Source organism: Pseudoalteromonas piscicida (assembly GCF_002744175.1).
GTDB classification, from domain to species: domain Bacteria; phylum Pseudomonadota; class Gammaproteobacteria; order Enterobacterales; family Alteromonadaceae; genus Pseudoalteromonas; species Pseudoalteromonas piscicida_B.
Map to the genome: position 1 here is coordinate 1 of NZ_NKHF01000056.1, position 57671 is coordinate 57671.

45 protein-coding genes (1 of these 45 running past the window's edge) are annotated in these 57671 nt (G+C 43.1%); 16 read left to right on the forward strand and 29 right to left on the reverse strand.

The genetic code is table 11. The features are described from left to right. Positions 1-186: 186 nt before the first annotated feature. Both CEX98_RS12665 and CEX98_RS12670 read left to right on the forward strand, forming a co-directional pair. A complete protein-coding gene (locus CEX98_RS12665) occupies positions 187-1101 on the forward strand; it encodes a zinc dependent phospholipase C family protein (RefSeq protein WP_099642425.1) in 915 nt (304 codons plus the stop codon). Between the two features lies 1 nt (position 1102). Next, a complete protein-coding gene (locus tag CEX98_RS12670; protein ID WP_099642426.1) occupies positions 1103-1507 on the forward strand; it encodes a hypothetical protein in 405 nt (134 codons plus the stop codon). An 81-nt stretch (positions 1508-1588) separates the two neighbouring features. Here the strand turns inward: CEX98_RS12670 and CEX98_RS12675 are convergent, their stop codons facing one another. Further along, the gene (locus tag CEX98_RS12675; protein ID WP_099642427.1) at positions 1589-3217 is read right to left on the reverse strand and encodes a cyanophycinase; all 1629 of its coding nucleotides are present in this window, start codon (positions 3215-3217) and stop codon (positions 1589-1591) included. 639 nt (positions 3218-3856) lie between these two features. Between CEX98_RS12675 and CEX98_RS12680 the strand changes: the two genes are divergently transcribed. The 4 genes from CEX98_RS12680 to CEX98_RS12695 all read left to right on the forward strand — a co-directional run bounded on the left by CEX98_RS12680 (position 3857) and on the right by CEX98_RS12695 (position 11227). Continuing rightward, a complete protein-coding gene (locus CEX98_RS12680; RefSeq protein WP_099642428.1) occupies positions 3857-6781 on the forward strand; it encodes a TonB-dependent receptor domain-containing protein in 2925 nt (974 codons plus the stop codon). A 36-nt stretch (positions 6782-6817) separates the two neighbouring features. Next, the gene (gene yfcC / locus CEX98_RS12685) at positions 6818-8221 is read left to right on the forward strand and encodes a putative basic amino acid antiporter YfcC (RefSeq protein ID WP_099642429.1); all 1404 of its coding nucleotides are present in this window, start codon (positions 6818-6820) and stop codon (positions 8219-8221) included. A 4-nt stretch (positions 8222-8225) separates the two neighbouring features. Then, positions 8226-9392, forward strand: a complete 1167-nt coding sequence (iadA, locus tag CEX98_RS12690) for a beta-aspartyl-peptidase (protein ID WP_099642430.1) — start codon at positions 8226-8228, stop codon at positions 9390-9392. A 290-nt stretch (positions 9393-9682) separates the two neighbouring features. Beyond that, the gene (locus CEX98_RS12695; RefSeq protein WP_099642431.1) at positions 9683-11227 is read left to right on the forward strand and encodes a methyl-accepting chemotaxis protein; all 1545 of its coding nucleotides are present in this window, start codon (positions 9683-9685) and stop codon (positions 11225-11227) included. Positions 11228-11539: 312 nt separating this feature from the next. Here CEX98_RS12695 and CEX98_RS12700 read toward each other — a convergent pair whose 3' ends face one another. After that, positions 11540-11932 carry a hypothetical protein gene (locus CEX98_RS12700; RefSeq protein ID WP_099642432.1) on the reverse strand — a complete coding sequence of 131 codons (393 nt, stop codon included), beginning with the start codon at positions 11930-11932 and terminating at the stop codon, positions 11540-11542. Positions 11933-12356: 424 nt separating this feature from the next. On the opposite strand from CEX98_RS12700, the gene CEX98_RS12705 reads away from it, so the two are divergent. Both CEX98_RS12705 and CEX98_RS12710 read left to right on the forward strand, forming a co-directional pair. Then, complete coding sequence (locus CEX98_RS12705) at positions 12357-12764, forward strand: hypothetical protein (protein ID WP_099642433.1); 408 nt, start codon at positions 12357-12359, stop codon at positions 12762-12764. A gap of 92 nt (positions 12765-12856) precedes the next feature. Further along, entirely contained in the window at positions 12857-13786 is a 930-nt protein-coding gene (locus tag CEX98_RS12710) for a M14 family metallopeptidase (RefSeq protein ID WP_099642434.1), read from the forward strand. 415 nt (positions 13787-14201) lie between these two features. Here CEX98_RS12710 and CEX98_RS12715 read toward each other — a convergent pair whose 3' ends face one another. Further along, entirely contained in the window at positions 14202-14789 is a 588-nt protein-coding gene (locus tag CEX98_RS12715; protein ID WP_099642435.1) for a CBS domain-containing protein, read from the reverse strand. A 765-nt stretch (positions 14790-15554) separates the two neighbouring features. Here CEX98_RS12715 and CEX98_RS12720 point away from each other — a divergent pair. Then, positions 15555-16511 carry an FHA domain-containing protein gene (locus CEX98_RS12720; protein WP_099642436.1) on the forward strand — a complete coding sequence of 319 codons (957 nt, stop codon included), beginning with the start codon at positions 15555-15557 and terminating at the stop codon, positions 16509-16511. 43 nt (positions 16512-16554) lie between these two features. On the opposite strand, the gene CEX98_RS12725 is transcribed toward CEX98_RS12720, so the two are convergent. The 8 genes from CEX98_RS12725 to norR form a co-directional block, all read right to left on the reverse strand. Continuing rightward, positions 16555-17067: a DUF962 domain-containing protein gene (locus CEX98_RS12725; protein WP_099642437.1), complete on the reverse strand. Its 513-nt coding sequence runs from the start codon at positions 17065-17067 to the stop codon at positions 16555-16557. 103 nt (positions 17068-17170) lie between these two features. Next, the gene (locus tag CEX98_RS12730; RefSeq protein ID WP_099642438.1) at positions 17171-17545 is read right to left on the reverse strand and encodes a DUF1294 domain-containing protein; all 375 of its coding nucleotides are present in this window, start codon (positions 17543-17545) and stop codon (positions 17171-17173) included. Position 17546: 1 nt separating this feature from the next. Beyond that, complete coding sequence (locus CEX98_RS12735) at positions 17547-19712, reverse strand: exonuclease domain-containing protein (protein WP_347337903.1); 2166 nt, start codon at positions 19710-19712, stop codon at positions 17547-17549. Positions 19713-19789: 77 nt separating this feature from the next. After that, positions 19790-23101 carry a PAS domain-containing hybrid sensor histidine kinase/response regulator gene (locus CEX98_RS12740; protein ID WP_099642440.1) on the reverse strand — a complete coding sequence of 1104 codons (3312 nt, stop codon included), beginning with the start codon at positions 23099-23101 and terminating at the stop codon, positions 19790-19792. After that, complete coding sequence (locus CEX98_RS12745) at positions 23098-24327, reverse strand: ABC transporter substrate-binding protein (protein ID WP_099642441.1); 1230 nt, start codon at positions 24325-24327, stop codon at positions 23098-23100. Before CEX98_RS12745 ends, CEX98_RS12740 begins: the two co-directional genes overlap by 4 nt. A 222-nt stretch (positions 24328-24549) precedes the next feature. Next, complete coding sequence (gene bfr, locus CEX98_RS12750) at positions 24550-25032, reverse strand: bacterioferritin (protein WP_099642442.1); 483 nt, start codon at positions 25030-25032, stop codon at positions 24550-24552. 3 nt (positions 25033-25035) lie between these two features. Next, a complete protein-coding gene (bfr, locus tag CEX98_RS12755; protein ID WP_099642443.1) occupies positions 25036-25506 on the reverse strand; it encodes a bacterioferritin in 471 nt (156 codons plus the stop codon). Between the two features lie 181 nt (positions 25507-25687). Further along, a complete protein-coding gene (norR, locus tag CEX98_RS12760; RefSeq protein WP_099642444.1) occupies positions 25688-27250 on the reverse strand; it encodes a nitric oxide reductase transcriptional regulator NorR in 1563 nt (520 codons plus the stop codon). Positions 27251-27635: 385 nt separating this feature from the next. Between norR and CEX98_RS12770 the strand changes: the two genes are divergently transcribed. The 4 genes from CEX98_RS12770 to CEX98_RS12785 all read left to right on the forward strand — a co-directional run bounded on the left by CEX98_RS12770 (position 27636) and on the right by CEX98_RS12785 (position 31496). Continuing rightward, positions 27636-28853 (forward strand): NnrS family protein, encoded by a 1218-nt coding sequence (locus tag CEX98_RS12770; RefSeq protein ID WP_099642446.1) that lies wholly within the window; start codon positions 27636-27638, stop codon positions 28851-28853. Between the two features lie 25 nt (positions 28854-28878). Beyond that, positions 28879-30048, forward strand: coding sequence for an NO-inducible flavohemoprotein (hmpA, locus tag CEX98_RS12775; RefSeq protein WP_099642447.1), 1170 nt, complete (start codon positions 28879-28881; stop codon positions 30046-30048). A 265-nt stretch (positions 30049-30313) separates the two neighbouring features. Next, entirely contained in the window at positions 30314-30787 is a 474-nt protein-coding gene (locus CEX98_RS12780; protein WP_099642448.1) for a low molecular weight protein-tyrosine-phosphatase, read from the forward strand. A 64-nt stretch (positions 30788-30851) separates the two neighbouring features. After that, on the forward strand, positions 30852-31496 hold the full coding sequence (locus CEX98_RS12785) for a 2OG-Fe(II) oxygenase (protein ID WP_099642449.1): 645 nt from the start codon (positions 30852-30854) through the stop codon (positions 31494-31496). Between the two features lie 25 nt (positions 31497-31521). Here CEX98_RS12785 and CEX98_RS12790 read toward each other — a convergent pair whose 3' ends face one another. The 17 genes from CEX98_RS12790 to CEX98_RS12870 form a co-directional block, all read right to left on the reverse strand. Beyond that, entirely contained in the window at positions 31522-32817 is a 1296-nt protein-coding gene (locus CEX98_RS12790; RefSeq protein WP_099642450.1) for a sensor histidine kinase, read from the reverse strand. Between the two features lie 9 nt (positions 32818-32826). Next, on the reverse strand, positions 32827-34164 hold the full coding sequence (locus CEX98_RS12795) for a sigma-54-dependent transcriptional regulator (RefSeq protein ID WP_099642451.1): 1338 nt from the start codon (positions 34162-34164) through the stop codon (positions 32827-32829). A 245-nt stretch (positions 34165-34409) separates the two neighbouring features. Then, positions 34410-35609: an ABC transporter permease gene (locus tag CEX98_RS12800; protein ID WP_099642452.1), complete on the reverse strand. Its 1200-nt coding sequence runs from the start codon at positions 35607-35609 to the stop codon at positions 34410-34412. Positions 35610-35619: 10 nt separating this feature from the next. After that, positions 35620-36933 (reverse strand): ABC transporter permease, encoded by a 1314-nt coding sequence (locus CEX98_RS12805; protein ID WP_099642453.1) that lies wholly within the window; start codon positions 36931-36933, stop codon positions 35620-35622. A gap of 3 nt (positions 36934-36936) precedes the next feature. Continuing rightward, positions 36937-37659 carry an ABC transporter ATP-binding protein gene (locus CEX98_RS12810; RefSeq protein WP_099642454.1) on the reverse strand — a complete coding sequence of 241 codons (723 nt, stop codon included), beginning with the start codon at positions 37657-37659 and terminating at the stop codon, positions 36937-36939. A gap of 14 nt (positions 37660-37673) precedes the next feature. Continuing rightward, on the reverse strand, positions 37674-38930 hold the full coding sequence (locus CEX98_RS12815; protein ID WP_099642455.1) for an efflux RND transporter periplasmic adaptor subunit: 1257 nt from the start codon (positions 38928-38930) through the stop codon (positions 37674-37676). Positions 38931-39188: 258 nt separating this feature from the next. Beyond that, positions 39189-40586: a hybrid sensor histidine kinase/response regulator gene (locus CEX98_RS12820; protein WP_099642456.1), complete on the reverse strand. Its 1398-nt coding sequence runs from the start codon at positions 40584-40586 to the stop codon at positions 39189-39191. A 246-nt stretch (positions 40587-40832) separates the two neighbouring features. Beyond that, positions 40833-41411, reverse strand: coding sequence for a thymidine kinase (locus tag CEX98_RS12825; RefSeq protein ID WP_099642457.1), 579 nt, complete (start codon positions 41409-41411; stop codon positions 40833-40835). Positions 41412-41467: 56 nt separating this feature from the next. Then, positions 41468-42241: an amino acid ABC transporter substrate-binding protein gene (locus tag CEX98_RS12830; protein WP_099642458.1), complete on the reverse strand. Its 774-nt coding sequence runs from the start codon at positions 42239-42241 to the stop codon at positions 41468-41470. A 57-nt stretch (positions 42242-42298) separates the two neighbouring features. Next, the gene (locus CEX98_RS12835) at positions 42299-42760 is read right to left on the reverse strand and encodes a methylated-DNA--[protein]-cysteine S-methyltransferase (RefSeq protein ID WP_099642459.1); all 462 of its coding nucleotides are present in this window, start codon (positions 42758-42760) and stop codon (positions 42299-42301) included. Beyond that, entirely contained in the window at positions 42757-44115 is a 1359-nt protein-coding gene (locus CEX98_RS12840; protein ID WP_099642460.1) for an AlkA N-terminal domain-containing protein, read from the reverse strand. The genes CEX98_RS12835 and CEX98_RS12840 overlap by 4 nt, the downstream gene beginning before the upstream one ends. 159 nt (positions 44116-44274) lie before the next feature. Continuing rightward, positions 44275-44886 carry a superoxide dismutase gene (locus CEX98_RS12845; protein ID WP_099642461.1) on the reverse strand — a complete coding sequence of 204 codons (612 nt, stop codon included), beginning with the start codon at positions 44884-44886 and terminating at the stop codon, positions 44275-44277. A 14-nt stretch (positions 44887-44900) separates the two neighbouring features. Further along, complete coding sequence (locus CEX98_RS12850) at positions 44901-45419, reverse strand: hypothetical protein (RefSeq protein WP_099642462.1); 519 nt, start codon at positions 45417-45419, stop codon at positions 44901-44903. Positions 45420-45526: 107 nt separating this feature from the next. Continuing rightward, the gene (locus tag CEX98_RS12855) at positions 45527-46411 is read right to left on the reverse strand and encodes a cation diffusion facilitator family transporter (protein WP_099642463.1); all 885 of its coding nucleotides are present in this window, start codon (positions 46409-46411) and stop codon (positions 45527-45529) included. A 51-nt stretch (positions 46412-46462) separates the two neighbouring features. Then, positions 46463-49591, reverse strand: a complete 3129-nt coding sequence (locus CEX98_RS12860) for an efflux RND transporter permease subunit (RefSeq protein WP_099642464.1) — start codon at positions 49589-49591, stop codon at positions 46463-46465. Between the two features lie 14 nt (positions 49592-49605). Then, complete coding sequence (locus CEX98_RS12865; protein WP_099642465.1) at positions 49606-50730, reverse strand: efflux RND transporter periplasmic adaptor subunit; 1125 nt, start codon at positions 50728-50730, stop codon at positions 49606-49608. A gap of 347 nt (positions 50731-51077) precedes the next feature. Next, a complete protein-coding gene (locus CEX98_RS12870) occupies positions 51078-51404 on the reverse strand; it encodes a hypothetical protein (RefSeq protein ID WP_099642466.1) in 327 nt (108 codons plus the stop codon). A 269-nt stretch (positions 51405-51673) separates the two neighbouring features. Here CEX98_RS12870 and bfr (CEX98_RS12875) point away from each other — a divergent pair, with 269 nt between their 5' ends. Together bfr (CEX98_RS12875) and bfr (CEX98_RS12880) are read left to right on the forward strand one after the other, a co-directional pair. Then, positions 51674-52141, forward strand: coding sequence for a bacterioferritin (gene bfr, locus CEX98_RS12875; RefSeq protein WP_099642467.1), 468 nt, complete (start codon positions 51674-51676; stop codon positions 52139-52141). 13 nt (positions 52142-52154) lie between these two features. Continuing rightward, complete coding sequence (gene bfr / locus CEX98_RS12880) at positions 52155-52619, forward strand: bacterioferritin (RefSeq protein WP_099642468.1); 465 nt, start codon at positions 52155-52157, stop codon at positions 52617-52619. Between the two features lie 30 nt (positions 52620-52649). Here bfr (CEX98_RS12880) and CEX98_RS12885 read toward each other — a convergent pair whose 3' ends face one another. Then, positions 52650-52844, reverse strand: a complete 195-nt coding sequence (locus tag CEX98_RS12885; RefSeq protein ID WP_099642469.1) for a (2Fe-2S)-binding protein — start codon at positions 52842-52844, stop codon at positions 52650-52652. Positions 52845-53633: 789 nt separating this feature from the next. On the opposite strand from CEX98_RS12885, the gene CEX98_RS12890 reads away from it, so the two are divergent. Further along, on the forward strand, positions 53634-57671 hold the 5' portion of the coding sequence (locus tag CEX98_RS12890) for an EAL domain-containing protein (protein WP_099642470.1). It continues 450 nt past the right edge of the window; only the first 4038 of its 4488 coding nucleotides appear in the window; the start codon lies at positions 53634-53636; its stop codon lies beyond the right edge, outside the window.

Here is a 57671-nt window from a genome sequence, read left to right on the forward strand (position 1 = left end):
TAAACCACTTCCTACCGTGGTGGGAGCGAGTTAACCTCGCGATTTTTTGCACCGCAAATCGGCGGGTAAACCACCTTCGACTAAGCTAGGCTGTGGTGGGGACAAATTTACCGATAAGATTCATAATTTGTAAGTTTGTTTTATTACACTAGTATTAAGGGCAGGTTTCAGAACAAGGAGTCACGTATGCCAGGTGCATTTGCCCATATTACGGCCGCTAATATCGCGACTGAGAACAATGCGTTGCTGACAATGAATATGCCAACTGAGGCTAAACGCATTCTTAGCAATAAACAAAAGTATGTGGAGCTTGGTTGTGTTTCACCAGATTACCCTTATTTGGCGGTCGGTCAATCGGCGCAAAATAAGTGGGCTGACTTGATGCATTACGAGCGTACCGGAGAGATAATTAAAGCGGCTATAGCATACTGCCAAACACAAGAAGGGCAAGCTCAAGAAAAGTGCTTTGCTTGGCTTTGCGGTTATATGTCTCACGTTGCCGCTGACATCACTATTCACCCCGTTGTGGAATTAAAAGTTGGCCCCTACGAACAGAACCAAACAGCCCATCGCGATTGTGAAATGCATCAAGATTCGTTTATCTGGCAACGACTAAATTTAGGTGAAGTAGGACTTGCCGATAGAGTCAAACTTAATATCGGTTCATGTACTAACGCCGACGGCACTTTTGATACTGATATTCAACATATTTGGCAGCATATCTTAGCACTCGTCCACGCTGACTATACAGATAATGTAGCACCAGACTTTGAAGCTTGGCATAAGGGCTTTCAACTGGTTGTCGATACTGTCGAAGAAGGTTATCGACTTTTCCCTCTCGCGCGACATGTAGCCGCTGGTAGCGGTCTTTTTTATCCACGCCAAGATGAAATAAACCAAGACTACATCGAACACTTAGCTACCCCCGATATCCCTATGCATTACGATAAGATTTTCGATAAAGCCGTTAATAACATTAGGTACTATATAACCATTGTCGCTAACGCTGTGTTTGAGAGTAAAGCATGCGGAGAAATCCGAAACTGGAACTTAGATACCGGTAAAGATGAGTCGGGTCATTTAACCGCATGGGAGCGATAACATGAAATATATAGCACTGGCCGCCGTTATTGTGTTGTCACTGGGCTGCACCAAGACAGCATACAGCAATGACCCTGAAGATATGGCTGATCTTGCTTCTCAACTCAAAGATATTGCTGCCGCTGTGGATGGAACTTTAAAGTTCAGCACCAATAAGTTTGACGATCCACAAACGCTACTACTGGCTGCGATTAATAACGACACCAGCAAAATTGCACCGTTTGAGGGTTATCAACTCAAGGTAGAAACGCAGGCAAACCACGCAGTCCTGTTGTTATGCAAAGATGAGGTGATACTGATTGAAGATGCTGGCTGCACCGCACAGTCTGACATTCAACATTGGCAATCGGAACAAAAGCAGGCATGCCAACTAACCATCAATACCACCGAGGTATGCAAGTCTTAACCTGGTTATTGCCGAGCAGTAGCCTGCAATTTAGCTGGTCACGCTCGGCACAGGGTTCACTTTAGGGTTCAACACTGCGGCTCAATCAAGAACCCAGTTTATAGCTATGTTTTTCACCAAGTACATACCACTTTCTTGTTTGTCACAGCGGCTTTCGCTGGTTCGCGTTATATAAATTGTAGGCAAGTTATGGTGGGATGCTTCCACTTGTTTAGTTTGTTCTGCGCACATTTTCTGCACTACATCACGCAGTGCATTTTCCTCAAGGAGATGACTCACCGACAGCCCTTTATCTTTAATTTTTACCGATGGTTGGGCGTTTTTTGCTACATTATTTAATGTTGAAATAAGGTGTTCACTGCCCGCGGGATAAAATGAGTAGTAAAAACGCTGTGGAGTGAGAGCTGTGATCACAACCACACCTTCTTTACCTATTACAGAAAAGCGTCCGGTGGTATTTTCAAGCTTTAGTGCCGTGGTTTCATCTACACCAAAACCAAACTTTTGTCCACTTTGCTGAGCAAGCACCGCAAGCCGGAAGCTTCTGCCTCGCTCACTGAAATGTGTATCTAAAATGCCATACGAAAAGGTCCCAAGCCCACCCGCGGCGTCATAAGTTAATGAGTCAGTATTTAACTTGCCACACCCACCATGCTTATCGCAATTTTGCGCAGGTGCAGCAGCATTTAGCGCCCCACTTTGCAATGCCTCTATACTGCTACCATTGGTGATCATGGGAACGTTACCAAAGACATTGTTCCCACCTGACTGCACCGCTGTACCAGCACTCGTCCCAATCACTATCGGTACTTGCTTTAATGCCGCAGTCCAAGGATAGGGGGTTTGCGTATCACTAGAGTACATGACTTGTTTGGTCAGCGACTGATCGCCGCCATTGAACATGATAGCATCGGCGCTTTTTATTTGTCGTGTTAGTTGTTCGATACCACGCTGACACAATTTGTACTCACTCAGTGTCCTATCGGGATAAACGGCTTCTCGATTATAAACGCCGTTAAGCGTATTTCGGTACAGCTCTAGGTTTTTACAAGCGTTGTTATTGATTGCAGCGGCTAGTGCAGGAGTTAATGGTAACCATTGTGCGTCAATATCATAGTCTTGAAACAACCCTTGATAAAAATCAGCAGACTCATAAGGATCTCGAGATGACGCAGTCACAAGTAATAATTTTTTATGCTTAGTTTTAGTAATACTCGCGACAATATCTTCTAAAATTTCAGTACTCGCTGCTTCATTATTCCCCTTGGTATTAACCAACTCAGGGATCCGCTTATGCTGATACAACAAAGGCAGCTCGAGCATATCAAAGAAAAAGTAAAACTCTTTATTGCTCCAATCTCGGTATAGTTCACCATCCAACTGTTTAACCCGTTGGATAAGATCAGTTTTAGACAGCGCCTTATTTAGCGGTAACTTTTCCAGTAGTTTTAAGGTGCGCTTAAGATGCTTTTGATTTGCGGTAGGCCAACGACTGGCAAATCTTTTTGTTGCCATTTCATCAACAGAAAATAATAAATGTGTTTTTGCAGCAGCAGAAAACTCGACATTTTTTTCACAATTTTTTGTTGCCATACTAGAGCAAGTTTTAAGTGCACCACCTATTAAATAAAGTGTTTGTGCAGAAGGGGTTAAGCTGAAGAAAAGCGTGCTCACCGTGATAACTGAGCGGATAAAAAACACAACATTCATGATAAATTCCAAACAATTTTGTTAAAAACGACTTGTCAGCACAAAAACGCTTGTGCTATAAATTTTAATGAACATTGCAAAGAGCAAGCTAGCACAAGCCAGTTTGCATTGTCAAAAAACACGAGATGAAACTATGTTGAAGAAAGCGTTCAAATTTGTTTGCTACTTCTACTCACCTCACTACCTTTCTGAGTGGTTCGACGAGTAGACACACGGTGTAATACCGTGGTGTTGTCTATTGAATGCAACCCCACCTCTTAATTTCTTATAAAAATTAAACGGCCGAGTATAGGCGCAGTATCGCGATTTTTCGCAGTGGCGTGATCCTTATTCGTGCAGCTGGTGCTGTAGGCGCTTTGCTATCATTTTAGCAAACACCCAAGTACCAATGTGTCGACTAATCATCACAAAAATAATACCAAATATATTAAGTAAGTGAGCTATTTGAAGCACCGAAATAGCGTGAGTAGCTAGGCAAAAATTTTGCTATTCATTTGTTCTAAATGAGAAGTTTTTAACGACGCTAATATGCTATTTCATCATTCAAATTGATTAGGGAATGAATTCAATTGGTATAAATACAGAAATAACGCCACTTGCCTTTACTAAGCCCCTCATCAACAGAAAGTAGGTGAAGTAATGTACAACAGACTATTTATAGCAATTTCAGCAGCCTTGGCTGCTTCTAGTTTAACAGCTCAGGCGGAAGAACAAGATAATCAAAACACAACCTCGGTTGAGCGAATTGAAGTTACGGGCTCACGGATCAAAGGAGTTGATCTTGAAGGAACACAGCCTATCACCATACTAAGCGCAGAAGATATTGACCGCTCTGGCGCCTCGTCCATTTACGAACTGCTGCAAGATATTCCGCAATTAAAAGGAGGGTCAGGCACCTTCTCTACCAGCGAAAGCGGCAGCACATCGACCTCAACTCCCGCAGGTCAAGCCGCTGCAAGCCTTAGAGGTATGGGCCCTTCAGCCACATTAACCTTAATCAACGGTCGCCGTGTCGCCCCTAGTTCTTTTGCAGCTGGCACTCAAAACTTTGTTGATGTAAACGCTATTCCACTCGCTGCAATTGAACGTGTTGAGATTTTAGCCACTGGCGCCTCTGCAATTTATGGCGCCGATGCTGTAGCAGGCGTAATTAACTACATTCTCAAAGACAATTATGATGGTGCTGAGCTAGAAGTGAGCTATGGGAATAGCCTAGAAAGCTCCGATGAAGGGAAAAGTCAAGTTAACCTCATTTGGGGAACTGAGATCGGTGATGGTAACCTGATGCTATTCGCTGACTTTTATGACCGCAATCAATTCAACGCAACAGACAGGGATTATCTAGCAACACCAAACCTAGTAAATGGTTACTCTTATCTGCCCAAACTCGAGAACACACCAAATATTTATTATTACAGCAGTCGTGATGGCAACGAGCTTGCAGCTCCCGGTTGTATGAGTGAGCTGGTAACCACTGAGTATGGTGAACAGATCTGCGCTTATTATGGCAATCAAGACGATGTGTTACGAACACCATTTGAGAGCATGTCGGGTGGCGCCATGTTTAATCAACAGCTTGGTGATTTAACATGGAAAACCGAGTTTTTCATCAGTAAAACCAAGTCCACTGCATACTCAACACCAGCCGCAATCAATCAGCTAGATGATGGTGAAGGCCCTTGGGTGAAAGAGGATGCCCTATTCATTTTTGACGAGCAAAATGGCAATAATCCATTACTAGAGTCACTCTATATCGACCCATTCGATACCTTACTTGGACAAGAGCAATGGGGCTTTCAGTTTGATGCCCGCTTTAATGCGCCACGCACCATTGAGGTCGAAAGTCAGAATATGCGTTTGGTCTCTAGTTTAGAGGGCCAACTAGGCCAATGGGATTGGGTATCGGGGATCATGTTTTCTGAGTCAAAATCTGATCAGGTAGCTACCGAAGGCGTTTACAATCGCTATAAATTCCACGCTGCTTTGGCCGGAGAACTCTGTAACGATGGGAATATTGCAGATATCAGCAATGGCCAGTTAAGCTGTGGAAATGCTAGCCTACTGGACTTTTACAACCCATTTTTAGTAGGTAATAGTGCTAACGATGCTACCTTAGCCCTGACTCAAGCACGTCCAACAAGGGAAGGAACCAGTCAGATTTATAGCTGGGACTTTACTATCTCAGGTGAATTATTTACGTGGCAAGATATCACGGTACAGTCCTCCTTTGGTGTTGAGGCACGAAATGAAGAGCTTTCAGACACGCCTTCTCGCGATGCCGTTGCGGATGCCGCCAATGATTATCTAGTTGATGTATTTGGTTATGGCTCAAGCATTGCAAATGCGCAGCGAACACAACTAGGTGCATTTGCCGAACTATATATTCCCCTTACCGACACCGTAGAGATGCAGCTGGCAGGCCGTTATGACCACTTTGACGACTTTGGCTCAACATTTAACCCCAAAATTGGTATTAGTTATCGCCCAACCGATGCATTAATGCTCCGTGCGGGCTGGTCAACTTCATTCAGGGCTCCATCTTTAACGCAAGCGGGAGTAAAACTAAGAACCACCACCTCGACTTTTGATTGCGGCGCTAACCAAGCGGTTGCCGATCTATACTGTGAGGGAGATGGCACGCAAGTCACTGTAAATTCACTGGAGCTCGGTAATAGCCAGCTTAATGCCGAAGAGTCCGAGTCACTATCTTTGGGGGTTGCTTGGAGTCCAACTCGTGATACCACAGTTACCATTGACTATTGGCAGTTTGAATACACAGATGTCATCGATACCAACATGACTGCTGTACTCAACCGAGCTATCAACGATGCCTCTTTGCGCCACTGTGGACTTGTTCCTGAAGGCCAAATGGGAATTTCTTACGATGAGGACGTGTGCAGCGTTACCGACGCCCAAGGTTTGAGCATCGCGCAACGTGGCGCAAATCTAGATGAGATTTTAACTGCTTATATCAATGAGTTTGATCCACGCTCACAAAGCTTGCAACTGTATCGTGACCACGTTATCCAGCTAGAGAACACGGGGAGCCAAGACATTGCAGGGCTAGACATTAAATTTGACCATAGATTTAGACTCGAAAACGCAGATTTAATAGTCAAGCTAGATGCCACTCATTACCTTGAATATGAGCGCAATAAACCCGGTTCAGATGAAGCTGAAGAACTCGTAGGCACGTTCAGATACCCAGAAAATATTGGCAGAGTTTCATTAACTTATAACGCCGATGATTTTTATATCTCGCTAGGGGCAAACTATACTGACAGCTACGCTGATGATATTGAAGGGCTACGAGGAAGAGAAATCGATGAACTTGCTGAGCTTGGCAAATTGGATAGCGAATCACAACGAGACGTTGACAGCTGGACAGTGGTAGATGTCAGTGCTGGTTATCAATTATCTGACGATCTAAGGGTGAGACTCAGCATAGATAACCTTTTAGATAAGAAACCACCTACAGTGTATGGCTCTTCTCGAGGCTTCGATTCGATTAATCACAATGCGTTTGGGACTAACTATACGCTGGGATTAACTTACCAGTTCTAATGGAGAAATGGGGGCAACCCCATTTTCGTTATATTTATGCGAAAAACGATAAAAATGCCCGACGCATTTGTTATTTTGCTGGTGATTGCAGGACTCTGTTATGGGGTGTCACACTTCATTTTGCCTGGCGCTTTTGACCTTAAAGGCACACAAGAAGCGGTTGCGCTCTCGCAGTTTTCTCAAGCGCAAGCGCCCGCTCCTATGCCTTTGTTTGCCACCCAAGGCGAAGCAGGTTTGTTTAATGTGCTTTTTGAAGGGCTAGTGAGTGGTGATAGAAATGGCGCAGCTATTGGTGTCATTGCGTTCATTTTAATCACTGGCGGTGCGTTTGGCGTACTGATGCAAACTAAAGCCATCGACAATGGCATCATGGCATTGATCAACTCCACTCAACGTATAGATTGGTTATTTATCCCCTGCCTTTTTATCACTTTTGCCTTGGGAGGAGCCATTTTTGGTATGGGGGAAGAGGCCATCGCGTTTTGTATTGTGCTCTACCCTATCATGCAACGCCTTGGTTATAACGCTCAGGTCACCGTACTGGTCACTTATGTAGCAACACAAATTGGCTTTGCCACCTCTGCAATGAATCCATTTAGCATTGCCATCGCGCAAAGTATTGCACAATTACCGGTATTCTCCGGCGCCGAATTTAGGGTAGCACTTACAGCCTTATTTACGCTGGTTGGGTTGGTTTTTACCATGCGCTACGCCGCAAAAATCAGAACAAGTCATGATGCCATTGCCGCAAGTACCGCTCCAGATAAATTAGCGCTGGTAGACAAGGCCTTGTTACTAGCATTCTTACTGGTTATTGTTTGGGTGATCTATGGCGTCACAGCAAAAGGCTATTATATTCCTGAGCTAGCGACACAGTTTTTTATCCTCGGACTGGTTATTGCCGCCATCGCCAAACTTGGTGGGCGTCAATCCATCAGCCAATCCGTAGATGCATTTAAAACTGGAAGCGCAGAGCTATTACCTGCAGCACTATTGGTGGGACTGGCAAAAGGGCTGGTGTTATTGTTAGGTGGTAGCGATCTACAAACTCCATCCATTTTAAATACCCTACTCTATTACGCTGCAACCTTAATAACCCAAGTACCCGATGCACTGGCCGCTTGGTTTATGTACGTATTTCAATCCCTATTTAACTTCTTTGTGTCATCAGGCTCCGGGCAGGCTGCAATCACAATGCCCATCATGGCGCCGCTTGCAGATTTAATTGGCGTGTCGCGGCAAACCGCGGTATTGGCTTTTCAACTGGGAGACGGACTCACTAATATTATTATTCCCACTTCAGCAAGTTTGATCGGCTGCTTAGGCGTGGTCAAGCTTTCTTGGAATGATTGGGTGCAGTTTATCTGGCGCTTTATGTTACTTCTTTTCACCTTAGCAAGTGTGGTTACCCTATTTGCTCAGCTAACAAATTATCAATAAATTTATGCTAACACTTATTAAAAATGTTGAGCTTTTTACTCCAAAAAAGCTTGGAAAACGCGATGTGCTCTTTGCTGGAGGAAAAATTCTAGCAATCGAAGAAAAGATTGAATTAAACAGCAGTATAGAATTCTCTCTGATTGATGGCTCGTCATTTCTTTTAACCCCTGGGTTTGTTGATGCCTTAGTGCATTTTAGTGGTGGAGGTGGCGAGGCGGGTTTTGCAAGCCGTACTCCGCAAATGAACCTTACTGATGCCACAAAACACGGGATCACCACAGTAATAGGCGCACTTGGCACCGACGATGTAAGCAGAACCCATACTGACTTAATTGCAAAAGCTAAAGGACTTAAACAAGAAGGATTAAACGCATTTTGTCATACCGGCTCTTATCATCTACCTATCAAGACCTTGGGCCATAGTATTCGTCACGATATTATGTATATCGACGAAATAATCGGTGTAGGCGAAGTGGCTATTGCCGATCACCGCGGTACACAGCCGTCAGTCAAGGCGCTGGCAAGCGTTGCCGCAGAAGCAAGAACGGCGGGGCTACTGAGTGGGAAGCGAGGCACAGTTTCCATTCATGTTGGTACAGGTGTTGAGCATTTGCAGCTACTGCACGAGGTTGCTCAGTCGACTGAAATACCACTCAATCAATTTTACCCCACGCATATGAACCGCAATGCTGAGCTGCTAACTGCGGGCATCGCTTTTTGCAAAGCTGGTGGAACGATTGACTTTACCACAAGCACGACTGAGTATGATCTTGCCAATGGCGAGCTCGCCGCAGCTGAGGCACTGGCATACTGTTTAGACAAAGGCGTTAATCCGCAACAACTCACTATGAGCTCAGACGGACATGCCAGTTTACCCATCTATAATGTGCACAATGAATTAGTTGGGTTTGAAGTCGGCTCGGAGTCGTCACTGCTTAGTTCGTTTCAACAAGCGGTGCAACAATTTGATGTCCCCATTGAGCTCGCGTTGCAATCCATCACCGCCAATCCTGCGCATATCTTGGGCTTAGACAAAGGAAGGGTTTGCGTCGAAGGCGATGCAGACCTAGTACTACTTGATGCCGCAACACTCACACCACATAGCGTCTGGTGTAACGGTAAAAAGATGGTAGATACGTATCAGCCACTAGTGACTGGTTTCTTCTCATAAAGTATAAGGCGGCGCACTGCCGCCTTATACTTGGTTGTTCTCCTAGCCTGCAGAAGTAATCTTACCGCGGGACAACAACTTGTACTGACATTAGTTACGTTCAGTAACATGAATATATTTTCATTTTGTTGATTTAACACAATGAAGCTGAAGTCGGCGTTACGAACTTATGGAGCCGTGATCTTGGTCATTAAATGCGGTGTTAATATCCCGATTTTGTAAAAAATGCTTCTGAGTATAAAGTCTTAGATTTATATTTCTCCGGTCGTCAGCTACCGAGATAAAAAACAATGCCAAACACAACAGGTAGGGAAATAAAGTTAAAAAAGCACAGTGTGCTGCTTTCAACCACGGATCTGGACAGTCGTATCACCTATGCCAATGAATCATTTTGTGACATTGCAGGATATAGCATGGATGAAATGTTGGGACAACCTCATAACTTGGTACGTAATCCAGATATGCCAAAGGCAGCATTCAAAAATATGTGGTCAACCATTCAACGTGGTCAGTCTTGGATGGGACCTGTTAAAAACTCAGCTAAGAATGGCGATTACTACTGGGTTAATGCATTTGTCACCCCCATCAAAGATCCTCAAGGTAGAGTCTCAGAATATCAGTCCGTTAGAACTTGCCCCTCTCCAGAGATAATCAAACGCGCAGAGAAAACCTATGCGACGCTTGATTCAGAAGCGCCAATCCGTCGCTATAATAGTCACTCGCTCGCACTTGCTTTAATGTTATTGGCGACTGTATCTGTTGCAATTTTGCCTCTGTTTGATAGTTTTTGGGTAACCCTCATCCCCCTAGTTTTGCTGCTTAGCGCCACAGGGTTAATGCTGCAATTTAGCAAAAAATACACTCATCTATTAAACCAAGCAAAAACCATTTTCGATAATGATATCATGTCGATAATTTACGGTGGGTCTCGCGATAGAATTGCAGATATCAGCTTGGCATTTGAAATGCAAAAAGCCAAAATTGCAGCCGTTATTGGACGAGTGAATGACGTTTCCTTACAAGTTAGCGAAAATGCAAAACTCACCACCCAAAGCGGTCAATCTGTCTCTGAATTACTTAAACAACAAACCAGCGAAGCCAAAGAAATGGTTGTATGCATGGAAGAGTTTTCGCAAACCATTGATGAGCTGTCAGAAAACGTTAATCATGCCGCAGATGCCGCCAATCACTCAGAGCAACAAACAGGGCTGGGGAAATCAGCAGTTAAAGATGTAATCGACTCTATCCATTATCTTGACGAGCACCTGATGGAGGTCAACAATGCCGTTAATCGCCTAGTCTCTGGCAATGACAGAATCCAAAATATGCTGAGTGTTATTAACTCCATTGCCGATCAAACCAACTTACTGGCACTTAACGCAGCGATTGAGGCTGCTCGTGCTGGCGATCATGGTCGCGGTTTCTCTGTGGTTGCAGATGAAGTCCGTACCTTAGCGCAACGAACACAATCTTCGACAGAGGAAATTACCACGCTATTAAAAGAGCTCAACGACATATCTAGCTCAGCAGTCGAATCCGTCCAAAAGAGTAATAACCTGTCAAACCAAAGTGTTGACCTTGCAAAAAATAACGGTTCGAGCTTAGATACAATTCAAAGCCATGTTATGCATTTGGCCGATTTAAATCGCAGCGTTGCCGCAGCCATTGAGCAACAAAGCTGTGTTGTAAAGCAGATAAGCCTCAACGTGGAGAGCGTAACAATGCTGGCAGAAAAAGGGACAGAACATGGCGAACAATCGTTTGCTTTAAGTCAAGAGTTACTGCATCAGATAGAACAACAAACGCGTTTAATCCAGCAGTTTTCTCATGCATAAACGAGATGATTACGGTAAAGTTAGCAGTCGCAAAGCAAGCTAATGTCACTTAAAATTAAGCGCATTGTGGTGCTTATTTAACTTGAACTTGGAGTCAGAAGTTAGTTAACCAACTAAAATGCCTAAGCTCAAAAGCGTAATACCACGCTAGCCAGAAGTTATTTCTTAATGCAAGGCAAGTTTGTGTGTCAATAGCTGGCAGTTTAACGCAGTAGTAAGGGATAACAGCTGCTAGAGAACAAGTTGTTATCCCAAGTTTAGGTTGTTGAGCATAAACCCACAATGCATTAGTTGGTTAATGACCATGTTGCGTTACAGCTCCGCCTCTAATATAGCCAAAGCTTCCTTCTCGGCTTGTTTTACGTTGCCATCAGCTTCAATAACTCGTACAGCAAGATCTTTTGCTAGCTTTCGCATCGGTTCATCAACAATGTTATTCATCCGGTGCTGTACATAAGCTTCAATATCATCATTTTTAATTGCGACTACAGACTTGGATAGGCTGTCTTCTATATAGTCATCAAGTGCGATGGCTGAATTCCATTGTAGGCCTTTCGCCCATTTTCTGACGACATGCTTTTCGCTTTCACTGATCACACCATCGACACCGATAAACAGCAACGCAATGTCGAGCAATGCCTCTTTTTGCATTTGGTCAACACAAATACCTGTATCAAAGTGGTTTAATAACTGTTCAAATTTCATAATTCTTCCTTAACCTTTTTCTGTAGTGCATGTTACAGATAGTTCAAGATGGAACAAAACACCGATAGAATATAAACAATATGCTAACTTTACTCATTTGTCATATTAAAAAAGTGCAAGTTGCATATCCCCCGATAACAGTGTGGTATTAAAAACAGTAAACTACTTTAAATTCAAAACCCTAAACCAACATTAAGGCAAATTAATGTGGTAAATAGTCGACATCCACTGAATCGCTTTTAACAATAAACACAGTAATGGTATTTACGACAGCAAACATCATACTAAACAACTAGTTCATTCCAAATTACGCAACTATAAAGATTGATTTGAGAAGAAAAAATCATTTGCTCCATATTTGATTCATTTTGTTTCAATAATTTGCACGCTCTCAAAATTTCTCATTAAAAGAATAGGAACAATAATGAAAGAGTTAAAGCTAGGAATGAACCTCTCATTTTTTATTTCGCTTTCTATGATTGCGCTAAGCTTACTTGTTTTGGACACCTTTGTGGTTTCAGAGCAGATCAGTTTAATGTCCTTTATCCAGATGGCATCATCAGTAGCGATTATTTTTTATATCGTAGCGGGGTTGTGGAGCATTTTCAGCGGTCAAAGTAGAGTAAGGGTCTGTAATCAAGGGGTAGTTTATCAAAACCTACTAGGTCAAAAACATTATATTCCCGCAGAAGAGGTCAAGAAAATTTCCGTCGAGCGCCTGCTTTGGTTCAGCTATACCAAGCTTTATTTAACAACTGGCGTGCTAAGAATTTGGTCCTTTAAGCCGAGCTCGGCGCAACAACACAGCCTAAAGCAACTAGGCTACTTCTAATACTTAGCAACAGTTTGCTTGCGCTCAGCGCATATAGTTGCTTTCAAATCTGACCATTGCGTATGATGTCACAAATTTATAGCGAGGTTAGTATGCAAAAACAATATCCAATAGGTACGCTAGGCGTACCTTGGAGCGCCGCCGAAAAGCAGCAGTGGCTCAGCACTCAAACACTAAAACGCTCTTACTTCGATGAAGTTGTGACTCAAATCGAGCAATTAACACAAGCCTTTGAAGTAACTGAATATGGGCAACTCAGCTACTCAACTAAAACGTATCCTCTGTTTGCTTTAACAACCAAACGCTGGAACACAGATAACCCAACGATACTGGTTACTGGTGGCGTACATGGTTATGAAACCAGCGGTATTCATGGTGCCTTGGCTTTTGCAAAGTCAGAAGCTGCACAACATGAAGCGGATTATAACTTTATAATCTTGCCATGCTTGAGCCCTTGGGGATACGAAACAATTAATCGCTGGAACCCAGCCGCGGTTGATCCAAACCGTTCCTTTTATGAGGATAGTCCAGCTCCCGAATCGAGACAGGCTATGCAGTTTGTTCAAAACAAGGTAGCCGAGGTACTTTGTCACATCGACTTACATGAAACAACGGATTCTGATAACTCAGAGTTTCGTCCGGCCCTAGCCGCTAGAGAAGGTAAAGAAAACCATAATTGGAATATTCCTGATGGGTTTTACCTAGTAGGACATACCCAAAAACCTGAAGCGGCATTCCAAGAGTGTATTATTGAGGAAGTCGCAGCAGTGACGCAGATAGCGGATGCCGATGAAAATGGTCAACTTATTGGTGTGGCAATTGAGCAACATGGTGTGATTAATTACGATGGGACCGCTTTGGGTCTGTGTATGGGGATGACCGAAGCCCCTTTTGTTACCACTACAGAAGTATACCCTGACGGCAAAAATGCGACCCCTGAAAATTGTATTGCAGGTCAAGTCGCGGCCATTCGTGGTGCAATTAAGTACTTGAAAAAAATAAATAACCTGAACCAGGGATAAGAAGTTAGTTAGCTAACAAAAGTATCTAATCCCAACAGTGTAGTATCGCACTAGCCAGAAGTTATTTTTTAATAAAAGGAAAATTGGTGCGTCGATAGCTGGTTTATTGCAAGCAAATTTAACACAGTTAATAAAGGATAACAGCTGCTAAACAGCAAGTTATACCAAATGTATTAAGTAAATGCGCTATTTGAAGCGCAGAAATAGCGTTAGTAGCTAGGCAGAAATTTTGCTGTTTAGTTGCTCTAAATGAGAAGTTTTTAACGACGCTACTATGCTATTTCATCCTTAAAATTGATTAGAGAATTAATTCAATCGGTATTATTAGGTTGAATACAAGTACACTGCCAGTGTGGCCCTCTAAGCCACACTGCAAACCACATACGCTAAACCAACCAAGCTAAAAACAATGTGATCAATTGATAAGATCTTCTCTGCCACTGACAACACCGAAAATCTCTTTAAATGAAGTTGGCTTTTGCAATATGCTCACAGGAATGTGAAGTGCTCTTGCAATATCACCAGCTGAAATCATTCCCCTTAATCCTTCATTGCCAATTAAGAGCACATGTTGCGACCCTAAGCTCTGCAGGGTCTCAAGTACATCTCCAATGGTACTTCTAGCCACAATCTCATAGGGCACAGCGTATAACGCCTCTTTAGCTACCATTACATCTTCAACACATACATCTTCACGAGAGATTTGCTTTCTTTGTGCCACACTGAGTACCTTACGACCCGACAAATCTCTACAATTCACCACGCCCAAAAAGTTATCGCCTTCATCCACAACGAGTTTTGACCTAACATGGCCATTTTTCATCATATACAAGGCATGATCTATATCGACATCTTTTGCAATCACCTGCGGTTGTCGCCGAGTAAAGTCAGTCACCACTTTAAGAGCACTGCTGTCCATTGTTAACGGCTCAGAGTCAAAATGGTCGCATAGTTGAAATGTCCCTTCTAATTTCACGGTTTTCAATGCGTTATATCGGCCCATTTGATTACTCCTTAGTGAGTAAAAATACCTATTTCTTGTACCAACAGCATCGAATTTATGTGCTTGAGCATAAAAGTTGCAAAAACGCGCGGTGCTTTGGCTGTAATTACTGTCGTCAGGTAGACTCTACTCAATAAAACCCTTGAATTAGCAAGTGCTTGCTGATGCTACTGACTGTATGCTTTGCTACCTTAAAATATGGTTTATGACGGCGATATATTCAAGTCGATATGCTATAAAAGTCCCGTAATCTCAGTGTAATGCGGTGTAATAGCTAAATTTTTGTAAACCGATTAAACTAAACATGTTTGCTAGGACTTGTCAGTCTTTTACCAAACAAGTGGTCGAGTTTTTGGGGTTCCGCGTCAAACTAGAAAAACTGTAATACCACTTAGCCTAATTATTTGTGCTCTATTTTGAGGCGAGAAAATCTTGTCGATAACCAGGCGAAAATTTTACTATTTAGTTGTTCTAAATGAGAAATTTTTAATACCGTTAGCGTCTGATTTACCCTCTCAAATTGAGCAAGTATTAAGACTAAATGGTGTAATTCCAAATCAGACCATGCCAGTTGCATAAATACTGGTGAATTCTTCCCTCAACGAGACCCACCTCGTGGGTCTTTATCATTGAGTAGAAGGGAATAAAATTGTATGCTTCGCGTCACCTATACACTGAGTTTTGTCAAATTGCGGCCTTGTTAGTGCAAGATAACCGAATAATGTATAGGCATGTAATTTTCATCAAAGTTATACGGAACTAACTATGGCTTATTTAATCGACGAACAGAAACTCGAACGAGTCTATCTCAAAAGCTATCACACGGTAGGCCGCTACAAATATAGCGTAGACACCTTGATAGACAAGCCAGGGGTTTCGAGACATCACGCCATCATAGAGCTCAATGAAAACAAATGGTTTATCAGAGATGTTAGCACCAATGGCATTTGGATAAATGATAAAAAGCTCGACAAAAACTTGCCGTATCAATTATTTGAAAATGACAAGATCGATTTTGCAGCGCCAGGCCAAAATTCTTTTGTCGCGGCCAATTTACAAACGGAATGCCAATATTTAGTTTCTCAGTCTAATAATCAAAAAGTAATTGAAGTCACCAACCAACTGCTGCTTCCCAGCGAAGACGAGCCTAAGCACATCATTTATTATGATAAGTTGCTTAATTATTGGTTTTTAGAGGACCTCAATACCTCAGACCGTCAGGCACTCATTGATGGTAGTATTATTTCATTGATGAATGATCAGTGGATGTTTTTTTCTGCAACCACCATCGCAGTCACAAAGCACTTAGAGTGTCAAAAAGCCGCAAAACCTATGGCGCTCGAGTTCAATGTGAGTCAAGACGAAGAAGACACCCAGTTAACGCTGTGCGTTGATGATAAGCACCTCGATTTGGGGGTAAGAAGTCATCACTACCTTCTGTTGTTGCTTGCGAGAGCCCGTATTCAAGACAAAGATGCGGGGTTAGAAACAGACGTGCAAGGATGGGTTTATCGTGATGACCTAGCAAAAGCATTAGGTGTACAAACTAATCACATGAACATCATGGTACACAGAGCACGCAAGCAGTTTGTTGACTCAGGCGGCGATGATTACCCAGAGGCGACGTTTTTACTGGAAACACGTTGTGGCAGAGTGAGATTAAACTGCCAAGACATCACCATCATTAAAGGGTCTAAGCTAGAAACGCGTATGACCACCTAGCCTCATGATTAAGCGGGCAGAAACCACTCTTCTGCCCCAATGCTTAGGCTTTATACTCACCAGCATTATCAATTATCTCGTTTTCTAGCTGTTTAAACAGTCCAAACAAAAACAACAACTCCACCAAAACGAATAGAGGCCCTATCGCCAGCCCAATCAGGTCATCAACAAATGCAGGTTTTTTACCTTCAAAATAATGACCGATAAACTGCAATACCCACCCCACAAAAAAGACACCAGCCCAGAACAGTATCGTCATCACCCCAGCTTCGATTAACAATGGATTGACGATATACACCAACCAATAGAAGCCCCCTAGAATAGCGCCCATCAACAGGGCTAGTACCAGCGATAAAAACGCATAGTAAATGCATAGTGCCACACCAAGTACAAGCGCTAAGGTCACCGTCATCCCCGATACCTCAAACAGCGGGATAAATGTCATACCAACCACAGCAAGCACAATCAGTGGGATCCCAAAAAAGTGGGTGAGTATATTCTTTTTACTACGGTGATATTTGGCATACTGGCTCAGTAATAGTACTAACTTATTCATTTTTATTCTCTCCGTTATATTAAGTTTGATAATTGTTCAAACAAGAAGATTTAGCAATAAAAAATTCACTGAATAAGTAGTCGTTGTGATCAGATTTGTTAGGTCAATTCACCATAAATAACCATATAAACAGGGCTCCGAATGCCAGTGATTGCATAACTAAAACGATTAACAGCTTTAAGTTAAAGCTCGGTTTAATGGTCTTGTGTCTTAGCACGTACATTGCGAAAGGAGTACAAATATTTAATCCAATGAGGCCACACAGCAACAGCGTTTTTTCAGAAACCCGAGACTGAGCCAATGTTGAGGCACGCTTATCCCACCAAAATAAGAGTAGAATAATTAGGTTCAGTACCAATAAGAGTGCTGCTGAGTAGACAGGTTGCCATGGCAGCTTTGCGACACAAACTACCCCTAACCAAACACCAGTTCCCCAAAACAACCCCATTTGTTGATGCATAAAGCGAACCGCAGACATGTTACTGCTCCTGCCTTATGGCGTTAATCTGCAAAAAGATTTCAGTGGCTGCCAAGGCATCATCCATGGCCCTATGGTGATTAACTAAATCAACCCCTAATGCCTGTGATAACGCGCCTAGCGCATAGGATTTCAGTCCTGGTATATACTTTCGCGCTAACTGCACAGTACAAAGTTTAGCTCGACAAAACTCCCCGCCCGCGCGGATACACTCCTGTCGAATAAAGCCATAATCAAAGTTAACATTATGGGCAACAAAAATTGCCCCTTGACTAAAATCCAGCACTTGGTCCATCACTTCACTGAACCGCGGTGCGCCGTTGACCATGGCTTGAGAGATCCCCGTTAACTCCGTTATTCTTGCTGGTATACGGCGCATCGGATCGACCAATGACTGCCACTTGTCTACCACCTCACCGTTCACCACTTTAACCATGGCAATTTCAGTGATCCTATCAACTTCCTTATTGCCCCCTGTCGTCTCAATATCTACAATGACATAAGGTTGCTCTGGTGTAATTTGCCACTCTACAGTTTGTATTTTAGTCGCAATATTGCACGTCAGTAACTTCGCAATACTAACGAGCTGACTTCGACTTAGGCTGTCGCCCGGGGCCTTAATTTCCTCAAATCTAATCCCACTCTCAGGTGCAACCACCATCAGATCAGGGAACCCAGACCTCATAGAATTAAAGTCCTGAGACATTAACCGAAGCACCTGCTTTAGAGTGTCGATATTACTGTGAGAAAGTAAGCATTCAACTGGCTCTAACAGTTGCTCATGCCAGTAAAATAGCCGATTTGGTTCTCCATAATTTTCTATCATCTGCTTTAATAGCCAAGCTGACCATGCTTTTGCACTTGTAAAACTGGCTAAGCGAGCTTCAATATCATGACCCAACTCAGCATAAAACTGATTGTCTTTTAACACAGCAGGGGTACGAGAAAACCCATTTGCCACAGAGCTATTGGGGTGATTAAATAACTCCTGCCAGAAAGTTAGTCCGAACAGAGTTAGCCAGATCTTGTTCTCAACATGATATGCTGCGACCCCATGACGTTGATAATAATCAACGACCCCCGCTTCTGTTTGCCCCTTATACGCTTCATCTACCTTTATTGCCGGGGCACTTTTTCTGAGCATGTCAGTCAATAGGGAAGTGCGTTTCTTATTAAACTTTCGCTGATAAAAATCTTCAGCAAATATCATCAAGGTCTCGTCGTATTCGCCCTGTAAAATCTGCTCAAGCTGCTGTTTAGCTACCTCAATAGCTCCCATTTTATAGTGGTGACGGATCAGTGCTTCAAGTGCTTGAGGATGCTCACTCACCGCCAACAGCCTAATGTAGTGCGCAGATGTCGGCCCCAATTTCTTGGCTAATGTGTATGCGTATTTAGCAAAAGCCGATGTCGCGTAGTGACCAACAGCCTCAGGATTTTTCTGCGCTAAAAGGTTTTCTGCTTGAGCAAACAATTCGTCCTTTGTGATCTCTTTTAGCTCTGCTAGCGCTGTTGTATAGAAAAAAGCACTCTGAGCTTCTGCCCGTTGTTCAAAATGAGCATGATAATGCTTAACAGCGCTGCGCGTATTCATAACCCCGAGATCCCGCATGGAGAACTGTGCCAAGCTAAATCCGGGCTTAGCAAAATATAAAAATAAGAAGTAATCAACATCAGCTTGAAATGTAAGGGTTAAATAGCCTGAAAAATGGCTTTGCTGATGTAATTGTGCCACAGGCATAGCACCTAACAATGCATTGATCCAATCCGCTTTTTTTGCTGTTTTACTAGGTAACTCTGTTATGAGGCTGGCTTCAGCAAGTTGAATTAAATGGGGCTTTGTAAGGCAGCCAAAGAAGGTCCTTAAGTCCTTTTGTACGACACCGCGAAGTAGTTTTTTCTCTTTAAGTTCAAGTGCAACAGATTGAATATCCTCAATTTCTTGGTAATTCAACTGATGAACATCTAGGTATGGGGTTTTACGAGAAATAAAGCGCACCAACAAACATAGCTCGTTCTCAGGTAATTGCTGCAGCCGTTTTAGCAGTGTTAGCTGTGCGTCACTCAATAATGGCTCACAAACCTCAAAGAGGTATGTCACAAGCTCATTGAAATGGCTTAAATAATACTTTGCGGGGAGTTCTTTTCTCAAAGCGTAGCAATACAACTGTTTTTATATACAGTAAATTTATCACATAAAAAACTAATTGCCAATTTCAAACCCTATCGCCGTTAAGTTTGGCGCTACGTCGTTCCCTCTTTATCGTCGTTAGCTAGGTATATGCTTTTATATAACCAGTACTGTAACTTCGTACTCAGTGGCTCTTGAGAGATAGGTTTAGTAAGGTAATCATTCATGCCAGCGTTTAAGCACTTTTCCCGGTCGCCAGTCATGGCATTTGCAGTCATTGCTATCACTGTTAATGCCCGATATACATCACCAGCCTCACCTTCACGAATTAACTCTGTAGTTCGATACCCGTCCATTTCTGGCATCTGGCAATCCATCAGAATAAGTTCAAATTGACACTCGCCATGACTCGATTTAAGTAACTCTATTGCCAATAGCCCATTCTCTGCCACTGTCACCGCTTCGATCCCCAGTTTTTTCAGCATACTCAGTGCAACAACTTGATTAACCTTATTATCTTCAACCAGTAAAATCCGACACGGAGTTGGCCATTTTAACGGCGTGTCGGTGGTTTTTCTTACCAACTTTAAATAATGACTGGTTACTAGTGGTTTTGCTTGTGCAAGCGTCTGACCATCTTCGGCTAAGATCGTCAGTGCATCAAATAAGTCTTTGGTAGTCACAGGTTTGGGGAAATAACCAGAGTAACCACGCTCAGCGTAATACTGACCATCTCCTTTCGCGCCCATTTGCGTCATCATAATGAGTTTCATCGACTGCCATCGCTTATCATTTTTAAGTGCTTCGCCGAGCTGCTCACCAGACATCCCTCGTAATGTCATATCCAAAAGCGCAATATCAAAAACCGTCTTATCTTTTTGATACTCTGATTCGCACAATGACAGAGCCTGGATCCCTGAGTTCGCTTTGTATACTTCAGCTCCCCACAGCTCTAGCTGTGACTCTAATGTTGATAGCGTGGACAAGCTGTCATCTACAAGTAGTATTTTTATGCCCGCTAGATTAATCTCTGAGGTGTTGAGTTCAGCGTTATCACTGGGAGTTAACGAGATAAAGAACGTAAATTCACTGCCATAGCCTAAGCGACTCTGAACGCTAATATCTCCTCCCATAAGTTCACAGAGCTGTTTTACAATAGCTAAACCTAAACCTGTACCACCATACTTACGAGTGGTTGAAGCATCCACTTGTGAAAACTTGGTAAATAGTCTGTCTGCTTTATCTGCCGGTATGCCTATTCCTGTATCTTCAACCGTGCAAAAAAAGCGCAATGGCTCTTGTGTTTTATCGAACCAAGCACGAATAATAATTTCGCCCTGTTCGGTAAATTTAATCGCATTACTTATCAAGTTGGTGAGCACTTGCCGTAGCCGACTCGGGTCTCCTTTCACCACAGGTTCGTTGATCTGAGTAACGTCTAGAACTATCTCTAACCCCTTTTTCTGTGCCTGTAGCGCTACCGACTCTACCAGCTCTCCAAGCAAGCTTCTCACATCAAAGTCAAGCTGCTCTAGCTCCAATTTACCGGCTTCTATTTTGGAAAAATCTAAAATATCATTGATTAAGTTTAATAAGGACTTTGCACTCCCCATAGCCAAACTCACTTTATGTAATTGTGTTTGAGTAAGGTGTTCGTCCTCAAGTAAACTGAGCATTCCAATAACCCCATTCATTGGGGTGCGGATCTCATGACTCATCGAAGCAAGAAATTCACTTTTGGCCTTTGCGCCCTGCTCGGCTTGATGCTTGGCCAACTCTAACTCCTTTTTCGCCTCCACTGCTGCAGAAATATCTTGCTGAATACCGACAAATGCAGTGAGTTGATTGTCTTTATTAAATACAGGGGAAATCTGCAAGCTATTCCAAAACGCTTTGCCCGATTTCGTGTAGTTTATCAGCTCAACTTTTACAAATTCATGATTAATAATTGCCGCTCTAATTTGGTCAAGCGCTTGCGGTTGAGTTTTTTCTCCTTGAAGCACGCGGCAGTTTTTTCCTAAAACCTCCTTTCCATATCCAGTGATATGCTCAAATGTTTTATTCGCAAATACAATCGGTAATTCTGGTTTATTGGCATCAGCAATGGTAATACCAACGTTTGCACACTCTATCGCTTGGGCAAGCAGATCATTTTGCTCTTTTGCCTTTCTCAACGCTTCTTGCCGAAGCTTTTGCTCGGTAATGTCTGACAGCGACCCGACGATCCGCTTTGCTTTGTTATCTTTTAGTGCCGAAGCGCCCTTAAGCCAGTAATAACGATAATTGTTTTGTCTTGTTTTAATTCGACACTCAATGCCAAATGGTTCTTCTTCGGTCATATGATAATGAATTGACTTTTCTAGGTTCGCCAAATCTTCTGGATGCACTCGGTCAAACAAACTGGAGATGTGGGCAGAAAACAGCGCTTTGTTTTCTTGGGTAAACCCTAGTAAAGACTTAAATCTATCAGAATAAAACACCGCATTGCGTTCAAGATCCCAGTCCCAAAGTCCATCGTCACTACCCACGATTGCTAATTTAAACCTTTCTTCACTGCGCTCTAGAGTGCGCTTCGATTCTTCCAACTTTTTAAATGGGTTTAATAGTAACTGCCTGCCAAATAACAATAATAGACCGAATGAAATCAATAAGCCGAATGCTATAGCGCCCACAAGGTCCCAAACAAACCCTGCCACCTCATCGGTAATCAGACGCTTTTCTATGCGGTAATCAAGCCTTAGGCCAGTAGTGCCAATGTCGAGAGACTCAATACTAAAAAAGTCTTCTGGATTTGTAGTATCAGAAAAATTAACCCAGCGCCCTGTGAGTGAAATATTATGGAATCGATGATCCATAGATACCGATAATAAGCTTTCCAAGCTAGTTGAAAGCTCACCGATTAATGCGCCCTCAGCAAAACCGTTATAGTAAATTGGCACCGCCACAGTAAAGTAGTGTTGATTGCCAACCTCTGTTAAATCAATTGCACTGGCTATATCTGCATTGATGACTTTATCCAGCCATTGGGGCTTAGCATCGAGCACTTCATGATGATCAAAGTTTGCGTAAACCACTTCACCAAGCACATTGATCACCAGTAACTTCTCTTCCTTACCTATGATCTGAAAGTCACGGAGAAAGTCTTGCAATTTAGCAGCGGAGAGCCCCGTTCCCATCGCGCCATTAACGACAATTGAATGCGATGAAAGATCGGTAAGAACTTGCTTGCGGCTTTCCAAGTAGAGCGTTAGATTATTGACCGCCAACTGGGCCTGAGTCTCATTGGTTTCCTTCACTAAGTCTTCCACAATGACGTTTGCTCGCAATCCAACAAATAGCGCGCTTAGTACCAGTGAAATGACGAGTGTGAGTATCAAAAAAGCATAAAAGGCTCGATTGCTCGTCAATGAGAGTTTACTTTTCAATGCTGCTCCGAATAGTTATAGATCAGCTTAATACTGCCGTTAGGCTGATATTGACCCATACATAAATCATCAACAGTGAGTGCTTCATGCGCTGAATCATTATTACTAGACCATACACTGAACGGCCGTTTATATTTTTTTACTAAGCCTTGTACTGGCGTGTACAGGTTTTCCAAAGCCGTTTTCAATCGCGCTCTATTTTGAGTCATGGAATCCGTAAACTCGACTTGCTTTGAAGCTGCAATCAGTAATTTTGCAATGTCATAACCATGAACAAATCCGGGGGTTGCTTGTACAAATCCATTTGTCGCAAACGTATCAGGAAACAATTCTCTTGCACGGCTATAAACTTGCTGAGCATTTTCATTAAGGGGTTTATTCTCAAACGAAAAGCAGCTCTGTAGCACGGCTAACGTAACTTCCGAAGCCAGTTTGCTCCCTGCCACTTCAAAAAAGTTACCCGCAGTGATCCCCCAATGGCTCACAATTGGTAGTCGCTGCGCCTCATCAATACTGGCCATTGCATTAATAAATTCAGCGCCCTCGAGCGCATTACCAACAAAGATAACGCATTGCGGATCGCTTTCGATAATATTGCGAGTAATAACTCGCGCCTCACTGGCTTTTGTAGACCAATTAAACCAAGAAACAGGCAGTGCATTAGTCGGTTTAATCTTTTTGTATTCAGTTAAAATGGTGTCGTAGTTCGACCTTCCCCAAGCGGTGTCTTCTAATAGCAAATGTGGTGAAAGACATTTTTGTCCTAGGGTATAGTTAATGAGGACTTTCCCAGCTTTTGTATCGTCAACGGAGAGCCGAAATACCCAATTATTCTCACTTGGATGGCGTGTGATCGGGCCTCCGGCTGCCCAAGGAACAAGTAAAAGTGCCTGGTTTTCATTTATAAACTCTCTAAATTTAATGTACGGAGGAGAGTGCACACCACCAAGCACCAGCAGTGCACTTGGGTCTTTTAAAAACTGCTTAAAATGCAGTAAGCTGCGGTTACTGTTGCCACGATGATCTTTTGGTATCAATTCAATACGATGCCCTTGAAGTTTGTTATCCACCTCATTGAGGGCAGTTAAAAATCCCATTTTTATCGCTTCTGCTGACTCGCTTAAATTGGAATAGTCAGCATCATGATAAATTCGCAGCGTCTTATCTCCTTGAGCTGCCAAACAAATCGAGCTAAACATACAAAAAATGAATAATAATATTTTCATCGCTTCACTGTTCGCAATTCACTTACCTAAAGGTTAGTCCAAATCATTGTGTTTGCTTAGTTTTAAAGTAATTCTTCTGGCTATTTTGAATATAACTACAAAAAAGAAGACGAAGCTTCGCATATCACAGGTTTTTGCTTTAATGCCGTGAATATTAGGTGCATTAGGACTAGAAAGACGGATATAAAAAAGCCGCACCAAATGATGATGCGGCGGCTGGGATCATTCAGAGTGGTTGTTAAGCTGGCTCTGAATGTAGTTTGGTAACCCAATTAATTTAATTAGGTTTATATGTTGTTCGAGCCAATAGATGTGGTCCATTTCCGTGTCGTCTAACAAACTTTCAAGCATAGTTCTCGTGACATAATCTTGCGCTTGTTCACAGACTGCAATGACTTTTTTGAGATGATCTTTAACCAGTACTTCTGCGGCTAGGTCATTTTCTAGCATCTCTTTCACATTTGAACCAATATGGATTGGCGCACGAGATGCCGTGTCGGGTGTACCTTCCAAAAACAAAATGCGTTCAGTGATCCGCTTGGCATGGTCGAGTTCCTCTTCGTACTCATGAGAAAGCTGCTGGTGTAGCTTTTCAAGGCCCCAGTCTTCGTACATTTTGGCATGAGCAAGATACTGATCCATAGACGAAAGCTCTAGGGTAAGTTGCTTGTTGAGTAGGTCGATTACCGTTGAATTACCTTGCATTACTTACCCCTCAATCTGCGACTGCAGATAGTTTTCAATGCCAGTGTTCTTAATTAAGAAGTGCTGTGTTTCAAGCCAATCAACATAGTCTTCTTCATACTCTAAAATAGCTTCAAGTAGCTCACGACTGACATAATCTTGTTCCGTTTCACACAGCGCAATAGCCTCCCTTAGAACAGGAAGTTGATCGAGCTCAAATGCGAGATCACACGCCATCATCTCTTCACAGTGTTCACCAATGCGAAGCTTTTCTAAATGTTGTAAATTGGGTAACCCCTCGAGAAAAAGAATGCGCTCGATAAGGTCATCTGCTTGCTTCATATCCTTAATAGATTTTTTATAAGCTTTTTCGTTGAGTTCTTCCAATCCCCAATTTTTGTACATTCTTGCATGTAAAAAAAACTGATTAATGGACGTTAACTCTAGCGTCAGCACTTGGTTTAGTGCTGTTAAAACTTGCTTGTTACCCTGCATAGGGCCCCCTAATGATTGTCGAGTGACGCTCTATAACCCTAGTTCAATATTTATGCTTCGCAAGATTAAATAAAAATAACAGTTTTCTTGATATACTCTTTTAAAATAAACAACTTATAAGAGTATTAATAACAATTTTCATTACATTTAGGGTTTCGTCTATTAAGCAGGGTGTAAGCCGTTAAATCAGTTGCTTTTTCATATCCAAACCCAAGCGTTTTGCTAGTCTCACCAAATTAGCTCTGTCCATGTCTAACGCCCTAGCCGCTGCGGACCAATTTAACGCGTTTCGTTCCATTGCTTTAATAATCATGTCTTTTTGTAGCGCCTCTACAGCAGACTTCATGGTAAGTGGCGCCGTAGTATCAAACTCAGGGGAGCTCGATTGTGGTGTGGTGTCTTGCTTATGTGACGAGGAAATATCAACCTCATGGATCTCAATAATGTCTGCTTGCCACTGCTGATGTTTGGCTTTTAATGCCGCCCGACTCACACAGTGTTCAAGTTCTCTGACATTGCCAGGCCAATCGTAATGCAGCAAACATCCTAGTGCTTGCTTATCCATTACGACCTGTTTTACATTCAAGGTGGCTCTCAACTGTTCAAGAAAAAAGCCCACCAGTAACGGAATATCATCCAAACGCTCTTGTAATCTCGGTACATGTAGTGGATACACACTTAATCGGTGATACAGATCCGCTCTAAACTTGCCGCGCTTTACCTCTGCTTTTAAGTCGCGGTTCGTTGCGGCCACCACTCTCACGTCAACCACACTAATACTGTCAGACCCCACTGCTTGCACTTCACCACTTTGTAGCACCCGTAGCAGCTTGCTTTGTAAACTTGAGCTCAATTCACCCACTTCGTCTAAGAACAAAGTGCCGCCATCAGCAATGGTAAATTTGCCAGACCTATCTTTATCTGCGCCTGTAAAGGCCCCTTTTTTATGACCAAAGAGCTCACTTTCGGCTATGGAGTCGGGTAAGGCTGCGCAGTTAATTTGTACAAATGGCGCATCTTTACGCTGAGAATGAAGGTGGACATGCTTTGCAACTAACTCTTTGCCAGTACCTGTATCTCCTTGTATCAACACATTAAACTCTGAGCTTGCAACCAACTCAATTTCTGCTTTTAAAGATTGCATTAGCTCACTCTCACCCACCAATATTTGCTTAGTACTGGTTTTTTGAGGCTGAGAGTGTGCTTGCGCTCTAGTGTGTTCATACAGACGAACCGCTTCATAAACCCGCGCAGTATTGCTCGATACAATCGCTTGTAACGTCTTCATATACACATCAGACAAATACTCAAAGCTATCTGGTTTAAGGCTGTCGAAAGTCACCAGCACAGTATTATTCTTAAGCGCAACCTTAAACCCCATACAAGCATGCACTGGCAGACGGTTTTCTTCCGCTAGTAACAAACCATCGTAAGGATCTGCAAGTTCACTTTGGGCAGAAAAGCTCACTACCTCTTCAGAATCATATATAGCCTTAAGACGCGGCTGCTCAGTCAGTAAAAAGCGGCGGCCGACCGCATCGGCACTCAGTCCACTACATGCCAAAATCGTCAGTGCCTGCTGATCACCATACAACACAGCTATCGCATCAGCGGTAACACACTGACTTAACGCTGATAATAAGGTTTTTGCATAGTGTTTTAGCGTACTCCCTCCACCGTTTTGGGCAAACCGCGAAAGAGACATACTCAATTCGAGTAACTTAGAGAGCTCAAGAGAATTCATGTCAAAATGACTCAATTATTTATATAAACACAAATAAAGGTAGGTCAATTTGACTCAAAAAACAAGAAATTAAATTTAACCCTCTGAATTTAATAGAGTTATAAACTTGGCGCGACACCTGCAATATACCGAATAAGTAACATCATTCGCTAAGGCAATTATGAATCGCGTTTATCAACTTTTAAAATACAGCAATATCACTATCGCCGTTTCACTTTGTGCTTTTTTGTTGGCACTACAGGTAAGCTTTTTTAGTGCCGAGAGTTTCAGCCTTATTTCACAAGTTGCTGCCCACATCAGTACCATAGTGTTAGCAGGATCCGTTAAGCTTGCTTACGTTGTCCGTCTCGTGTGTCTCTACCACCTTGGTTTGGAGGTGAGATAAATGGCACTTATACAACTAGAAGAGCACCAAGCAACTGCTTTTAAATGGCAAACCCCAGCAACTTGGCCCGTGTTGATGTTGGGCTTTAGAGCCCTGTTTTTGTTAGCTGGAATATTTGCTGTGGTGAGCGTGTCTATTTGGGCCTTTATATTAAATGGCGGCTTAGTTTGGACTCATGCTTACCCCGCAACTTACTGGCATGCTCACGAAATGTTGTTTGGTTTTGCAGGAGCCGTAGTTGCAGGTTTTTTACTTACAGCGGCAAAAAACTGGACACAAAGACAAACCTTACATGGCGCTAGCTTACTCCTATTGTGTGGTATTTGGTTGGCTGCAAGGCTGAGCTTTTTTGTGCCCCACTCATCCCTTCTCTTTACTTTATTATTGCAACTAGGTTTTTGGTTGATGGTTTTAGTGAATTTGACCAAAGTTATCTTAGATGCAAACTCGAACAATAATCGCGTGTTTATTTTTGCATTGGGCATCCTGTGTAGCTGTAACACCGTATTTTTACTCTTGCTCCACAGTCAACAATTTCAATTGGTAAGTGCAGTAAGCCAAGCCTCCCTCGTCGCTTATATGTTGCTGATTGGGGTTGTCGGTGGCCGCGTCATCCCCTTTTTTATCGCTCGGGGGCTACAACAACCTCAAAAACCACGTACACCAAAGTTAGATCGCGTGATTTTCTATCTCGCGGTGATCAACGTGGTGGCCTATGTGGTGCACGCCTCTCAACAAACGAGTTACTTTTTAAGTACCACCCTGTTTATCCTCGGTCTGTTCCATTGCGTCAGAGCCATGTATTGGTTCGATTACAAACTGTTTAGTATCCCACTACTTTGGTCATTGTACCTTTCATATTGCGCAATCTCAGTGGGTTTGCTCCTCAACGCTTACAATATCTCCTTCGCTCCTGAGCACCTACGTAGCCACCTTCACTTAGTAGCTATTACAGGAATGGGGTTAATGATTTTAGCCATGATGGCTCGAGTCACCTTAGGACATACAGGGAGGAGATTACAAATTGGCACCCTGACCACGCTTGCTTTCATTTGCATTGCAACATCTGGTCTTATTCGCGCTTTACTCATTCACTTTATGAATCCACACCTTGCTTGGCTGAGCAGCGCAGTCGCTTGGATTATTGGGTTTATGCTTTTTCTTATTTCCTTCGCTCCCATGCTAATGCAAAAACGCATCGACGGGCGAATGGGTTAACACTACTCTCAAACTGGAGACAGTCATGCTTACAAACAACACGATTGCGTTGGTAAAACAAAGTGCACCGCTTTTGGCCCAAGTGGGCCCAGAGATCACAACCCGTTTTTATCAACGGATGTTCAATCAACACCCTGAGTTAAAAGGTGTATTCAACCAATCTCACCAAACCTCAGGAAAACAACCCTTGGCATTATTTGGCGCCTTAGCGGCTTATGCGAACTATATTGATCAGCCAGAAATACTCAGTGAAGCAATTTTACGTATTAACCATAAACATGTCAGTCTTGGCATTTCTCCTGAGCAATACGATATTGTCGGACATCATTTAATTGCCACACTAAAGGCTGAATTTGGTGACGTGTTTACAGATGAAATAGAGCAAGCTTGGTTGAATGCCTATCAATTTTTAGCGGATTTATTTATTACCGCTGAGCACGGCTTATATCAAACAGCACAGCAACAGCATGGTGGCTGGCAGGGCCTTCGTGAATTTGTCATTGAAAAAGTAGTCAGTAATACTGAGCATATCAAAAGCTTTTACTTAAAACCTCTTGATGGCAAAGCACTGCCAAGTTATCAAGCTGGCCAATTTGTTTCTGTGTTTGTACCAGAAGAAATCATTGGGGTTCAGCAGATCCGCCAATATTCCTTATCTGTTGCCCCTAACCCAACTTACTTTAGAATTTCTGTAAAATCCGATGGTTCAGTATCACAGTACCTACACACGCTCAGTGTCGGTGATACGATAAAACTCACTCCACCTTCAGGCGACTTTGTGAGACATAATACTAAGGCGGCAAAGGTATATATTAGTGCGGGCGTAGGGATCACCCCGATGCTATGTATGCTCGGTGTACATAGTCAGTACACACCTGATGTTGAAGCGCACTTTTTACATGCAAACAAAACGCAGAGTGATTTAGGCTTTACCGCAGAAGTACATCAGTTAGGTCAATCTATCCAGCACTTTAGCACGACCACTTGGTTAGAGTCTGATCCAAAAGGCACAGCCTCAGGGTTAATGGATATCCATGCAATAAAAGAGACCCTACCGACCGAACAAGGTGAATTTTACCTATGTGGCCCACTTGCTTTTATGACCTTTATTAAAGGGCAACTACAAGACGTCGGTGTTAATCCAGAACGGATCTTCTATGAGATATTTGGCCCTCACGAAAACCTGCCTAATTAACCTAATCTTCGGATAACTAACACTCCTTAAACCCTTGAGGTAATATGAGGCGAGAAAACAATAGCGCGCATTGTGCCGCGCTTTCTCCCTCATCATAAATAATACCAATTGAATTCATTCTCTAATCAGTTAGAAGGATGAAATAGCTCATTTACTCAATACATTTGGTATAAATGTAACGGTGAATTAAGTATATTTCACTTTTTATCACAGGAATAAATCGGTACACTGCGGCTACGACTTAGCGTATTTGAAGGATACTGACGTGAGCGCAATTACTAATATTCTCGTCGTCTGCATGGGTAACATCTGTCGTTCTCCCACGATGGAAGCCGTGTTAAAAAGTAAATTGGCAGCAACCGAGCTCACTACTCAAGTGGACTCTGCTGGCACCATAGGTTATCACCAAGGTAATCCTCCCGATCCCCGAAGTGTTGCAGCTGGTAGTGCACGAGGGTACGACTTTTCTGGCATGGCTGCGCAGCAAGTAAAACCCAGTGATTTTGAAGATTATGACCTTATTTTATGTGCCGATGAGTCTAACTATCGAGATTTAGTGTCTATTTGTCCAAGTGGCTTAGAACATAAAGTACAGCTGTTTTTAGTCTATGGCGAAGCCACCGAAAGCGAAGTGCCTGATCCTTATTATGGTGGTGAACACGGCTTTGAGCATGTCCTTGACTTAATCGAAGCGGCAAGCGAAACCATCATTAACAAAATTCGCTTATCGACAAGGTAAAATTAACTCACTGGATTGAACGCCAGTAACGCGGTAAAAAGGCGTCTTTTTAGAGGCCCCGCTATTGTTAGATTTAGACTTAGCATTTCCATTCGAGAAGTTAGCACAGGATTTACAGACGACAGGCATTAGTATCTTGCCAAACTTCGTCAGTCCTGACATTTTATCCAAGTTAGAATTGAGAATAGCTGAGCTCAGCAGCGATGATTTTAAACAGGCCGGAATTGGTCGCTTAGCGGATCACGAACAGAATAAAAAAATCCGCCGAGATAAAATTCACTGGTTGGACTCAAATAATGCATATGAGTCTGTCTGGCTAAGTTATATGGGTGAGCTGAAAACCTACTTAAACCGTCGCTTATTTATGGGTCTGTTTAGCTATGAGAGCCATTTTGCTATTTACCCTCCAGGGGCATTTTATAAAAAGCATATGGATGCCTTTAAGGGAAAAACCAACCGAATTTTGACTACTGTGCTTTATTTGAATCAATCTTGGTCACCAGAAAATGGCGGCGAGCTTGTTGTATATCACCCTGATAATCATGATGAAATACTCACCACTGTCTTGCCAAGTTATGGCACTTTAGTGACATTTTTAAGTGATGAATTTCCCCATGAAGTATTAGTTGCGAACGAAAAACGTTATTCAATCGCGGGCTGGTTTAGAGTCAATACCAGTATTAATCACGCAATTGATCCACCTAAGTAAGCAAAATGTCCACTGCCAATTCAGCTTATGAGCCGTGCGTTTTATTAGGTAAGCGGATCTCCACACACAACCCGTTACCATCACGGTTATACAAGCTGATTTGGCCATTATGGGCTTCAACTATTTCTCGGCAAAGTGCGAGCCCAAGGCCAGTACCTGAAGCTTTTGTAGAATAAAACGGCACTAAGGCATTGGCCATCACAGCCTCACTCATTCCTTCGCCGCGGTCGAGTACCCAGATATACAGCTCTGTGGTCCGCTGCTCAGAGTGAACCCATATCTCGCTCAGCTCTGAGCCTGACTCAGTCGCATTCTTTATCAAGTTAATTAGTAATTGCTCGATTTGGGTGCTGTCTGCTTGCAACTTTGTATGCTTCAATTGGCATCTAAATGTCCAATGGTTTTGCAAATCGCGGCATAACGCCTGTAAATCTACAGTCACCATGTTTGGAGTAGGCAGTTTGGCGAATTTGCCATAACCTTGCACAAATTCGCTGAGGTGAACAATACGCTCTTCAATGGTGGCAAACACTCGGCTTAGTCTTGGCTCATCCACTCGCTCTGCAAGAATTTGCCCGCTATGCAGCATAGATGAAATCGGCCCGAGTGAGTTATTCAATTCATGGCTAATGATCCGGATCACCTTTTTCCAAACCTGAACCTCTTGACGACTTAGCTCTCGGGTAAACTGTTTAAAGATATATAATTTATGAAAATGGTTATTCAGCAATAGTTCGCCATTGGCGAGGTGCCACATCTGTGACTCACCGGTTGCATTTTGCATGGAGAATAAGCCATCAAGTTGCTTGGTTGCAGCCTGCTGAAGCTCTTCGGGCACAGCCGATAACAAATGAGTAAAGTGTTCTCCCTCTAGGCGATGTTCACAGTTAAAGAATGTCTTTGCGCTGGTATTTGCAAATACCACTACATCTTGAGCGTCTACCAATACAAGCACTTGAGGGGAAGACTCAAGCACTTTATCCAACATTAATTCGCGTTGATAAATCCACTGTTTTTCTTCCCTAAGCTGCTCTGCCGTTTCGTTAAATAGTTGGCAAAGTTTGCCCAGCTCATTGTTGGCATCATAAGTAATGGAAGTAGAGAACTCGCCATCCTTAAAATTGAGCAACCCCACCTCTAGTGCGTCCCATCCCGCTCTGCTTTCTCGGCTGAGTAACCTTTGTGTAAGCAAAGCAATACTTAGTGAGGCCAATAATACCCAGAAAAACCACGTATGATCTTCAAGTAAAAACCAAACTGGAATAAAGCCCAAAATGATACTGGTTGCGATCACTATCGTCTGTTGCTGCGACGTTTTCATGCCTGTACCTTAGTAGTCAATATCAAACTTTTGCAGACGACGGTATAGCGCTTGTCGGCTCATATTAAAATGTCGCGCCACTTTTGCAATTACGCCCATATGCGTTTTTAATGCTTGCTCCAATTCTTCTTTACTTGGCTCCTGGGATATTTGATTTTCTGGATTTCGCACCGCCTTTTGCTGCTCCAACCCAAAGTCCTTAGCGGTTAACTCTCCCGCAGGGTTAAGCACCTCAGCCCGTTTACAGGCATTTTCTAGTTCTCGAACGTTGCCGGGCCATATATGATTACAGAGGGCTTGCTGCGCTTCATCGGTGAGTACCCTGTCAGGTAAAAAGTGAGATACTAAAGGTAAAATGTCATCAACTCGGTTTGCCAGTGCCGGTAAGTTCAGTTCAATAACATTCAAACGATAATATAAGTCTTCACGGAATCGACCAGCACGAATATCCGCTAATAAATCCGCATTAGTTGCCGAAATCACACGAACAGCAACCTGTTTGGTCTCGACGGACCCTAGCCGTTCAAACTCGCCACTTTGCAACACTCGCAATAACTTAGTTTGCCCAGGTAAAGGTAAATTACCTATTTCATCCAAAAACAGTGTGCCTTTATCTGCCGCTTCAAAACGTCCTATACGCTGCTTATTTGCCCCCGTGTAAGCGCCACTTTCAGCACCGAACAGCTCCGCTTCGATTAACTCACTGGGCAATGCTCCCGCATTCACTTTAACAAAAGGCATTGCTTGTAACGGTGAATTAGCCTGAATGATCTCTGCGATTTTCTCCTTGCCGCTGCCATTGGGGCCTGTGATAAGTACAGACACGTCAGATTTCGCGACTTGTAGCGCCATATCAATCACTCGCTGCATGGCCACCGATTTATAAACAAACCCACATAAATTAGCTCCTTGGCTAAACTGTTGGCGTTCATGCTCAACACGTTCAAAAGTAGCAACTTGTTTTTGTGCTTTACCAAGCGCAATAAGATTCGAAATGGTAGTCAGGAGCTTTTGGTCATCCCAAGGCTTTGCTAAATAGTCTGCTGCACCAGCCTTCACTAACTCTACCGCTGTCGTCAACTCAGTCCAAGCCGTTAGTAAAATAATGGGCAATTCTGCATTTAGCGCTTTAAGTTGATGAAACAGCGCAACCCCTTCTTCCCCAGAGGTTGTATCTGCACTAAAGTTCATATCTTGGATAACCAGCTCAACTTGCTGAAACGACACCACTTTAATTGCTTCTAGCGGCGAGTTCGCGGTCACCACTTGATAGTCGTGCAACTCAAGTAGTAATGAAAGCGAGTCAAGTACCGCAGGGTTATCATCAACAACTAAGATCTTATCCATATGATTTTATTCTTTTTATTAGTGCTAGTAGACAATACTAGCACATCGAGAGCGAAAGTAGAGGACATACCCAAAGTAAACTGCCTTGTACCAAATGTATTAAGTAAATGCGCTATTTGAAGCGTAGAAATAGCGTTAGTAGCTAGACAAAAATTTTGCTCTTTAGTTGCTCTAAATGAAAATTTTTAACAACGCTAATATGCTATTTCATCCTGCAATTGATTAGAGAACTAATTCAATTAGTGTTAAACGCTTCTGGTGGCAATACTTGGGGATATACCCGCAGCTTTTTTAGCCGGTAGGATCACTGACACAACAGATAAAATGATCAAGCCCAACGCGGTTATCCCAATATAACTCATCTCAAGCGGAGGTACAGAATACAGCGACATAAGCTGTTGCCCGAGGTAAATCGTTGCCACAGCGCCAATCACTAGCCCCACGGCACACACCACTAGGTTTTCTACAACAAAATAACGCACGATAGCAGACTTACGCGCCCCTAAGGCCCTTCGAGTTCCTATCTGTTTCGTGCGTTTGCTGATGTTAAACTGTGTTAGGCCAAATATACCAAGGGCAGTGACGGTAACCAGTGCAGCAATGAGCACCAGCAGCATTCTCAACATCAACACATCCTTCGAGTTATATCTAGCTTTTACTTCATCAAGCCCTTTAATGCTAGTGATAACGCGATTTGGATTATCTTGCAGTAGTGCGGACTCTATTTTCTTCATGACTTCATCGCGCATCTTGGGTTCAGTACGAACTAAAAACTTTTGAAAACCGTCGGAATTAACCATGGGAAATACTATCAACCGTTCAGCATTGTTAAAACGCGGCCATGAATTCACCATTTGTTCTACAATTCCGACGACTTGTAGTGGTGCCCCACCAAAATAGATTGTTCCCCCAAGGCCCTTTCCTTCACCAAATATTTCGTCGGTAAATGCTTTACTTGCAATAACAACATCAGGCTGCCTAGCGTACTCACTAGAAATTAATACATCATTGGCAGTAAAATCACGCCCTTCAATGAGTTTTACGCCCATGGTTCGGATCACCTGTTCATTGCCGTACATATGACCTGCACTGATATTCTTACCATCTTCAGGCGTTAAGCTAAAACCCGAGTTACTGCCGCCACCGGACAGTGGGACTGAACTCACTCCCGCAGCTTCAATGACACCCGGGATCGCCTTTAATGTGTTTTCATCAATGATAAGTTGCTTGTTAACATCAATACTTTCATCAAACGACATCACATTAAACGTCAGAATTGCTTCTTCTGGGTAGCCCGTTGGCTTATTGAGATACGTGACCCTTTCGCTAATAATAGACAATGAATTGCTGACAATCGCTAATGTTAGAGCAAGCTGCAAAATGGCAAGTACAGCGCCTACCTTAGCGCGCAGTAGTGCATTAATAATCGGTTTTAACTCCAGCATGGTAGGCTCCTTATTGCACTTTTAAATAGGTTGCTGGTGAGGTTTTACAAACCACCCACGCAGGGTAAAGTCCAGCGAGAATACAAGTTACGATGGCAATAGTTGGCGCGGCCAGTAACATAGTAACATCCATCGTTGCTAGGGTCTGGTAGACATGACTGGTTGTGCGGATCCCCCATAATCCTAGCTGTGCAAAAGCAATTCCGATCACGCCGCCAATAAAGCCCAGCAAAGCAACTTCCACTAGATGTTGGTAGAACACCTGAATTTTGCTCGCGCCAAGTGCCCGCCTTACGCCAACATCTGGTGCGCGTTTAAGAAATTTTGCCAGCAATAGCCCAAGAATATTTGCTAAACATACAGCGAGAAACATAAAACTTAACCCAATCATCACCTTATTGTCTTCACTGACCACATTGTTGTACTCAATCCATTCCGTTACGTTTCTCAATTTTAGTTCTCGCGTGTCGCGGTTAAAACGACCTAGCGCCTGTTGTGTTTGAATATAATTATCGAGTTGAGTTGCCAAGGCTTGCTTTTCTTTCTCACTCTCTAATTCAACCCAAAACTGAGTCCAGAGCAACTCTGAGTTCATTCTGTCGGTGTAGTTATTTATTTCCTCTCGCTTCCAACCGTTAGTATTGCCCCATGTATCAATCTCGTAGGCAGCAGCGTGACTAAACGGAATAAAAACACGCTCAGCATCGGAAAATGCACCATTGTTTAAATCGTACATTTTAACATTGGGCTGCCACTCCTTTGTGACTCCCACCACCTGATACCGACGCTGGGCTAAATAAATACTTTCTCCTACCACGTCAACGCGACCAAATAACTTCTCGGCAATGGTTTCATCAATCACAACCACAGGCGCGGCGTTGTCAGCTTGGCTTTGACTCCATACCCCACCATACAAAAAGCGCAACTCGAACATGGCAAAAAACTCTCGCGTGGTTAGCCTTGTGGTTTGTAGCACAGGGCTCACTTCAGGATTATTTAGATGAACCGCAAAACCAGACTTAAACATGGCAACCTTTTTATCGATGTCGAGCACTTGATAGAGGTTTTTTGCATCCAAGAAAGTAAGTTGAAAGGGAATATCATCCGATGAATGATAGGTCTCTCCTTCGTCCATCACTTGTAGCTGTACCGCGTAAAGTTGGCTGCTTTTATTTGGGATAGGATCAGCCGACATCATGTGATAAACAGACAAACTCACCATCGTTATGCCGATACCTATGGCAATAGCCAGCGTCATTAGGCCGGTCGCGACAGGAGTAGCACGGAGGCTTCTCCAAGCTAAATCGAGATAATGTACAAACATAGCTTAAACCCCTATCTGAGATTTAGTTGGATGTATCTGCGCATCTTTACCTTGGTACAAAGTAAAATCAGCCACTTGACCATCTACTATCTGAATATTTCTTGGGGTACGTCTTGCTAATTCGGGGTCATGGGTCACCATGACTATGGTCGCACCATCACGGTTAATCTGCTCAAGTAACCCCATCACTTGGCGTGCCATTAGGCTATCTAAGTTACCGGTCGGTTCATCGGCAAGTAGAAATCGCGGCTCGCCGGCAAGCGCCCTTGCTATCGCAACACGCTGCTGCTGCCCACCAGATAATTGTTGGGGTAAGTGTTTTGCACGACCGGCCAAGCCTACCTGCTCTAAGCAACTTTCAATTCGGCGCTTACGCTCGGCAGCTTTGATCCCTCTGTAGCGCAGCGGCACTTCAATATTTTCATATAGATTTAAATCAGGGATTAAGTTAAAACCTTGAAAAATAAACCCTATTTTTTGATTTCTTAAATCAGCCCTCTGGTTGTCATTGAGCTTGCCAACATCAATGTCATCCAACAGATATTGTCCACTGGAATATCCCTCTAGCATACCTGCAATATTTAAGAAGGTTGTTTTACCCGAACCTGAAGGGCCAGTCACGGCAATAAACTCGCCCTCTTTCACTTGCAGGTTAAAGTCTCTTAGGGCATGTGTTTGCACCATATCAGTCTGATACACTTTGCCGATATTGTTCATTACTAACATTATGATTTTCCTTCTTATCTTAATAGTATGCTAGGCGCGCGGTCGAACGCGTCATAACTGCTGATGATGATTTGGTCACCTGGTTTCAGACCATCGAGTACTTCCACTTCACTGATGCTGGAAGTGCCAGTGGTAATTTCTACGCGCTCGGCGATATCACCATTGAGTTTGTAAGCAACGTGTCCTCCTTCGCTCATAAAGGCTCCTCGCTTGACCATTAGTGTATTTTCTTTTTGTTCCAATAGGATCCGTGCCGACAAACGCTGGTTTTGCCTAATGCCTTCAACGTCTTTATCCGAGAAACGCACTCGAGCGGTAACTTCTCGGTTATTTACCTCAGGAGAAATAGCGGATAGCACGCCAGAGATGGTTTGGTTACCTATCTTAAGAGACACCGTCATCCCCAACCCCAGCTCTGCGGCATAGCTTTCAGGCACCTGTAGCTCTGCTTCATATGCGCTCAAATCCACCAGCTTCATTAGCCCTTGGTTAGCGTTAACTAACGCATTGTGGTCAACCAACAGATTGCCCACGATCCCTGAAACCGGCGCGGTAATGGTAAGACTGGCAACTTGACGTGTTAACTCCTCAACAATCAAACGTTGTCGCTCTAATTGATTTTCAACCGATTTAAGCTCAAATGCTAAGGTATCTTTACCAAGAGCCACCTCTTGCTCGGCATGATTAAAGTTAAGCTTTGCTCTTGCTAGATTATCTTGGGCTTCTTCTAAGTCTATTTGGCTGATTAGGTTTTTCTCGATAGACAGTTTTGCCCTGCGATCCTCTCTATCAGCCGCAAGAAGCTCAACTCGAGCAAGGTCAAGAGTACGATTGAGCGCTAAGTTTTGGCGTCTGACGTCAAGCTTTTTCCCTTCTAATTCACCGTTTAAGCGCTGTAACTCGGCTTCTTCTTGCTGCAACCGATTGGTTAAGGTTGGACTTTTTACTGTCGCCAATGTTTGCCCTTTATCAACACTGTCACCAGCTTTCACTTGCAAGGCAACATAACCTTGTTCTGGGCTGTAGATTTGTGGCGCATTTGCGGCAACCACACTGCCAGTTGCCGAAATGTCACGGGTAAACTCCCCCTGTGTCACTTTTGCAATCTGCAATCTACTTTTATTTACCGAGCTACTGATACTCGGACCGCCAAATACTACCTGCGCGGCCAGCGCACCAACCAGTAAAAAAATAGCCGTCAAAATAATCCATTTCTTTTTAGGTTGGTGCGACTGAACCACCTCATCTTGGCCACTGGTGTCTTTAATCATGCTCTTCTCCCTTGGATAAATACGTCAAGTGCTGTTGCAATCGTCGCTACAGCTAACATAATCAATGGCGAGATCAAAAAAGCAGTACTTAACCACATATCATTTCTTCTTTATTAAGCTGGTATATGTATTTAGAGGCGAGCTTCGTGCCAAAAGTTAATCTTTTGATTTTATTGGATTATTTAAAATAAATAGACGAGGTAATGTGTCCGCGGACGGAAAAAGTGTCCGAGCCGGACACTTTTTATATCAAATGTATTAAATGATAGGTAACTGAATAGTGGCTATTGTGCCAACACCTACTGTAGATTTAATGCTCAATTGACCACCATGAGATTTAATAATATTCGATGCAACGGTGAGCCCTAACCCCACATGGTTATCCGATGCTTTTGTGGTATAAAATGGATCAAATACACGGTGCACTAGTTTTTCAGCAATACCTTCGCCACAATCTGATATATCAATGATCAGGGTCTCATCTTCAACCATTGTCTTCACATGGATCCCTTTGCGTACCCTTCCGGTGCTTTCCAAGGCATTTTTAATTAAACAATAGAGGCTATGCTCCAGTAAAGCTGGCGCGCAATGTAGCTCCAAAGGCTCACACCTATTCAGTTCAATCAGGCCTAAATTAACCCCATCTAATTCTAGGTTGATCATCACAGAGTCTAATATTTGAGAATGAAAGTCGACTAACTGCAGCTGAGTTTGATTACTTTCGAAAAATACACTGAGCTCTTTAACAATTAACTGAATTCTATCGAGTCCTGCGTGCATTTCTGCCATCACATCATCGCTTTCACTCAAGGTCCAATTGAGCTGATATTCTCGCTCGATTTCATGTAACGCATTAACACTGTCGGGTGAAAGTTGCGCATTATTTGCCAAGAATTGCCATGCTCTGTATAGCTTAACTAAAGCGCCCTGCACAAACTCTAGGTTACTTTTAAGGTAGGCTAAAGGATTATTAATTTCGTGTGCAACCCCTGCCGCAAACTGTCCAACAGAAGCCAATTTCTCAGACTGGATCAAGGCTTGCTGCTGCTGTGCAATGCGATTGTATGCGTCTTTTAATGCTTGGTTTGAGGATTCAAGTTCATGGGTCCGCTGTTTTACTTTTTCTTCTAAGCCCTCATTTAGACTGGTTAATGCTTCGGTCAACGATTCTAGCCGTTTAATATCTCGATAAGACCGTAATGAACTCGTCAGTAGCGTAAATAGCCGTGATTTTGTCAGATCGGTTTTATTTTTGTAGTCGTTTATATCAAAGCGAAGCATTAATTCATGCTCAGGTATGCTACCGGGCTGCCCTGTGCGCAGCACAATGCGCACATTGCGATAACCTAACTCTTCTCGAATGCATTGAACACACTCTAGGCCCGCTTCTTCGCTTTCCATAATCACGTCTAATAAAATTAACGCGATGTCGTCTCGTGATTTCAATACCGCGAGCGCTTCATTTTTGCTGTATGCATGAAGTAATTCGAGTGGCCTTGACTCAAAGCGATACGAGGATAACACCAACTTGGTCACGTCATGGACTTCAGGCTCATCGTCCACCACCAACACCACCCAAGGTTGTATGGGGGCCTCTGTTGTGGGCGCTGTATGCTCCGATACGCTTAAAAAAGATAACGGCTGTTGCTGATTCATGAGATTTTGCACCAATAGATTTGTCCTACAAGCATGGTACAAAGCGTTTATTTTACCAAGTTTAAAATACTAAAAAATCGTATAGGCAAGATTAAAGGTAGGAAAAAAGAATGAATACATAAAGGAAACAAAACCGGACGCGAAGGCCCGGTTGTATTGAGTCTATTGATAGCAAAATAAATTATACCAATTGAATTCATTCTCTAAGCAATTTAAAGGATGAAATAGCAGATTGAAGTGATTAAATTACGAACAAAGCGCCGCTTTATAATGCTTTCGACAAAGAGACACATACCTGTCATTACCACCAATCACAACCTGATCACCATCAGCAATCGCTTTGCCATGTTCATCTGTACGCAATACTCGGTTGGCTTTGCGGCCACAATGACAAATCGTTTTTAACTCGATCAATTTATCCGCCCAAGCAAGCAAATATTGTGACCCTTCGAACAGCTCACCGCGAAAATCAGTTCTTAGGCCATAGCACAAGACAGGTATGCGCAATTCGTCGACGATATCTGTTAATTCTGCCACTTGTGCCTTCGTGAGAAATTGGCATTCGTCAACCAATACGCAGTCAATTTTACTTTCGCTATGGGCAGTGGCGAGAAGCGCTTTCACATCGGTGTGACTTTCAAATACTTGAGCTTCAGCTTCTAAACCTATGCGAGAAGCCACTTTGCCTACACCAGCACGATTATCGATGGCCGCCGTAATAATAAATGGCCGCATCCCACGCTCTCGGTAATTAAACGCAGACTGTAACAAGGTTGTGGATTTACCGGCATTCATTGCCGAATAGTAGAAATAAAGCTGAGCCATGATGCCTAGTTCTAAGTAAAAATTCGCGCTAGTTTACTGGCTCTAGATAAAAAGATCTATTGCTTATCTGGGTGAAATAACTGAGCGTCTAAATAATTTTTATACATTTGATCTAAATCGACTTGTTGACTGGCACGCCAAACTTGCCAGGTTTTTTCTGGATAATTTTGATAAAACTGCTTAGAAAAAGCCATGAAACCAAAGGAGATTTCAATGGGTGGATAAAGCGCTTCGAGCTTATCAAACGGTGGCGATAAAGTGACTGGCATATTGCCTATTTGGCACAACCCAACGGTGGCATCCAATAAATCCTGCTCAACGAGCGCAATCGCATTTTCTAGCGAGTCGGTCTCAAACACCGCAAACTGCTTAGGCAGACCTTCACGAATTGCATACCCTCTTGGTATGGCAAGCTCAACCGGCGTATCAAGCGTAATTTCTGCTTTGTTGGTTTTACTTTTTAGTAAACATGATCCAATGCGGTTAATGGCGTACTGATTATCTATCCCACCATCGGCTTTTTTAGGGTAAGCCATAAATGCTTCGCGAGACTTACGATAACTGGCAACAACGGCATCAACCTTCCCATTTTGTAGTTCATGCAAACAGCGGCTCCAGGGCTTTCGGGTGTAGGTGATATCAACATATTCCAGTAGCCCATCTAGTTGCTTTACAATTTCGATTGTGATGCCAGGGTTAGAATCTGGCATCGTTTGTCCTGCTTCGTGTATAAAGGGCGGCGCGTGTTTATCTTCATAACAGAAGCGAACTTCTGTCGCACTGCTTGCCCAGGTGATAATTGCAAGCGCAAACACAACAAAAAATCTCACAGTGTCTCCAAAAACTCTTCGCGAGGAATAATACTCAGCCTTGTATAACAGTATACGCTATTTTTTGCAGATGATTCCCTCATGACGAAGTAACCATTCTTTTGCCTCCAGCCCACCTGCATAACCCGTTAGCTTGCCATTTGCTCCAATAATACGGTGGCAAGGCACTATAATACTGATCGGGTTTTTGCCATTTGCAGCTCCTACCGCACGCACCGCATTTTTATTACCCAACCGCGCCGCAATCCATCCATAGGTATACGTTTCGCCATAAGGCACCTGAGTTAATACTTGCCAAACTTGCTGTTGAAATTCGGTTCCCTTTACATCAAGTGCAACATCAAACGCTGTGCGTTTACCTTCAAAGTATTCAGTGAGTTGTTGCTTTGCAATTTCTGTATGTTGGTTTTCCCCTTGCGTATATCGTGCTGTTGGAAAAAAGCCCACATAACTGAGTCCAACCGGTGATGCCTGAATTATCCATTGCCCAGTTGGCGATGCTAATGTCGTTTCAATCATAATTGTTGCCATAGCTGAAAAGTTAAATAAGAACGAAAAGGCGCGCACTTGTCTATGTTTATTGTTTTTAGCGATTTTTCCATCGCTTTCTTTACACCTAAGTCACCGCCTAAATAAATATCTGGATGACTTAATCCACGCATTTTCGCATAATCAACGGTCCATGGACCAATACCTTTAATATCTAGCCAATTGTCGAGTTCAACATGTTCAGCGCTAACATATTGTGCTGCAAAAGCTTTAATGGCTGCTTTACGTCTTGCTGGCATTTTAAAGAATGTCAGTTCACTACCGCATATGGCCTTGGCACTAGGAAAGTAGCGGGATTCGCCTTCAGCTTGTGCTCCTAGTTCCTCAACGAGTAAGGCCAGCAAGTTTCTTGCTGCTTGGACACTTATTTGTTGGCCCAAAATGGCTCTCATGCCGGCTTCAAATTCACTCCAAATACCGGGAAGCCTTAATCCCTCTTGCATCGGTAAGTCTGGCGCAGCTTCACGGAGATGAGATTCAATGAATCGGGTATCAGCATCTAAATCAAGAACGCGCCTGATCTGCGCTATCATAGCTACTAATAATGATAAGTCAGATAACGCAACCTCGACTCTAAAGCGATGCTTTTCTGGCTCTATGGTTGCGGTAAAGTGCCCTGTTTCGTTTTGAATTACCACAGTACGCCCATAACTATTCTGCGTTAACCACTCCACTCCCGGTACTATTCGCATAGCTAAAAACTGATGCATTTTTTCCCAGTTATATGGCGGTCGATAGGACAGATAAAGCGTGATAGCAGAGCCTCGCCCCCTCTCTTTTCTAAGCTGACTGGGTGACAGCTGATAGAGTTTTTGAAATGCATCATTGAAACGCCGCAATGAGTTAAACCCGGCGGCAAAAGCCACTTGCGTCACCGCGAGTTCGCTTTGTTGTAGTAGCTGCTTAGCCAAATCACATTGCTTATACAGTGCGTATTGCTTGGGGCTGGTGCCAAAATACTGATTAAAGACTTTGTTTAAGTAACGTACAGAAATACCAAGTCTGGCAGCTAACGCTTCAGTTGAATCGCGTAACAGTCCGCCTTCATCTATGAGCTTTTTAGCTCTGACCGCGGTGGTTTCTGTGCCAAGCCACGCGTAACTGCCTGGGGCACTATCAGGACGGCAGCGTATACAAGGCCGAAACCCAGCTTGAGCAGCATTATGGGCAAATTGAAAATACTCGACATTGTGTTCTTTCGCAGCAGGCGCTGGACATATAGGCCGACAATAAATGCCGGTACTTTTTACTGCAACAAAAAACAACCCGTCAAATCTGGCATCGCGGCTATTTCTGGCTTGAGAGCAAACTTCTGGTGTGTACATGATTTTAGCCCGTAGTGCATTTTCACTTAGTCTACTCGCTATCATTTTAGCAAACTAGCCGTTTTTGGTACTCAATCATAGGTAGAATGGTCAAGAAAAAAGCCCGCTTGGGGCTTCAGTCACTGAGGAAATAGGATGAATTGGTATTAGTCGCTGCGCCTAGGCAACAGCTTGGTTATAGCGCCTTTCAACTTCAGCCCAATTAATCACATGATAAAAAGCGGCAATGTACTCCGGACGGCGGTTTTGATACTTGAGGTAATAGGCATGCTCCCAAACGTCCAAACCTAAAATAGGTGTTTGTTGATCCATAAAGGGACTATCTTGATTCAGGCTACTCGTCACGGCCAACTTGCCATTTTGATCAACCACTAACCACGCCCAACCGCTACCGAATCGGCTTACCGCGGCATTGGTAAAATCGGATTTAAAATTATCAAAGCCACCGAGTTCAGTATCTATCGCTTGCTTTAACGGGCCCTCACCTAGCGGCGCAAAGTCTGGTGTCATAATTTGCCAAAACAAGCTGTGATTATTATGCCCACCCACATGTTCTTGCACCGCTTTTTGTAACGACTCAGGTAAGTTTTTAATGTTTCGTAGCAAGGTTTCGGTATCTTTACCTGCAAATTCCGTCCCTTCTAACGCAGCATTGGCTTTATTAATGTACGTTTGATGGTGCAAGGTGTGATGGATCTCCATCGTTTTTGCGTCAATATGCGGTTCTAATGCGTCATATGAATAGGGTAACTCAGGTAATGTATAAGCCATTCGACCTCCAAATTTTAATGTAAAACGGGAGCATGCAGATGAGTTCTCAGCAATGCATCGTTTATTTGATGAACAAGCTCGGGTAAGTGCGGATAGCGCTGAGCAAAATGGATGAGCGCTTGCCGTGTTTTGTGTAGATGGTGAAGCGCGAGCGGCGCAAGCTCAGTATCAAATTGACAATAGACCGCGTGTATTTTGAAGTGCACAGATATGAGCTGTTGGCATGCCCGTTTAGGCTGTTCAAGTGCAATAAAGGTATCCGCAAGGTTATGTGCAGATACCACTACCGCCGGTAAACTATGCTCAATGGCGTTCATCACCACGCTGTCTTTTTGGCACAACAAAAACTCATCAAGGATCCGAGTGGCGAGTGACAATGCCGCATAATATTCATCTCGAGCGCGCAAAAATGCTTGGGATTTATATGCTTGATTGCCCGATGATATTTTGGCCTGCCACGGAGACAGCACGGAAGATAGCTCGCCAGACTCGCCTGTAAAGTAGATTGTATTGCTGTCTATGAGACTTTTCATATTTCACCCTATAACGATACCAGCTTACTCATACAAGCAAACTGGTTTGAGCTTTTAGGGCACTATATGATCACACAAACATTAATGCAAACCATTTTTATTTGTATTTATGTAATTTCAAAGCAAGCTTCTGCTCTCGCCAGCTCTTCTGTTAATTCAAGTGTGGTATGTGACAGATTAAATTCTTGATATAAAATATTTTTTAAATGAGACAAGGTGCTTTGATCAGCTAAGGAATCAACCACAACCTGTGCCTCTAAAATATATTCATGCTCATTGAGCTGCCACACATGTAGATGACTTACTGCTTTCACGTTATCTTGCGCTTCAAGAAATACTTTAATTTCTTGAATATCGAGATTGTCTGGTGTTGCCTGCATCAAAATTTTGATACTACTTTTACTCAATGCCAGACCATGATAAATAACGTAGGCTGAAATCATCACCGTAGCGATAAGGTCGACTACATACCATTGATATAAAATAATCAAAGTACCTGCCACTATTACGGCAACGGATGCCGCTGCATCGGAGACGTTATGAATAAACGCAGCGCGAATATTTAAACTGGTTTTAGCGCCGGCGGCATAAGTAATGAAAGCCGTGATTAAATCAACAACTAACGCAAGGGCTGCGAGCCAAACAACTATCCACCCGTCTATCGGCTCTGGGTTGATAAACCTAGAAATAGCCTCAAAAAGTAAGTAAATTCCCACTACAATGAGCGTTGCACTGTTGATCAATGCGCCTATGATTTCAGCCCGTTGATACCCATAGGTTAATGACAATGAAGCGGGTTTCTTGGCCACTTTTTGCGCCACTAATGCGATGATAAGGGCGCCTGCATCACTTAAGTTATGCAGCGCATCGGCAACCAATGACAAACTACCCGAGAGAATACCGCCGATGACTTGGGCAACACTGAGCAAAATATTAACAAATACAGCCCAACCAAGTTTGTTTCCATGATGGTGGTGATGAGCATGAGACATAATCAATCCTATTTATTCGATAATGGGGCAGTTATTACTCCCCCATAAAGTTTACGAATTTTTAGTTTGCTTTGAGAATAGTGGATAAAGTGCTGGCAATACAAACAAAGTCAGTAATGTTGAAGTCAGCAGCCCTCCCACAATAACACTGGCTAGCGGCCTTTGGATCTCAGCGCCCACTCCAGATGATAGCAGCATAGGGATCAACCCCAACGCAGAGGTGAACGCGGTCATTAAGACAGGCCTTAAGCGCGAAACAGCCCCTTCAAAAACACTAACATGAAGTGACTCTCCTTGTGCTAAACGCTGGTTTATACTTTCTACCATCACCACGCCATTGAGCACCGCCACTCCAAATAAGGTAATAAAACCAACCGAGCTTGGCACCGATAAGTATTGCCCAGAAAGAAATAACGAGAACACTCCCCCTATCACTGCCAGCGGTACATTTACTAAAATAAGTGTGGCTTGCGCCATCGAGCCAAAAGCGAAATAAAGTAATAAGGCTATCAATGCCAAAGACAAAGGTACGACAATTGCTAAGCGCTTTTGGGCACGCTGTTGGTTTTCAAACTGGCCGCCAATTTCAACACCATACCCCGTCGGTAACTTTACATTGCTATCTATGGTAGAGCGAATATCACTGACAACACTGCCCATGTCACGCCCCTGAACATTGGCTTGGATCACCACTCGCCGCTGTACGTCATCTCGTCTCACTTGAGGCGGACCCGATTGGTACTCGACATACGCCACATCGGCTAGACGGATCCACGCTCCCGAACTTGATTGCAACCGTATTTCTTCGATGGCTTGTTTACTTTGACGATATTGAGGTGCCAAGCGGACATAAATATCATAGCGTTCGTTACCGTTTATGACCTGTCCTGCTTTACTGCCGCCAATTCCATCTTGAACCAATGCCATCACATCCCCTACCGCTAAACCATAGCGGGACAATGCTTGACGTTTTGGGGTAACAATCAGTTGTGACTCGCCAACAATTTGCTCCAGCTGTACACCTTCAGTACCTTCAACCTGTGCTACTGCCGCCTCGATTTCTTTTCCTTTTTTGGCAAGTACAGCCAAGTCAGGACCAAACAATTTAATCGCCAACTGCGCTTTAACCCCTGAAAGTAATTCATCAACACGTGTCGCGATAGGCTGAGAGAAATTAAACAGCAAGCCTGGGTAAACGGATAACTTTTGCTCCATTAACGCTTGTAGTTCGTAGCGATTGCTAGCGCTTTGCCACTGTGAAACAGGCGCAAGGCCGATATAGATTTCAATATTGTTAACCGGCTCGGGATCACCGCCAATCTCAGCACGACCAATCCGGCTCAGGGCGTAGTGCACTTCCGGAAATGTGAGCAATATTTTCTCAAGTTCGGGCGCGACACTAAGCGCGGTTTCGAGGCTTGCCGACGGTGCTAAGGTAACCCTAAGATTGATGGTGCCTTCTTCAAGTTCCGGCACAAATTCAGTACCAATTTTAGTAAATGTCCACCCCGCTGACGCAAGCAATACAACAACCAGAATCACGAGGAATTTTGGTCTATGCAAAACTCCACGCAATGCCCAGCGATAGCCTCTTTCCAATGCGATTTGAATGACACTCTCTCGTGCTTTTACGCCACGTTTAAATAAATAGGTAGCAAGTGCAGGTACAATAACCAATGCCACAAATATCGCTGCAACCACAGCTAGAATAATACTTATAGCCATCGGTTGAAACAGCTTGGCCTCTACTCCTTCAAAGCTAAATAGCGGGGTGAATACCACCAAAATAATACTCGCAGCAAAAAAGATTGGTCGCGCCACCTCTTTACCAGCCAGCTTAACAACCGAACCGACAGTAAGGTCATCACTTCGCTTTTGGTTTTTGAGATGTTTAAAAATATTTTCTACCATCACCACAGAACCATCGACAAGCATGCCGATCGCCACAGCGATCCCCCCTAGCGACATCAAGTTAGCCGATACGCCCAGCCACGCCATCACCACAAGTGCTATAGCAATGGAGATCGGGATAGAAATGAGCACCAACAATGTCGCGCTTAGATTCATTAAAAATAGTGCGAGTACAACAACGATAAATAAAAATGCCAACGCTAAGGCTTCAACCACCGTCTGAACCGCTTTACCGATCAAGTCTGACTGGTCGTAGAATGGCTCAAACGTCACCCCTTCTGGTAAAGCTTTATTGATAAGTTCAATACGTTCATTAATGCTGTCGATTGTGGCTTTGGTATTCGCCCCCATTCTTTTTAGCACAATACCTGTGACGACTTCTCCTAATTGCTCCACCTCGCCGGATTCATGCTTTCTCGACATGGTGACCGCACCTTGACGAATTTCACCTCCGATTGAGACAGTAGCCACTTGTGCAACAGTCACCACGGTACCATCAATGGTTTTAACTGGCACATCGGTGATCTCTTGGATCCCCTTTTTACCACTTTGAAACCAGCCAGTTCCTCGGATCACTAATTGCTCTTGGCCTCGTTGTAAATACCACCCCCCTACATTTTGGTTATTACGCTCTATGGCGCTGACCACATCCTGCTGAGTAAGCTCATAAGCCAGCAGCTTATTGGGATCGATATTTACTTGATATTGACGTACATCGCCACCGAAAGCGAGTACGTCGGTAACCCCATCTATTGGCATAATTAAGAGTTTCACCACCCAATCGTTAAGGCTGCGCAGCGCCATGGCATCGTACTCAGAGTTAGCTTCACTCATTAACATGTACTGAAAGATCTGGCCCAACCCGGAGGTATTCGGGCCCATTTCCGGCGTACCCACTCCACTTGGGATTAGTGCTTTTGCAGCTTGTAATCGTTCAAATACCAGCTGCCTTGCGAAATAGATATCTGTGCCTTCATTAAAGACAACGGTAACGCCTGACAGCCCCGTTTTTGAAATTGAACGTACTTGTTTTACATCCGGTAATGCATACATCACGGCCTCAATTGGATAGGTGATCAGCTGCTCTACCTCTTCTGCTGCAAGCCCAGGTGCCTCGGTATTCACCGCAACCTGAACATTGGTCACATCAGGAAAAGCATCTAAGTTAAGCTTTGGGATAGTGACTCCAGCTGTAACCGTAACAACAAGCAAAAACAGTATGACGAGCAGCCGGTTATTTACAGACCAATCGATAAGTCGATTAAACATAATGAGGCTCCCGCTTAGTGATTATGTGGATCAAAACCAGCTTTCGCTTGCTCTGAGGCAATAAAAAAAGCACCGGTGACAGCCACATGCTCACCAACGGTTAATCCTTTCACCTCAACTTGCGCGCCGAAGTTTTCACCTAAAGTCACCTCTTTTGGGTGAAATTCACCGGGCGCTTCTTCAATGTACACCACCCAATCACCATCAGGGCTGCGACTCAAAGCATCAGCAGGTAGTGCAATGGTCGGCTTAGCTGAGGGGATAATAAAGTTGACGTTAACAAACATGCCCGCATGTAGCTTATCGTCGTTATTTTCAACCAGTAAACGAATTTGCCTAGTTCTGGTAATGGGGTCAATGGTGTGGGCTTCTTGAATAACACGCGCTTCATAGTCTTGACCCTCGAAACTCACCACCGCCTTTGAGTTTAATGCCAGTTGTACTTGCGCGTTTGGCTGCAACCGCGCCTCTACCCATAGCTCACTTTCATCGGTAATAGCCATTAACGCAGTGCCAGCAGTCACATGTTGCCCCTGCGAGAATGCATCTTGAGTGATTACACCTGAGCGCTCTGCAACTAAGGTGTACTGACCAAGTTCACTGGCCGGTTTATTAGCTATCTCTTTAACTTCTCTTTGCGTTACTCCCAATGCCAATAACTTGGAATAGGCAGAACTAAAATCAGCACTCGCTTTCACGCGTTCACGCTCACTGATAGCCTCTTTGCTTAAGCGCTTGACTCTTTCCCACTCAGTTGAAGCGACGAGGTATTGTGCTTGCGCCTGAGCCATATCTTCTGAAAACAAAGTGATCAGGGGGTCATTGGTAGTCACTATATCGCCTAATGTGGCGTGACGGTTGAGCACAATAGAGTCGGCTCGCGGTGAAACTAGGTAACTGGTATAGCCATTTTCTTTCACTTCTGCCGGCGCAAAATAAAAACGGTTGTGGTTTTGCAGCTTTACAGCTGTTGTTTGAATGCCAGCAAAACGCATTTGCTGCGGAGTCAATACTATCGCACTCTCTTCTTCGGCGTGTGCATTATGGTCGCCTTCTGTATGAGCTTCATCCGCAGCGGCTTGCGTGCTTGCGAACATAGTTAGGGTAAAGTAGAAAAAGAAGATTTTAAAATTCGTCATTGGATACTCGTGTACTCTGAAACGCTTTTAACCGTTAACTTGCATTACGAAATGTATAATGTAGATAGTCTCTAAATAAGAGACTCATTCGTAAGTAAGCATGAGCTTCTCTGGCCGATGTGGCTGATTAATGGTCAGGTCACCAACTGAGAAGGACAAACACAGTAGGCAGTATCACTGGTAAGATCTTCAGCTATTTTTTATGCCAATTCGCGTCAAATTTACTCCCTCAAATGGAGCAGGTATTAATGCAGATTGGTATTAGATCAATTCGCTGATGATACAACTTAGCTGCGATCGATTAAACGAACTCAGTAAAAAGCATTGTTACTAGTGAATACTGCCATTTAGGCAATAGGTGGTCGGTGAGCTTGCTCGATAAAAGTGCGTATTCTGTCTTGCGCCTGACGGTAGATTTCGCTGTGACCGAGCACTTTAAAAGGGGTTAAAGACTTGAGTATAACTAGATTTAAATGTGTGCCACTGCAATGACCACAATGATGGCAATCTTTAGTATGGTGGCCATTGGGTTCGGCACTAACATCTTCGGCGTGGTCGTGACTATGCTGCAAGTGAGACACTTCGACTTGGTGGAAGTTTGATTCAGACGCAAACAGGCTAACGGACTGAACCGAAACCAAAAGCATCAAAATAATCATAACTAATTTATTCAAACCAAGTGCTGCACCTAAAATAGATATGGGTCAAATTTACCATTTGCACTTTTCATGTCAATAGCCCTTGGCGGTTTCATTTAACTTTAACCTTACGTTTGCTTGTACCTACAAAAATCAAATAGCAATAATTTGTATTGTCAGACCACAACTCCAACTTAAATGCGAATCATAATCAATATATAACACACTGTTTTATATGGATTTTTTATTGACACTTGCGGTTAATTCGTTAGACTGGCGGCATATTCACAGTTTGAGGTAACAGCATGCAAGGTAAACAAAGAGTCATCGACGCATTCAATAAGCTATTAGCCAACGAGCTTGCAGCAATCGATCAATATTTCATCCATTCACGTATGTACGAAGATTGGGGCCTAGACAAGCTATATCAACGCCTTGAACATGAACGTGAGGAAGAAACAACCCATGCAGATTGGCTGATCAAGCGGATCCTATTCTTAGAAGGCGTTCCAAACATGACTAAACGCCGCGATCTATTGATTGGTCAGGACGTTAAATCTATGATGGAAAACGACTTAACATTAGAGTTAGAAGTAGTCGAATGCGTTAAAGACGCAATCAAGATCTGTGAAGAAGAGCAAGACTATCAATCACGAGAAACATTAGAAAAGCTCCTCTTCGATACCGAAGAAGATCACGTTTACTGGCTTGAGCAGCAAATTCGTTTGATTGACTTGATTGGCGCGCCTAACTACATCCAGTCACAACTTTAAGCAGGAGATTGAGATGAAAGGTGATAGAGACGTAATCGTCGCCCTTAATAAAGTGCTAGCCAACGAGCTTGTTGGCATCAACCAGTATTTTTTACATGCTCGCATGTTTAAAGACTTTGGCTTTACGCAGCTAGATAAAGCTGATTACAAAGTGTCCATTCAAAAAATGAAAAATGCAGATCGGCTTATCGAACGCATTTTATTTTTAGAAGGGCTACCAAATCTACAAGATTTAGGACGACTGAAAATCGGTGAAAACAGTGCCGAAATGATCGACTGCAATATGGCGTTCGAACAAGCATCTTTAATTGACTTGCAAGCAGCAATTAAACTGTGTGAGGAAAAACAAGATTACATCAGCCGTGAAGCTTTAGACAAGATACAAAATGAGCAAGAAGAGCAAATAGACTGGCTTGAAACTCAACAACACCTTATTAAGGTGATGGGAATAGAAAACTACTTACAGTCTCAACTGTAGGAATGTAATTAGGGTTGCGTACGAATAAAGTTACGCAACCTGTTCAGTGACATCAACGATTTCGATCAATTTCTCATTTAAGATTTTCTTTGCGCAGTTACAACACTTACCGCACTGCTTACCCACCGATAATGTTTGACTAAGATCACGCATTGAACGAGCACCATCATCGATAGTCTCTGCAATCTTTTTATCTGTCACACCATGGCATATGCATACGTACATAAATGAAAACCAATCTCAAACTCATTAACTGAAACCAAGTTTAATCTAAACGATAACAATTATCAACCGTGCTGCATGCTATAAATGCGAATAATTTTTCTTTATAAGCTTAGGGCCTATTTATCTATTCTATTAAGTTTGTTTTTACAGCTTTACAGCAGTTAGATTGGTATTTATACAAAACAGAGCCTGCGTGACCCTGCGTGACATAGTTATTTTATGTGAGTCAGGCGATACAGGCTTTGTTTTCTGCAAGTCACCTTACCCCAAATCCTTGTGGGGCAACACAATAGAAATGCTGTTCAAGCGTTGCCTTTTGGGTTCGTCTGAGTGCGTTTTTGTTCATTGTTACGCAATTTTTGCTTAGATTACTAGGCGGCAAGTCGAGCACCGCAACCAAAACACACTAAAAAGAACAAAAACCAAACAGCAAAGGTCAACAGGCCTAATCCTTTTGTCAAAGTGAAGAAAAATCAGTGAAAACTGCTAGGCTAAAAGAGATATGTACAAAAGTTTGTGCCAATGTGCTGCAATCGTCACTAAAGTGGTTGGCTCACCGACTTCCTTTTTGACTTAGCACTGATCAACGTGAAGGAATCAATCCGACATTAAACATGTATAATTTGTTAAACTCATTGCGTAAAAGGCAAGGTTTATATTGATTTTAAGCACTTATTTCCGCTAGACTTTGCTCCATTGCTAACGGGCTATTGGCACAAGTCAGCTTCGCTTGATTTGATAACATGTTGTTAAAGGACTAAGTTGGATTGAATAGAGAAAGGTCTTTTAATGAAGCAAGCGCTATTGTGTTTTTTGATATTATTATTTTTTTGCTTCGTGGCTGCGCCCTGCCAAGCTCATAACTTTAGCCAATATACCTCACGTTTTTCCGTTGAAGAAGGCCTTAGCCAGTCTGCTATCACCGCCATCACTCAAGATAAATATGGTTTCATCTGGATAGGTACACTTCAAGGGCTCAATCGCTACGACGGTAACCATATTATTAGTATTGCCGCGGATGCTGGTTTAGATGAGCATGAGATTGTCGGATTATTCAACATATCTGATAACGAGTTGCTTGTCTCTACCGGTACTGCTGGCTCCTACCTATTGAATATCAATGACTACACTACCCAACAACTCTATAGAGGCAAGCATCTAGACAATAGCTCACGTTCTAGTCCCATCACAACAGCAGTTGCGCATCGAGAAAGCATTATTTTCTCTATCGATAATTATCTATATACGCTTGATAAAGATACCTTAGAGTCGACACTACTGACACATTTTGAACAACAGCAGCATATTCGCTCCAGTATTGTCATTGGTAACTTAATTGTCGTCGGTACCACACAGGGGTTATTCACTTATTCTCTCGGTACAGGTCAAGTGGAGCGCATTAACTATACCAGTTCAGACTCAGAGTTAAGTCATGATGTTAAGCTACTAAAGCGAGATCCCGCATTGGGGCTACTAGTTGGGACTGTTGAAGGGCTGTTTGTTATTCCCGTCAGTAATCAATCCTTGATAGCCTCAAAGAGCTATGAACTTGTGCCAGAGAAAAACATTTGGGGTCACCAAATCACCCCATATGGTGAGTTTATTGCCACAGAGCACGGCCTTTACGCCATTGACAGAAAGCAAAAAACCAGCTCAAAAGTGCTGTCTTTGATAGAAGGGAGATACCACCTCACCAACCCTAGCATTACGCGCTTATATGCCGATCAAAATCATAATTTATGGATGGGGACCTACAATGACGGTGCGTATCTATGGCCATCCAGCTCATTGCGCTTTAACACTTTATCAAGTAAGCAAGATAGATTTACCAACAACAATATCTGGTCAATCGCGCCAACTGCTGATGGCTCAATTCTGCTGGGCACCGATAATGGTATTAATGAGTTTAGCCTCGCAAACAATGCTCTCATCACCAGCTATTTACAAAATAAAGATCCAAAAGCCCTTTACGGTGCTGATGCCGTTTATTCGATAATGACCTCATCCTATTTTGATAACAACACCTATCTTATCCAAACCGCACAAGACACAGCATTGTTAAATACAACAACAAGAACAACACGCTCGATTCTCGAAGATCAAGATACCAAACAATTCACATACAGTTGGGGGATGGCTAAGTATTCAGAGCAATACTTTCCGTTTCTAAGCAACAAAGGAGCACACCTATTTGATGCGAAAAATAACACTGTCAGCACCTTAACGGGCCTCTCAAAGCAGCTAGATACCTCAAAAAGCTTTTTGTTCTTGCCGCCATTAGACAACAGTGAGGAGAATTACTGGATAAGTACTGAAACCAGCTTGTTAAATTATCACGAGCCAAGCGATACACTCACTACCCTCTACCAAAGAGCAGACAGCCACTCTGTTTCTACCGTAAATAGTTGGGTTGAAGACAGTGCGGGAACACTTTGGTTGGCAACCTCAACCGAAGGATTGGTTGGAGTAAATAAGCAGACTTTCGCTGTAGAGCACAGAATAACGACTGAACACGGGTTAATGAGCAATGCCGTATACAGCCTTTTAGTTGATAGAAATGGCATGATCTGGGGGAGTAGTCAAAGAGGATTGTTTAAATTTGATCCCATTGATAAAAGCCTCAAAACCTTTGGCACCAACCAAGGTATTCCCACCCTAGAGTTTAATGCAGGTGCTGCGGTCAAACTAGACTCAGGGCAACTAGCATTTGGCACCGTAAATGGCTCAATTCGGTTTGATCCAGAGCAATTTGAAGAGTCAAAACTGCAACCTACTTCACTGCTTATTACCCAAATGGATGTACTCAGTAGAAATAAACGATACTTAGCCCCAGATGTTATCACTAAGGGGCTGGATTTCAATTTTGACGATATGGGGATTGAATTACAGTTTTCAGACTTTAATTTTAACGCCAATCATCCAACCCGGTATCAAGCTACCTTAACCGGTCCGAGTAATCTTAACTTTACGACGCTCAAGCGAAATAAGTTATTTTTAAATCAGTTATTACCTGGCAAATACGAGCTCGAGATATTTCCACGCATACTCAGTAAGGAAAATCCGGCACATGCACTTAACCTGAGCTTTAGCGTGGCACACTCACCTTGGCGTTCTCCTCTGGCTATCGCTTTTTACAGTTTGAGTGTACTTGCTCTCCTTCTCTATATCGTTATTAAACATAAACAAAAGCAGCACCAGCTTGAAACCGCTTTAAAAGCAGTCACTCAAGCAGGAAAGCAAACTAAATTGGCGTTAAAATCAACCAAAAGCGGCGTCTGGTCAGCCAATTTAACCACTAGAAAGATAACTCAGCAGCGCGCAGAAGCCCTTGGATTTCAAAATGAAACCATGACTTTGCAAGAGCATTACAATGCCATTCACCCAGATGACCGAGCGCTGGTTGAACGGGCTTGGAAAAAATTTATTTCAAATCCAACCAAAGAGCAACTGTCGCTTTCATACCGACTACGTTGTAATGACGATAATTGGCATTGGTTTCATGACTTTGGGCAAGTCGCTGAATTTGACGCGCAAGGAAAAGCCACTGAATTACACGGTATCTATACCAATGTGACAACCCAAAAAGCGAATCAAATGCGCGCCAATATGTTGGGTGAAGCATTTAGCCAAGTAAACGACTGGATCTTAATTCTAGACCCTAGATTGCAACCTATCTCTGTGAACAGTAGTTTCTGTAAAGCCTTTCAACTGCAAGAAAGCGACGCGTTAACCGCATTAACAACGGAACGATTTGTTAATGCAATAGGACAAAAGCGATTTCATGGCTTGATCGCTAAATTGAAATCCTTGGGCCCTAATCAATACTTAAGGCAAGAAGTGCAAGTGACTGATGGTTGGGATAAAGTTCACCCTGTACAATTAAGTATCAGCGCTGTTTCAAAGGATAATGTGACCCTACAGTACTTTGTTGTGGTGGTTACCGACCTCACCGAACAGAAAAAAGCAGAGAATGAGTTAAGGTATTTAGCCAACTTCGATGCCTTAACTGAGCTGCCAAATCGTAGTTTAATGTTACAACACATAGAATTTGCCTTGTTTAACGCAAATAACACTCAACAAAGCTGCGCCTTACTATTTATTGATTTGGACAAATTCAAGCCTATCAATGATGCGTACGGACACCATATTGGCGACAAGCTATTAATAGCCGTGACCAAGAGGATTCAGCAACAACTGAATAATAACTGTATTTTAGCGCGTCAAAGTGGTGATGAATTCCTTGTACTGATTAAGTCATTTCCAACGATAGAATACATTAGTGAAGTAGTCACTCGGTTAGTTAAACATATCCCAGAGCGGATCGAAATCGACGGCATCACCATGAGCGTTTCTGCCAGTATAGGGATTGCCGTTTACCCGTTTGACGCACCGGACTCCGAAGCGCTGATCCGAAATGCCGATATTGCCATGATCCATGCCAAACAATCGGGACGTAATGCATTTAAGTTCTTTACTGAATCCATGAATGAAGAGGTGAGTAACAAGCTTAAATTAGAAACGGCGATGAAGACAGCGGTAAAGGACAGTGAATTTTTTAATCATTACCAGCCGATTATAAATACCACTACCGGGCAACTCGCAGGCGTCGAATTACTGATGCGCTGGCAGAAGAACGGCGAACTGATCCCACCAAGCGACTTTATTCCAATCGCTGAAGAAAGTGGTGTTATTGAAACCTTGACAGAACAGGCGCTCATTAGAGCATTGACAGAGTTACGCCCACTGTTCAAACAAGCGCCTGATTTTTATCTGTCACTTAACCTCAGTGCAGTACATATTTTACGCTCTGACATTGCACACCAGTTT

What these genes read in the sequence shown, in the direction of transcription:
- CEX98_RS12855 (WP_099642463.1), bottom strand. Translation starts at nt 46,411, where the DNA reads ATGTCTCATGCTCATCACCACCATCATGGAAACAAACTTGGTTGGGCT.
- bfr (WP_099642443.1), bottom strand. Translation starts at nt 25,506, where the DNA reads ATGCAGGGTAACAAGCAAGTTTTAACAGCACTAAACCAAGTGCTGACG.
- bfr (WP_099642442.1), bottom strand. Translation starts at nt 25,032, where the DNA reads ATGCAAGGTAATTCAACGGTAATCGACCTACTCAACAAGCAACTTACC.
- CEX98_RS12840 (WP_099642460.1), bottom strand. Translation starts at nt 44,115, where the DNA reads ATGTACACACCAGAAGTTTGCTCTCAAGCCAGAAATAGCCGCGATGCC.
- CEX98_RS12865 (WP_099642465.1), bottom strand. Translation starts at nt 50,730, where the DNA reads ATGACGAATTTTAAAATCTTCTTTTTCTACTTTACCCTAACTATGTTC.
- CEX98_RS12835 (WP_099642459.1), bottom strand. Translation starts at nt 42,760, where the DNA reads ATGATTGAAACGACATTAGCATCGCCAACTGGGCAATGGATAATTCAG.
- CEX98_RS12795 (WP_099642451.1), bottom strand. Translation starts at nt 34,164, where the DNA reads ATGGATAAGATCTTAGTTGTTGATGATAACCCTGCGGTACTTGACTCG.
- CEX98_RS12885 (WP_099642469.1), bottom strand. Translation starts at nt 52,844, where the DNA reads ATGTACGTATGCATATGCCATGGTGTGACAGATAAAAAGATTGCAGAG.
- yfcC (WP_099642429.1), top strand. Translation starts at nt 6,818, where the DNA reads ATGCGAAAAACGATAAAAATGCCCGACGCATTTGTTATTTTGCTGGTG.
- CEX98_RS12720 (WP_099642436.1), top strand. Translation starts at nt 15,555, where the DNA reads ATGGCTTATTTAATCGACGAACAGAAACTCGAACGAGTCTATCTCAAA.
- CEX98_RS12705 (WP_099642433.1), top strand. Translation starts at nt 12,357, where the DNA reads ATGAAAGAGTTAAAGCTAGGAATGAACCTCTCATTTTTTATTTCGCTT.
- hmpA (WP_099642447.1), top strand. Translation starts at nt 28,879, where the DNA reads ATGCTTACAAACAACACGATTGCGTTGGTAAAACAAAGTGCACCGCTT.
- CEX98_RS12745 (WP_099642441.1), bottom strand. Translation starts at nt 24,327, where the DNA reads ATGAAAATATTATTATTCATTTTTTGTATGTTTAGCTCGATTTGTTTG.
- CEX98_RS12805 (WP_099642453.1), bottom strand. Translation starts at nt 36,933, where the DNA reads ATGTTTGTACATTATCTCGATTTAGCTTGGAGAAGCCTCCGTGCTACT.
- iadA (WP_099642430.1), top strand. Translation starts at nt 8,226, where the DNA reads ATGCTAACACTTATTAAAAATGTTGAGCTTTTTACTCCAAAAAAGCTT.
- CEX98_RS12850 (WP_099642462.1), bottom strand. Translation starts at nt 45,419, where the DNA reads ATGAAAAGTCTCATAGACAGCAATACAATCTACTTTACAGGCGAGTCT.
- norR (WP_099642444.1), bottom strand. Translation starts at nt 27,250, where the DNA reads ATGAATTCTCTTGAGCTCTCTAAGTTACTCGAATTGAGTATGTCTCTT.
- CEX98_RS12860 (WP_099642464.1), bottom strand. Translation starts at nt 49,591, where the DNA reads ATGTTTAATCGACTTATCGATTGGTCTGTAAATAACCGGCTGCTCGTC.
- CEX98_RS12825 (WP_099642457.1), bottom strand. Translation starts at nt 41,411, where the DNA reads ATGGCTCAGCTTTATTTCTACTATTCGGCAATGAATGCCGGTAAATCC.
- CEX98_RS12810 (WP_099642454.1), bottom strand. Translation starts at nt 37,659, where the DNA reads ATGTTAGTAATGAACAATATCGGCAAAGTGTATCAGACTGATATGGTG.
- CEX98_RS12790 (WP_099642450.1), bottom strand. Translation starts at nt 32,817, where the DNA reads ATGAAAACGTCGCAGCAACAGACGATAGTGATCGCAACCAGTATCATT.
- CEX98_RS12730 (WP_099642438.1), bottom strand. Translation starts at nt 17,545, where the DNA reads ATGTCTGCGGTTCGCTTTATGCATCAACAAATGGGGTTGTTTTGGGGA.
- CEX98_RS12710 (WP_099642434.1), top strand. Translation starts at nt 12,857, where the DNA reads ATGCAAAAACAATATCCAATAGGTACGCTAGGCGTACCTTGGAGCGCC.
- CEX98_RS12800 (WP_099642452.1), bottom strand. Translation starts at nt 35,609, where the DNA reads ATGCTGGAGTTAAAACCGATTATTAATGCACTACTGCGCGCTAAGGTA.
- CEX98_RS12820 (WP_099642456.1), bottom strand. Translation starts at nt 40,586, where the DNA reads ATGAATCAGCAACAGCCGTTATCTTTTTTAAGCGTATCGGAGCATACA.
- CEX98_RS12700 (WP_099642432.1), bottom strand. Translation starts at nt 11,932, where the DNA reads ATGAAATTTGAACAGTTATTAAACCACTTTGATACAGGTATTTGTGTT.
- CEX98_RS12715 (WP_099642435.1), bottom strand. Translation starts at nt 14,789, where the DNA reads ATGGGCCGATATAACGCATTGAAAACCGTGAAATTAGAAGGGACATTT.
- CEX98_RS12675 (WP_099642427.1), bottom strand. Translation starts at nt 3,217, where the DNA reads ATGAATGTTGTGTTTTTTATCCGCTCAGTTATCACGGTGAGCACGCTT.
- CEX98_RS12725 (WP_099642437.1), bottom strand. Translation starts at nt 17,067, where the DNA reads ATGAATAAGTTAGTACTATTACTGAGCCAGTATGCCAAATATCACCGT.
- CEX98_RS12665 (WP_099642425.1), top strand. Translation starts at nt 187, where the DNA reads ATGCCAGGTGCATTTGCCCATATTACGGCCGCTAATATCGCGACTGAG.
- CEX98_RS12770 (WP_099642446.1), top strand. Translation starts at nt 27,636, where the DNA reads ATGGCACTTATACAACTAGAAGAGCACCAAGCAACTGCTTTTAAATGG.
- CEX98_RS12815 (WP_099642455.1), bottom strand. Translation starts at nt 38,930, where the DNA reads ATGATTAAAGACACCAGTGGCCAAGATGAGGTGGTTCAGTCGCACCAA.
- bfr (WP_099642468.1), top strand. Translation starts at nt 52,155, where the DNA reads ATGAAAGGTGATAGAGACGTAATCGTCGCCCTTAATAAAGTGCTAGCC.
- CEX98_RS12695 (WP_099642431.1), top strand. Translation starts at nt 9,683, where the DNA reads ATGCCAAACACAACAGGTAGGGAAATAAAGTTAAAAAAGCACAGTGTG.
- CEX98_RS12845 (WP_099642461.1), bottom strand. Translation starts at nt 44,886, where the DNA reads ATGGCTTATACATTACCTGAGTTACCCTATTCATATGACGCATTAGAA.
- CEX98_RS12680 (WP_099642428.1), top strand. Translation starts at nt 3,857, where the DNA reads ATGTACAACAGACTATTTATAGCAATTTCAGCAGCCTTGGCTGCTTCT.
- bfr (WP_099642467.1), top strand. Translation starts at nt 51,674, where the DNA reads ATGCAAGGTAAACAAAGAGTCATCGACGCATTCAATAAGCTATTAGCC.
- CEX98_RS12670 (WP_099642426.1), top strand. Translation starts at nt 1,103, where the DNA reads ATGAAATATATAGCACTGGCCGCCGTTATTGTGTTGTCACTGGGCTGC.